The sequence below is a fragment of the Sphingopyxis sp. Root154 genome, assembly GCF_001427105.1.
In the GTDB taxonomy this organism is placed as follows: domain Bacteria; phylum Pseudomonadota; class Alphaproteobacteria; order Sphingomonadales; family Sphingomonadaceae; genus Sphingopyxis.
In genome coordinates this window covers 391,187-446,879 of the sequence record NZ_LMGI01000002.1, presented here as the reverse complement: position 1 = coordinate 446,879, position 55,693 = coordinate 391,187, and the positions used below count along the sequence as shown (strand labels likewise).

Annotated in this window: 54 protein-coding genes and 1 other RNA gene (2 of these 55 cut by a window edge); 32 read left to right on the top strand and 23 right to left on the bottom strand. The window is 65.1% G+C overall.

Features of this window, described 5'->3' with window-relative positions:
* From ASD73_RS07870 to ASD73_RS07850, 5 genes are all read right to left on the bottom strand, one after another.
* On the bottom strand, positions 1-402 hold the beginning of the coding sequence (locus ASD73_RS07870; RefSeq protein WP_235534241.1) for a carbohydrate ABC transporter permease. The gene continues 495 nt to the left of window position 1, outside the view; 402 of the gene's 897 nt are visible here — the first part of the coding sequence; its start codon is at positions 400-402; the stop codon falls past the left edge of the window.
* Positions 399-1,673 carry an extracellular solute-binding protein gene (locus ASD73_RS07865; RefSeq protein ID WP_235534237.1) on the bottom strand — a complete coding sequence of 425 codons (1,275 nt, stop codon included), beginning with the start codon at positions 1,671-1,673 and terminating at the stop codon, positions 399-401. The genes ASD73_RS07870 and ASD73_RS07865 overlap by 4 nt, the downstream gene beginning before the upstream one ends.
* A 16-nt stretch (positions 1,674-1,689) precedes the next feature.
* Positions 1,690-2,727 carry a LacI family DNA-binding transcriptional regulator gene (locus ASD73_RS07860; protein ID WP_056371251.1) on the bottom strand — a complete coding sequence of 346 codons (1,038 nt, stop codon included), beginning with the start codon at positions 2,725-2,727 and terminating at the stop codon, positions 1,690-1,692.
* A gap of 117 nt (positions 2,728-2,844) precedes the next feature.
* On the bottom strand, positions 2,845-3,927 hold the full coding sequence (locus ASD73_RS07855; RefSeq protein WP_056371249.1) for an ABC transporter ATP-binding protein: 1,083 nt from the start codon (positions 3,925-3,927) through the stop codon (positions 2,845-2,847).
* A gap of 22 nt (positions 3,928-3,949) precedes the next feature.
* On the bottom strand, positions 3,950-5,314 hold the full coding sequence (locus tag ASD73_RS07850) for a sugar MFS transporter (protein ID WP_082521432.1): 1,365 nt from the start codon (positions 5,312-5,314) through the stop codon (positions 3,950-3,952).
* Between the two features lie 258 nt (positions 5,315-5,572).
* On the opposite strand from ASD73_RS07850, the gene guaB reads away from it, so the two are divergent.
* The 3 genes from guaB (at position 5,573) to ASD73_RS07835 (ending at position 8,896) form a co-directional block, all read left to right on the top strand.
* Positions 5,573-7,030 (top strand): IMP dehydrogenase, encoded by a 1,458-nt coding sequence (gene guaB / locus ASD73_RS07845; RefSeq protein ID WP_056371247.1) that lies wholly within the window; start codon positions 5,573-5,575, stop codon positions 7,028-7,030.
* Positions 7,031-7,142: 112 nt separating this feature from the next.
* Entirely contained in the window at positions 7,143-8,333 is a 1,191-nt protein-coding gene (locus tag ASD73_RS07840) for an RsmB/NOP family class I SAM-dependent RNA methyltransferase (RefSeq protein ID WP_056371245.1), read from the top strand.
* An 11-nt stretch (positions 8,334-8,344) separates the two neighbouring features.
* Positions 8,345-8,896 (top strand): tetratricopeptide repeat protein, encoded by a 552-nt coding sequence (locus ASD73_RS07835; protein WP_235534236.1) that lies wholly within the window; start codon positions 8,345-8,347, stop codon positions 8,894-8,896.
* 7 nt (positions 8,897-8,903) lie between these two features.
* Here the strand turns inward: ASD73_RS07835 and rsmA are convergent, their stop codons facing one another.
* The 4 genes from rsmA to ASD73_RS07815 form a co-directional block, all read right to left on the bottom strand.
* Positions 8,904-9,743, bottom strand: a complete 840-nt coding sequence (rsmA, locus tag ASD73_RS07830) for a 16S rRNA (adenine(1518)-N(6)/adenine(1519)-N(6))-dimethyltransferase RsmA (RefSeq protein WP_056371243.1) — start codon at positions 9,741-9,743, stop codon at positions 8,904-8,906.
* Complete coding sequence (gene pdxA / locus ASD73_RS07825; RefSeq protein WP_056375977.1) at positions 9,740-10,759, bottom strand: 4-hydroxythreonine-4-phosphate dehydrogenase PdxA; 1,020 nt, start codon at positions 10,757-10,759, stop codon at positions 9,740-9,742. The genes rsmA and pdxA overlap by 4 nt, the downstream gene beginning before the upstream one ends.
* Positions 10,760-10,763: 4 nt before the next feature.
* Complete coding sequence (locus ASD73_RS07820) at positions 10,764-12,104, bottom strand: peptidylprolyl isomerase (protein WP_056371239.1); 1,341 nt, start codon at positions 12,102-12,104, stop codon at positions 10,764-10,766.
* A 134-nt stretch (positions 12,105-12,238) separates the two neighbouring features.
* Positions 12,239-14,542, bottom strand: coding sequence for an LPS-assembly protein LptD (locus ASD73_RS07815; protein WP_056371236.1), 2,304 nt, complete (start codon positions 14,540-14,542; stop codon positions 12,239-12,241).
* A 132-nt stretch (positions 14,543-14,674) separates the two neighbouring features.
* On the opposite strand from ASD73_RS07815, the gene ASD73_RS07810 reads away from it, so the two are divergent.
* The 3 genes from ASD73_RS07810 to ndk all read left to right on the top strand — a co-directional run bounded on the left by ASD73_RS07810 (position 14,675) and on the right by ndk (position 17,100).
* Positions 14,675-16,120: a leucyl aminopeptidase gene (locus ASD73_RS07810; protein WP_056371234.1), complete on the top strand. Its 1,446-nt coding sequence runs from the start codon at positions 14,675-14,677 to the stop codon at positions 16,118-16,120.
* Between the two features lie 20 nt (positions 16,121-16,140).
* Complete coding sequence (locus ASD73_RS07805; protein ID WP_056371232.1) at positions 16,141-16,590, top strand: DNA polymerase III subunit chi; 450 nt, start codon at positions 16,141-16,143, stop codon at positions 16,588-16,590.
* An 87-nt stretch (positions 16,591-16,677) separates the two neighbouring features.
* Positions 16,678-17,100 carry a nucleoside-diphosphate kinase gene (ndk, locus tag ASD73_RS07800; protein WP_056371231.1) on the top strand — a complete coding sequence of 141 codons (423 nt, stop codon included), beginning with the start codon at positions 16,678-16,680 and terminating at the stop codon, positions 17,098-17,100.
* Positions 17,101-17,157: 57 nt separating this feature from the next.
* Here the strand turns inward: ndk and purN are convergent, their stop codons facing one another.
* Both purN and purM read right to left on the bottom strand, forming a co-directional pair.
* Positions 17,158-18,108 carry a phosphoribosylglycinamide formyltransferase gene (gene purN, locus ASD73_RS07795; protein WP_056371229.1) on the bottom strand — a complete coding sequence of 317 codons (951 nt, stop codon included), beginning with the start codon at positions 18,106-18,108 and terminating at the stop codon, positions 17,158-17,160.
* Positions 18,101-19,207 (bottom strand): phosphoribosylformylglycinamidine cyclo-ligase, encoded by a 1,107-nt coding sequence (gene purM, locus ASD73_RS07790; RefSeq protein WP_056371227.1) that lies wholly within the window; start codon positions 19,205-19,207, stop codon positions 18,101-18,103. Before purM ends, purN begins: the two co-directional genes overlap by 8 nt.
* Before the next feature lie 85 nt (positions 19,208-19,292).
* Between purM and ASD73_RS07785 the strand changes: the two genes are divergently transcribed.
* Genes ASD73_RS07785 through ASD73_RS07770 form a run of 4 tightly spaced genes read left to right on the top strand, consistent with a single transcriptional unit; the run spans position 19,293 to position 24,869 of the window.
* A complete protein-coding gene (locus tag ASD73_RS07785) occupies positions 19,293-20,564 on the top strand; it encodes a hypothetical protein (protein WP_056371226.1) in 1,272 nt (423 codons plus the stop codon).
* The gene (locus ASD73_RS07780; protein ID WP_056371223.1) at positions 20,564-21,217 is read left to right on the top strand and encodes a DnaA/Hda family protein; all 654 of its coding nucleotides are present in this window, start codon (positions 20,564-20,566) and stop codon (positions 21,215-21,217) included. Before ASD73_RS07785 ends, ASD73_RS07780 begins: the two co-directional genes overlap by 1 nt.
* Positions 21,208-23,379, top strand: a complete 2,172-nt coding sequence (locus ASD73_RS07775; protein ID WP_056371221.1) for an RNA degradosome polyphosphate kinase — start codon at positions 21,208-21,210, stop codon at positions 23,377-23,379. The genes ASD73_RS07780 and ASD73_RS07775 overlap by 10 nt, the downstream gene beginning before the upstream one ends.
* Positions 23,376-24,869 (top strand): Ppx/GppA family phosphatase, encoded by a 1,494-nt coding sequence (locus ASD73_RS07770; protein WP_056371219.1) that lies wholly within the window; start codon positions 23,376-23,378, stop codon positions 24,867-24,869. The genes ASD73_RS07775 and ASD73_RS07770 overlap by 4 nt, the downstream gene beginning before the upstream one ends.
* On the opposite strand, the gene rnd is transcribed toward ASD73_RS07770, so the two are convergent.
* Entirely contained in the window at positions 24,866-26,053 is a 1,188-nt protein-coding gene (gene rnd, locus ASD73_RS07765) for a ribonuclease D (protein WP_056371217.1), read from the bottom strand. The genes ASD73_RS07770 and rnd overlap by 4 nt on opposite strands.
* 109 nt (positions 26,054-26,162) lie before the next feature.
* On the opposite strand from rnd, the gene ASD73_RS07760 reads away from it, so the two are divergent.
* The 6 genes from ASD73_RS07760 to ASD73_RS07735 all read left to right on the top strand — a co-directional run bounded on the left by ASD73_RS07760 (position 26,163) and on the right by ASD73_RS07735 (position 32,226).
* A complete protein-coding gene (locus ASD73_RS07760) occupies positions 26,163-26,492 on the top strand; it encodes a hypothetical protein (RefSeq protein ID WP_056371214.1) in 330 nt (109 codons plus the stop codon).
* Positions 26,492-28,003 carry an FAD-binding protein gene (locus ASD73_RS07755; protein ID WP_056371212.1) on the top strand — a complete coding sequence of 504 codons (1,512 nt, stop codon included), beginning with the start codon at positions 26,492-26,494 and terminating at the stop codon, positions 28,001-28,003. The genes ASD73_RS07760 and ASD73_RS07755 overlap by 1 nt, the downstream gene beginning before the upstream one ends.
* Positions 28,004-28,100: 97 nt before the next feature.
* Complete coding sequence (gene aspS / locus ASD73_RS07750; protein ID WP_056371210.1) at positions 28,101-29,882, top strand: aspartate--tRNA ligase; 1,782 nt, start codon at positions 28,101-28,103, stop codon at positions 29,880-29,882.
* A gap of 3 nt (positions 29,883-29,885) precedes the next feature.
* The gene (locus tag ASD73_RS07745) at positions 29,886-30,758 is read left to right on the top strand and encodes an alpha/beta fold hydrolase (protein ID WP_056371209.1); all 873 of its coding nucleotides are present in this window, start codon (positions 29,886-29,888) and stop codon (positions 30,756-30,758) included.
* A gap of 91 nt (positions 30,759-30,849) precedes the next feature.
* Positions 30,850-31,635: a polyphosphate kinase 2 family protein gene (locus ASD73_RS07740; protein WP_056371207.1), complete on the top strand. Its 786-nt coding sequence runs from the start codon at positions 30,850-30,852 to the stop codon at positions 31,633-31,635.
* Positions 31,636-31,689: 54 nt separating this feature from the next.
* On the top strand, positions 31,690-32,226 hold the full coding sequence (locus ASD73_RS07735) for a J domain-containing protein (protein WP_056373354.1): 537 nt from the start codon (positions 31,690-31,692) through the stop codon (positions 32,224-32,226).
* 22 nt (positions 32,227-32,248) lie between these two features.
* Here the strand turns inward: ASD73_RS07735 and ASD73_RS07730 are convergent, their stop codons facing one another.
* From ASD73_RS07730 to mtgA, 4 genes are all read right to left on the bottom strand, one after another.
* Positions 32,249-32,617: a hypothetical protein gene (locus tag ASD73_RS07730; RefSeq protein WP_056371205.1), complete on the bottom strand. Its 369-nt coding sequence runs from the start codon at positions 32,615-32,617 to the stop codon at positions 32,249-32,251.
* Positions 32,601-33,599 (bottom strand): acyl-CoA desaturase, encoded by a 999-nt coding sequence (locus ASD73_RS07725; RefSeq protein ID WP_156377330.1) that lies wholly within the window; start codon positions 33,597-33,599, stop codon positions 32,601-32,603. The genes ASD73_RS07730 and ASD73_RS07725 overlap by 17 nt, the downstream gene beginning before the upstream one ends.
* The gene (locus ASD73_RS07720) at positions 33,596-34,090 is read right to left on the bottom strand and encodes a hypothetical protein (RefSeq protein ID WP_056371202.1); all 495 of its coding nucleotides are present in this window, start codon (positions 34,088-34,090) and stop codon (positions 33,596-33,598) included. The genes ASD73_RS07725 and ASD73_RS07720 overlap by 4 nt, the downstream gene beginning before the upstream one ends.
* A 71-nt stretch (positions 34,091-34,161) precedes the next feature.
* Positions 34,162-34,869, bottom strand: coding sequence for a monofunctional biosynthetic peptidoglycan transglycosylase (gene mtgA / locus ASD73_RS07715; protein WP_056371201.1), 708 nt, complete (start codon positions 34,867-34,869; stop codon positions 34,162-34,164).
* 91 nt (positions 34,870-34,960) lie between these two features.
* Here mtgA and ASD73_RS07710 point away from each other — a divergent pair, with 91 nt between their 5' ends.
* On the top strand, positions 34,961-35,761 hold the full coding sequence (locus ASD73_RS07710) for a transporter (protein WP_056373352.1): 801 nt from the start codon (positions 34,961-34,963) through the stop codon (positions 35,759-35,761).
* Between the two features lie 10 nt (positions 35,762-35,771).
* On the opposite strand, the gene ASD73_RS07705 is transcribed toward ASD73_RS07710, so the two are convergent.
* The 3 genes from ASD73_RS07705 to ASD73_RS07695 form a co-directional block, all read right to left on the bottom strand.
* Positions 35,772-36,344, bottom strand: coding sequence for a hypothetical protein (locus ASD73_RS07705; protein ID WP_056371199.1), 573 nt, complete (start codon positions 36,342-36,344; stop codon positions 35,772-35,774).
* A gap of 87 nt (positions 36,345-36,431) precedes the next feature.
* Positions 36,432-37,331 (bottom strand): RNA polymerase sigma factor RpoH, encoded by a 900-nt coding sequence (gene rpoH, locus ASD73_RS07700; protein ID WP_056371197.1) that lies wholly within the window; start codon positions 37,329-37,331, stop codon positions 36,432-36,434.
* 83 nt (positions 37,332-37,414) lie between these two features.
* A complete protein-coding gene (locus ASD73_RS07695) occupies positions 37,415-38,371 on the bottom strand; it encodes an RluA family pseudouridine synthase (protein WP_056371195.1) in 957 nt (318 codons plus the stop codon).
* 233 nt (positions 38,372-38,604) lie between these two features.
* Here ASD73_RS07695 and ASD73_RS07690 point away from each other — a divergent pair, with 233 nt between their 5' ends.
* The 9 genes from ASD73_RS07690 to ASD73_RS23025 all read left to right on the top strand — a co-directional run bounded on the left by ASD73_RS07690 (position 38,605) and on the right by ASD73_RS23025 (position 46,103).
* Entirely contained in the window at positions 38,605-39,246 is a 642-nt protein-coding gene (locus ASD73_RS07690; protein ID WP_056371193.1) for a histidine phosphotransferase family protein, read from the top strand.
* Positions 39,247-39,394: 148 nt separating this feature from the next.
* On the top strand, positions 39,395-41,824 hold the full coding sequence (locus tag ASD73_RS07685) for a chemotaxis protein CheA (RefSeq protein WP_235534233.1): 2,430 nt from the start codon (positions 39,395-39,397) through the stop codon (positions 41,822-41,824).
* Positions 41,821-42,258 (top strand): chemotaxis protein CheW, encoded by a 438-nt coding sequence (locus ASD73_RS07680; protein WP_056371188.1) that lies wholly within the window; start codon positions 41,821-41,823, stop codon positions 42,256-42,258. Before ASD73_RS07685 ends, ASD73_RS07680 begins: the two co-directional genes overlap by 4 nt.
* Before the next feature lie 76 nt (positions 42,259-42,334).
* Positions 42,335-42,709, top strand: coding sequence for a response regulator (locus ASD73_RS07675; RefSeq protein ID WP_039575078.1), 375 nt, complete (start codon positions 42,335-42,337; stop codon positions 42,707-42,709).
* A 67-nt stretch (positions 42,710-42,776) separates the two neighbouring features.
* Positions 42,777-43,820, top strand: a complete 1,044-nt coding sequence (cheB, locus tag ASD73_RS07670) for a chemotaxis-specific protein-glutamate methyltransferase CheB (protein ID WP_268800342.1) — start codon at positions 42,777-42,779, stop codon at positions 43,818-43,820.
* Entirely contained in the window at positions 43,817-44,674 is an 858-nt protein-coding gene (locus ASD73_RS07665; protein ID WP_056371184.1) for a CheR family methyltransferase, read from the top strand. Before cheB ends, ASD73_RS07665 begins: the two co-directional genes overlap by 4 nt.
* Positions 44,675-44,752: 78 nt before the next feature.
* Complete coding sequence (locus ASD73_RS07660) at positions 44,753-45,442, top strand: N-acetylmuramoyl-L-alanine amidase (protein WP_056371182.1); 690 nt, start codon at positions 44,753-44,755, stop codon at positions 45,440-45,442.
* 40 nt (positions 45,443-45,482) lie between these two features.
* Positions 45,483-45,871: RNase P RNA component class A (rnpB, locus tag ASD73_RS15555), an RNA gene on the top strand.
* A gap of 76 nt (positions 45,872-45,947) precedes the next feature.
* Positions 45,948-46,103, top strand: a complete 156-nt coding sequence (locus ASD73_RS23025) for a hypothetical protein (protein WP_200934912.1) — start codon at positions 45,948-45,950, stop codon at positions 46,101-46,103.
* Positions 46,104-46,115: 12 nt separating this feature from the next.
* On the opposite strand, the gene ASD73_RS07655 is transcribed toward ASD73_RS23025, so the two are convergent.
* Complete coding sequence (locus tag ASD73_RS07655; protein ID WP_056371180.1) at positions 46,116-46,775, bottom strand: hypothetical protein; 660 nt, start codon at positions 46,773-46,775, stop codon at positions 46,116-46,118.
* Positions 46,776-47,092: 317 nt separating this feature from the next.
* Here ASD73_RS07655 and ASD73_RS07650 point away from each other — a divergent pair, with 317 nt between their 5' ends.
* Complete coding sequence (locus ASD73_RS07650; protein ID WP_056371178.1) at positions 47,093-47,413, top strand: hypothetical protein; 321 nt, start codon at positions 47,093-47,095, stop codon at positions 47,411-47,413.
* Between the two features lie 127 nt (positions 47,414-47,540).
* Here the strand turns inward: ASD73_RS07650 and ASD73_RS07645 are convergent, their stop codons facing one another.
* From ASD73_RS07645 to ASD73_RS07635, 3 genes are all read right to left on the bottom strand, one after another.
* Positions 47,541-48,371, bottom strand: a complete 831-nt coding sequence (locus ASD73_RS07645; protein ID WP_056371176.1) for a 23S rRNA (adenine(2030)-N(6))-methyltransferase RlmJ — start codon at positions 48,369-48,371, stop codon at positions 47,541-47,543.
* A 429-nt stretch (positions 48,372-48,800) separates the two neighbouring features.
* Positions 48,801-49,289 (bottom strand): transcription elongation factor GreB, encoded by a 489-nt coding sequence (greB, locus tag ASD73_RS07640; protein ID WP_056371174.1) that lies wholly within the window; start codon positions 49,287-49,289, stop codon positions 48,801-48,803.
* 7 nt (positions 49,290-49,296) lie between these two features.
* Positions 49,297-51,327, bottom strand: coding sequence for a lytic transglycosylase domain-containing protein (locus ASD73_RS07635; protein WP_056371171.1), 2,031 nt, complete (start codon positions 51,325-51,327; stop codon positions 49,297-49,299).
* Between the two features lie 100 nt (positions 51,328-51,427).
* Between ASD73_RS07635 and dapA the strand changes: the two genes are divergently transcribed.
* The 5 genes from dapA to ASD73_RS07610 form a co-directional block, all read left to right on the top strand.
* Positions 51,428-52,303 carry a 4-hydroxy-tetrahydrodipicolinate synthase gene (dapA, locus tag ASD73_RS07630; protein WP_056371169.1) on the top strand — a complete coding sequence of 292 codons (876 nt, stop codon included), beginning with the start codon at positions 51,428-51,430 and terminating at the stop codon, positions 52,301-52,303.
* Between the two features lie 8 nt (positions 52,304-52,311).
* A complete protein-coding gene (gene smpB, locus ASD73_RS07625; RefSeq protein ID WP_039575066.1) occupies positions 52,312-52,797 on the top strand; it encodes an SsrA-binding protein SmpB in 486 nt (161 codons plus the stop codon).
* On the top strand, positions 52,794-53,408 hold the full coding sequence (locus ASD73_RS07620; protein ID WP_082521431.1) for a DUF2062 domain-containing protein: 615 nt from the start codon (positions 52,794-52,796) through the stop codon (positions 53,406-53,408). Before smpB ends, ASD73_RS07620 begins: the two co-directional genes overlap by 4 nt.
* Positions 53,409-53,504: 96 nt before the next feature.
* Complete coding sequence (locus ASD73_RS07615) at positions 53,505-55,556, top strand: M13 family metallopeptidase (RefSeq protein ID WP_082521430.1); 2,052 nt, start codon at positions 53,505-53,507, stop codon at positions 55,554-55,556.
* 89 nt (positions 55,557-55,645) lie between these two features.
* On the top strand, positions 55,646-55,693 hold the 5' end (the start) of the coding sequence (locus tag ASD73_RS07610; protein WP_235534460.1) for a hybrid sensor histidine kinase/response regulator. 2,337 nt of this gene lie beyond the right edge of the window; the window shows 48 of its 2,385 coding nt (coding positions 1-48); it begins with the start codon at positions 55,646-55,648; its stop codon lies off the right edge, out of view.

Sequence of the window (55,693 nt, the reverse complement as noted above, 5' to 3'; positions counted from 1 at the left end):
GAGCAAATAGCGCCACACCACCGCGGTCGCGACGAGCGTCGTGACATAGGGCGCAAACAGCGCGACGCGCCACACCGGTCGCCATTTTAGCCAGCGCGAATTGACGAGCATCGCTGCGAACAGCGACAGCGTGACGATAAAAGGCACGCCGAATCCAACGAAAAGCAGCGTGTTGGTAACGGCCTTCCAGAACAGAGGGTTAGCGAGCAGTCTTTCGTAGTTCTCGAAACCGACGAAGCGCAGATTGCCGATGTCGGCGAGCGCATAGATGTCGAAATCGGTGAAGCTCAGGGCCAGTGAGGCGATTGCCGGCAGGACGAAGAACAGAATGATCGCGGCGAGTGCGGGCGATGACATCGCCCAGCCCGCACGCGCTTCGCTCGCTCGCCCAGCCGCGCTCACAGCGCACGTCCCTTGTCCAGCATCCAGCGCCGCTTTTCGAGCAGGCGGTCGGCGCGGACGTCGATCTCCTTCGCGGCCTCGTCGACGCTATATTGCCCGCGCACCATGCGCTCGGCGACGATCTGCATCTCAGTGACGATGCGCTCCCATTCGGGCACCTTGGGCAGCGGCGTCGCATGGTCTAGCTGGGTCGCGAAGGGGGTGACGATCGGGTCGTCCGCCAGCCCCGCCTTCGCCCACACCGACCGCCGTGCGGGAAGGTCGCCAGTGAGCTGCTGGAATTTGAGCTGCGCGCCGGGCGCCATCAGCCGCGACACCAGATCCCATGCCGCATCGCCTTGGTCGTTACCCGCGAATACGACGAGGCTCGATCCGCCCGGCGCCGCCGATCCGATGCCGTCGGGGCCGGGGTTCGGCGCGGTTGCCCAATTGTCTTGCATCGCGGGGGCAAGGCGGGTCTTCAGATCGCCGATCGTCCACGGGCCCGACAGGAACAGGCTAAAATAGCCCTTCGCAAACTCGTCCCACACATTCGAAATCTGCGCCGACGATGCCAGCGGCGCCAGCCTCTCGTCGAACAGCGATTTGTAAAAGGCGAGCGTGGCCTTGAACGCGGGGTCCGAAAAGGCGCCGCGCGCGCCGTCGTCGCGCAGCATCCGCGCTCCCGCCGATAGCGCGAGCGTCGTCAGCTGCTCATATTCGTTGAGCGGATAGAGCAGCGCGTAATTGTCCGCGCCGACCTGACGCTTCACCTTGTGCAGCGCGGTCTTCCATCCGGCCCAGTCCGCCGGCGGCGCATCATATCCGGCACGCGCGAACAGATCCTTGCGGTAATATTGCAGCCGCGTGTCGACATACCAGGGGATCGCCCACGCCAGTCCCGCGATCCGGTTGGTTTCGACCACCGCGCCGAACTGGTCGTCGAGGAGGCCGAGCGCGCGATCGGGAACCGGCGCAATCGCCCCGATCGCTGCAAGTTCGGCGATCCAGCTGTTGCCGACCTGACCGACTGTAGGCAGTGACCCGCCCGCAAAGCCCGTGAGCAATTTTTCGTGCGCCGCGGTCCAGGGTAGCGGCTGGATGGTGATCGGCGGCGCGCCAGCGGGCCAGTCGATCGTTTTAAGCAGTTCAGGCAGGCTCGCCGCCTCATTGCCCATCGCCCAGACGGTCAGGGTGGCATCGCCGCGCGGGCCGCAGCCGGTCAGCAGCGAAGCAAGGGGCAGCGCCGCGAGCGCGCCCGTCAGATGACGCCGCGTCAGCTGCATAGGCATGGCTGCGCCGGTTGCATCATGTCGGCAAGGCTCCCGCTGCGGCAACAGCCGCAGGGATTGCAGCCCTGCGCGTGGTTCCCCGCGCCACCAGCGTCGGGGTCAGGATCGTCGCGCTCGCGCCGCCCAGCGTTTCGCCGCGAAGGATGCGCAGCAACATCATCATCGCGGTCGACCCCAGCCGGTCGATCTTGACCTGCATCGTCGTCAGCGATGGATTGAGGTGGCGCGCGAGCGGGATGTCGTCGAACCCCGCCACCAACACGTCGCCCGGGACCGACTTTCCCGCATTGGCAAGCTCCGCCATAAGCCCGACCGCCATCTGGTCGTTCGCGGCAAAGACGGCGTCGGCGGGCAATTGTCCCTGCACAAGCAACCGGCCGGCCTGCGCGCCGCTCTCTTCCGAAAAATCGCCGGGCAGGATCGCGGGGTTCGAAATCTTCGCGATCTTCGCCATCGCATTGACAAAGCCGCGCTGGCGGTCGCGCGCGTCGCGGTTATGCTTTGGCCCCGCGATATGGACGATCTGCCGCGCGCCGCGTTCGAGCAAAGCTTCGGTCATCGCATAGGCGCCGCGATAATTGTCGACCGCGACGAAGGGCAGATCGAGGGAGCCCGCGTCGTAATTCAGGAGCACGGTCGGCAGCGCGGGGTCGAGATAGCCCGACAGCTGGTCGGGGTTCACGTCTGGCGGCATCACGAGCAGCCCGTCGACGCGCCCGCGCATCGCGGCGATCGCGGCGGCGGTTTCGTGCGTGCTGCCGTGCATGTTGCCGAGCAAGAGGTGCATGCCCGATTCATGCGCGACCAGGTCGATGCCGCGGATGATTTCGGAGAAGAATTCGCCGAACAGGTCGGGCAGGATGACGCCGACGGTATCGGTCTTGCGCCGTGTCAGGCTGCGTGCGCCGCTGTGCGGGACGAAGTTCAGCTTCTTGACCGCGGCCATCACCGCCGCTTTTGTCGGCGCCGTGACATTGCCGAGCCCATTGATTGCCCGCGATGCCGTCGCCACCGAAACCCCCGCTTCGCGGGCGACGTCCCTCAATGTAGCCATGCCGTCGGGCCCCTTTCCCTCAAATGGCGCCAAGCCGCTGTTGCGACTCTGTATTTTTATCCATGCCGGGCGCAGAAGCCTTGTCAGAGTAACCGGTTACACGAGCGAAATGCAAGGTCATTCCCCCGCCGTCCGGAGCGCCTGACCGTCGGCACCGAACAAATGCAGATGCGCGGGTGGCAGCGAGGCGAGGACCGTGTCGCCCTCGTCGAGGCTGCCGTCGTCGCGGAGCTGGCACGCGATCGGCTCATCGCTTTCGCGTCCGCCGAGGTGCAGCGTCGCGAGCCCGCCGAGCCGCTCAATGAAGCGGATTGTGAAAGGCAGCGCGTCCGGCGCATCGCCGATCGCGATGTCCTCGGGCCGGATACCGATCCAGAGCGGTGTTCCCGCCGTCGGCGCCGTGGTGAGCGGGGGCAGGGCGATGCTGCGCCCGTCTTCCAGCAGCGCGCGACCATCCGTGCCAACGGTCGCCGTAAGGATGTTCATCCGCGGCGTGCCGAGGAATTGCGCGACGAAGATGTTCGCCGGCCGCGCATAGAGTTCGCGCGGCGTACCGACCTGCTCGATCCGCCCGTCGCGCAGCACGATGATCCGGTCAGCGAGCGTCATTGCCTCGACCTGATCGTGCGTGACATAGAGCGTCGTCGTGCCGAGTTGGCGGTGCAGGCTGGCGAATTCGTAACGCATCCGGACGCGCAAATCAGCGTCGAGGTTCGACAGCGGTTCGTCGAACAGGAATATCTGCGGCTGGCGCACGATCGCACGCCCGATCGCGACGCGCTGTCGCTGCCCGCCCGACAGCGCAGCGGGCTTGCGATCGAGCAGCGCCTCGATGTTCAATATTTCCGCCGCGCGGCGGACGGCCTCGTCAATCTCGGCCTTCGCCGCCTTCGCGATCTTCAAGCCGAACGATATATTCTCTCGCACCGTCAGGTGCGGGTAAAGCGCATAGGATTGGAAGACCATCGCGATGCCGCGATCCGACGGCGGCAGGCTGGTCACGTTGCGGTCGCCGATGACGATGCTACCGCCGGTCAGTTCCTCCAGTCCCGCCACGGCCCGCAACAGCGTGGACTTGCCGCACCCCGACGGGCCGACGATCACCGTGAACTCGCCATCGGCGACGTCGATCGACACGCCTTTCAGCACCTCGGTGGTGCCGAAGCTCTTGCGCGCGTCCTCGATCGACAGTCCGGCCATGGCTCCCCTCGCTCTTAAGCCCTCAGTGAACGGTCACGCCCGCGCTCGCCTGCCGGGCGGGCGCCCTTCCGGCGGCGATGGCGAAGACGCACAGCGCGACATAGCAGGCAGCGGGTAGGATCAGCGCAGCGGCATAGCCGACCGAGCCCGATAGCAGTCCGATGAAATAGGGGATCACCGCCCCACCGACGATCGCGGTGCATAGCAGTCCCGACGTCGCTTCGGCGCGCGCCGTCGAGCGTTCGAGCGTCAGGGTGAAGATCACCGGGAACATGATCGAGTTGAAAAGGCCGATCGACAGCGCGACGAAACCGGCTGTCACGCCGCCGACAAGGACGACATAGAGACACAGCAGCGCGGCGAGGGCGGTGAAGGCCACGAGCATCTTTGATGCCGAGAAGCGTGCGAGCAGTACCGATCCGATCGCGCGGCCGATCATCGCGCCGCCCCAGTAAAGCGCGACGGCCTTGCCGGCCTCTTGCAGCGAAACGCCGGGGACACCGTCATTGCCCATGATCCAGCCGAACGTGCCAAAGGCGGCGTCCGAATGTCCCCAGATTGCATTGCTGTTGAGGAACAAAGCCATCTGCGTTCCAATCGCGACCTCGGCCCCGACATAGAGGAAGATCGCAAGCCCGCCGAGCAGCGCCCAGCGCGACGAAAAAGCTTCACGGATCAGCTCGCCCATTCCGACGCGCTCGCCGATCGGCGCGGGGGGCACCGCTTCGTTGACGATGCGGCGGCTGACCCAGAAGAACAGCAGGAGCGCGACGATCAGCCCGCAGATCCAGAAATAGGCCGAATCGATCCCGGCGAGCGCCTGCGCGCGCACCGCTTCGGTGACCACCGTACCTTCCTTGACCTCGACGCCCTCGAGGAACAGGTGCGCGCCGATCAGCGGGCCGAGGAAAGTGCCGAAGCTGTTGAATGTCTGGCTGAAGGTCAGGCGGAAATGGCTGCGTTTCGGGTCGCCCAGCGCCGCCGCGAGCGGGTTCGCCGCGACCTGCAGGATGGTGATGCCGCTCGCGAGAATGAAGAGTCCTGCGAGCACGAGCGGATAGATCGCGAGGTTCGCCGCGGCGAGCATGACGAGGCAGCCGACGACCATCGTCGACAGCGCGGTCAGGATCGACGGCACCGAATGGAAGCGCGCGATCAGCGCGGCGGCGGGAAAGGACATCAGGCCATAGGCGATGAAGAAGGCCGAGGCCGACAGCTGCGCCTCGGCATCGCTCAATGTGAAGATGCCCTTCACCGCGGCGACCAGCGGGTCGATGAGCGAGGTGATGAAGCCCCAGGCGAAGAAAAGCACGGTCACCGCGGCAAATGCCGCCATGGCATTCGAGCGACCGCCGCCTTGGGTGGTTGCCTGGCTGGGCACGTTCATCCGGAATATCCTCTTCGCCGAAACTATGTTATGCGCAGCGGTCTAACGAGCGGTCCGAGGCAATGCAACCGGTTACATTTTGGTGACTGTTGGCTTCCGTTACTGTGCTCCCACTGATGATCCTGCGCCACGCGAAATAATCGTTCGTCACCCACTGGCGCGCCCGCGCGCGACTGGTTACATGGGCCGCCACCAAACGAATCGCGTGTGCCGCCGGAAAACCGGGACAGGCGCCGCCCGCACCAGAAAGTGGCACCCATGGAAATCATCACCGGCCTGACCTTCGACGATGTGCTGTTGGTGCCCGGCGCGTCGGACATCCTGCCGTCGGACGCGAACCTGTCGACCCAGCTTACCAGTGAAATCAGCCTCAACATCCCGATCCTTTCCTCGGCGATGGACACGGTGACCGAGGCCGACATGGCGATCCTGATGGCTCAGATCGGCGGCATCGGTGTCCTTCACCGCAATCTGACGATCGAGGAACAGGCGGCCGCGGTGCGCCAGGTCAAGCGCTTCGAAAGCGGCATGATCGTCAACCCGATCACCATCACCCCCGACGCGCCGCTGTCCTATGCGATCGCGCTGATGGACCAGCACCGGATTTCGGGCATCCCCGTCGTCGAGACCGGCGGCAAGCTCGTCGGCATTCTCACGCACCGCGACGTGCGCTTCGCCGATAACCCCGGCCAGCCCGTCCGCGAACTGATGACAGCCGAAAATCTCGCGACCGTTCGCGCCGGGGTCGGGCAGGACGAGGCGCGCAAGCTGCTCCACCAGCGCCGCATCGAAAAGCTGCTCGTCGTCGACGATGACTATCATTGCATTGGCCTGATCACCGTCAAGGATATGGAAAAGGCGGTGAATTTCCCCGACGCCACGAAGGATGCGAGCGGCCGCCTGCGCGTCGCCGCGGCGACGAACACCGGCGACAGCGGCATCGAACGCGCCGAGGCGCTGCTTGAGGCTGAGTGCGACCTGATCGTCGTCGACACCGCGCACGGCCATAGCAAGGGTGTCGGCGAGACCGTCGCGCGGATCAAGAAACTGTCGAACCGCGTTCAGGTGCTCGCGGGCAATGTCGCCACCGGCGACGCAACGCGCGCGCTGATCGACGCGGGCGCCGACGGCGTGAAGGTCGGCATCGGTCCGGGCTCGATCTGCACGACGCGCATCGTCGCGGGCGTTGGCGTGCCGCAGCTCACCGCGATCCTCGACAGCGTCGAAGCGGCGTCGAAGCTCGGCGTGCCCGTGATCGCCGACGGCGGCCTCCGCACCTCGGGCGACGTCGCCAAGGCTTTGGCGGCTGGCGCGTCGAGCGTGATGGTCGGATCGATGCTCGCGGGCACCGCCGAGGCGCCGGGCGAGACCTTCCTCTATCAGGGACGCACCTATAAGAGCTATCGCGGCATGGGCAGCGTCGGCGCGATGGCGCGCGGCTCGGCCGACCGTTATTTCCAGCAGGACATCAAGGACCAGATGAAGCTGGTTCCCGAAGGGATCGAGGGCCAGGTCCCGTTTAAGGGCCCCGCGAAGGATGTGATCCACCAGATGGTCGGCGGCGTGAAGGCGGCGATGGGCTATACCGGCAGCCGCACGCTCAAGGATTTCCGCGAGCGCGCCAAATTCGTGCGCATCACCAACGCGGGCCTGCGCGAAAGCCATGTCCACGACGTCGCGATCACGCGCGAAGCACCGAACTATCCGGCGGGGTAATCTGCCCCGTCGTCATTGCGAACGCAGTGAAGCAATCCAAGGCGGATAGGTGCCGCACAGGATCGCTTCGTCGCTTCGCTCCTCGCCATGACGGGGAAGAAAGGTTGAACTTATGACCCCGGCTGCGCGCGTCCAGACCGCTATCGAAATCCTCGATGTCATCGCCAGGTCCGCGCGTGACGGCGGGGCGCCTGCCGACGCGATCTTTGCCGAGGCGATGCGCGCGCGCCGTTATGCGGGGTCAAAGGACCGCCGCGCGATCCGCAATCATGTCTATGATGCGATCCGCAGCGTGCGGTCGGTGCCGGCCTCGGGCCGCGCCGCGATGCTTGCGCTTGCCGACGCCGACCCCGAACTCGCGGCGCTGTTCGACGGCGCATCCTATGGCCCGGCAGTCATTATCGCCGACGAACCACGCGCCGAAACCGGGATCGCCACCACCGCGCTCATGAAACTCTTTGACCCGCTGGTCGGCAAGGCCGAGCGCGAGGCGATGCTCGCGCGCGCGCCGCTCGACCTGCGCGCCAACCGGCTGCGTTCCAGCCGCGACGACCTCGCGCTGATCTTTCCGGACGGCGAAGCGATTGCCGGCCTTGCCGACGGCTGGCGCCTGCCCGGCGAAACGGCGGCGGTCCAGCACAGCTCCTACGCCGAGGGCCAGTTCGAGGTGCAGGACGCGGCAAGCCAATATGCCGCCGCCGCGCTTGACGCTGAAGCGGGGCAGGTGGTCATCGATCTGTGTGCCGGCGCTGGCGGCAAGACGCTCGCAATCGCTTCGGCAACGAATGACGAAGCCGCGATTCTCGCGTGCGACACCAATCGCGCGCGGCTTCAGCAATTGCCGCCGCGCGCGCACCGCGCCGGGGCAACCGCGATCGAAACGTTGCTGCTCAATCCGGGGCAGGAGCGCGCGATGCTCGCCGACCGGATGGGCAAGGCCGATCGCGTCATCGTCGACGCGCCCTGCTCGGGCAGCGGCACCTGGCGGCGCAGCCCCGAACTGCGCTGGCGCTCGACCCCCGCGCGGCTCGACCGACATGTCGCCGAACAGGCGAAGCTGATGGATATCGGTGCCGATCTTGTGGCGCCGGGCGGCAAACTTCTCTATGCTGTCTGCTCGATCATCACGCGCGAGGGGCGGGCACAGGTGGACGATTTTCTGAACCGGCATCCCGGCTGGACGGCTGACGACGACTATCTTCCCGATGGCGTCGGCCGCGCGGCGGGGGCGGGGTATCTGATGACGCCGGGCCATGACGGCTGCGACGGATTTTTTCTCGCACGACTGACGGCACCATGTTAGCATCGCATGTAATGAAGCGATGGGAGAATGCGATGCGCGTCGGCTTTTTGGCTCTAACTGCGGGTGTGATCCTCGCCAGCCTGCCCACAGCGTCCGATGCGCAACGCGCCGACAACGACATTTTCCCGCGCTCGATCGCGCTCCAGCACGACGGGCAAAAGGCGCAGGACGCCGGCGATCTCGATGCCGCCATCGGTTTTTATGAATCGGCGCTCGCCGCCGATCCGCGCAACCGGTCGGCGATCATCGCGCTGGCGCAGGTTGCGCGCGCGCAAGGGCTGCCGGGCAAGGCGATTGGTCTTTATCGCGAGGCGCTGGTGCTCGAACCCAACGACATTGTCGCGCTGACCGGGCAGGGCGAAGCGCTCGCCGACAAGGGCGCGCTCGAACTCGCCCGTGAGAAATTGGCCGAAGCGCAGCGCGTGTGCAGCGATAAATGCCCGCAGGTCGCGGCGCTGGAAAAGACGATCGCGTCGAGCGCATCGAAGCGCGTTGTCGCCGCCGAAGTGCTGGTGCCGAAGCCCGTTGTCGCAACCGTCGGGACGACCAGCAACAAGAATTGATAGTAGGCTAGGCGCCCAGCGCGCGCGCCAGTGCCACCCATTCGGCAACGCTCACCGTCTCCGCGCGCCGCGTCGGCTCGATCCCCAGCGCCTCGGCCGCGGCAACCGCGCCCTCTACGCCCTTCAGGCTTTGCCGCAGCATTTTGCGCCGCTGGCCAAATCCCTTTTCGGTCAGCTTCGACAGCAGTTTCGGGGCGACGCCCTCGGGCTGCTGCGTCGGCGTCACATGGACGATTGCCGACATCACCTTCGGCGGCGGGGTGAAGGCCGAGCGGTGGACTTTCATCGCGATCTTCGCGGTGGAGCGCCACTGCGCGAGCACCGCCAGCCGCCCGTAGGCGTCGGCCCCGACCGGCGCGACGATCCGCTCGGCGACCTCGAGCTGGAACATCAGCGTTAGCGACACCCAGCGCGGCGGCCAGGCCGCGGGCTCCAGCCAGCGCGTGAACAGCGCGGTGCCGACATTATAGGGCAGGTTGGCGACGATATGATAGGGCGCGCCGCCGGTCAGCGCGTCGACGTCGACCGCCATCGCGTCGTCGGCGATCACCGTCAGCTGTCCCGGAAAGGCGTCGCCGAGTTCGGTGAGCAAAGGCAGGCAGCGGTCGTCGCGCTCGACCGCGATTACCTTTGCGCCCGCGCGCAGCAGCGCGCGCGTCAGCCCGCCGGGACCGGGGCCGACCTCGAACACCGTGGCGCCATCGAGATCGCCCGGAATCGCCGCGATGCGGTCGAGCAATTGTTCGTCGAACAGGAAATTCTGCCCCAGCGCCTTGCTCGCCTGCAGGCCGTGGGTGCGCACCGTTTCGCGAAGCGGCGGTAGCGGAAGCTGAGGCTCGACCGTCACTTCGCCGGCGCGTAGCTGCGCTCGCGCGCGGCGGCGAGCTGGGCGGCCATCGCGATCGCGGCGATCGTCGGCCCCGGGTCGGCGGTGCCGGTGCCTGCGATATTGAACGCCGTGCCATGGTCGGGCGAGGTGCGGATGATCGGCAGGCCGAGTGTCAGATTGACGCCGTCGTGGAAATGCAGCGCCTTGAACGGCGTCAGCGCCTGATCGTGATAAGGGCAGAGCAGCGCATCATAGTTCGCGCGAATGGCGGGCGCGAACAGTCCATCGGCGGCGAGCGGGCCGTCGACGATGATCCCTTCCTCGGCAAGCTGCGCGACCGCGGGCGCCATGATGCGCTCTTCTTCGCTGCCCAATTGGCCGCTCTCGCCCGCGTGCGGGTTGAGCCCGGCCAGCGCAATGCGCGGCGCGTCGATTCCGAAATCGCGGCGCAGCCCGCGCGCGACGATCCGCGCCTTGGCGACGATCAGCTCGACCGTCAGCCGCTCGGACACTTCGGACAGCGGGATATGCACGGTCAGCGGCACGACGCGCAGGCTTGGCCCCGCCAGCATCATCACGGCATTCGTCGCGGTGACGCCGCAGCGTTCGGCGATGAATTCGGTTTGTCCGGGGTGCGTGTAGCCGATGCCGTGCAGCGCATATTTGGACACCGATCCCGTGACGAGCGCAGAACTCGCCTGGTTGCGGGTCAGCCCGATACCGGTTTCGAGCGCATGGAGCGCGCAGGTTGCCCCCGCCGGGGTCGGTACGCCGGGGGTCAGCGGGCCGCTGTCCTCCAGATGCCATACGGGCAGGGCATCGCCAAAGGCCCGCACCACCTCGTCCATATCGCCGACGCGTGCGACCGGGCCGTCCCAGACGGCGGTGATCGCAGCCGCATCGCCGATGGCGACAAAGGGGGGCAGGTTGTTTTCGCGGCGCGCGGCCCATGCGCGGGCCGCAACTTCGGGGCCGACGCCGGCCGGGTCACCCATGGTAACCGCGATCGGCTGTCGATTGCTGAAATCAGGCATAGGGTCAGCTATATTCGATCACGGCATCCCGGCGCAGGTCGCGCAGATAGCGCTGGGCCCGCTTGTTGACCTTGTCTTCCAGCAATTTCTGTTCGATCTGCTCGAGGTTCGGGGCGGTCGCGGTCTGCGGCAAGTCGCGGCCGCAGAGCACGAGAACGCTGACGCCTTCGTTCGCAGCGCCAAAGGGCTGCGTCGTCTGGCCGATCTGCAGGTTGGCCAGCGTCGCTTGCAGCGGGGCGGGCAGCGCGCGCATCTCGATATTGTCGCGCGACACGACCGCGGCGCCGAGGCTTTGCGCCACCGCGTCGGCGGCGCCGCAACCGGCGATGCCGCGCGTCTTATCGGCAAACTGGCTCGCCAGTTCGGAAGCTTTCGCTTGCGTGGTGCCCGCCGGGAAATCGAGCGATATCTGTTTCAGGCTGAGGATCGCATCGCGCGGATCGGCGGTCAGCACCTGACGCCGGTCGATCATCAGCATGATCGAGATGCCGCCCGGCACCTCGACAGGGCCGACGAGCTGGCCCGGCTGCATTTGCGTCGCGGCTTCGCCCATCGATCCGGGCAGCTGGCCGGCTTTCACCCAGCCCAGGTCGCCGCCGACGACGGCGGTCGATGCTTCCGAAAACTGGCGCGCATAGGCGGCGAAGCTGCCGCCCGCCTGCAACGCCTGAATGATCTTCTTCGCGTTTTCAGTGACGGCGGGGGCGGTTTCGGGCGTTGTCGACAGATAGATTTCGCCGAGGTGGAACTCATCCTGCCCCTTGGTCCCGGTCATCTGATCGGCGACGATCTTGACCTCTTCGGTCGACACGTTGGTGGTCGACTGGATGTTGCGTGACAACAGGCGATCCCAGGCGAATTCGCCGCGGATCTGCTGCTTCACCGCCGCAGCCGACGAACCTTTCGACGTCAGGTAGGTCGAAAACTGGTCGGGCGTCTGCTTGAAGCGCGTGGCGAGGCGGGCGAATTGATCGTTGACGACATTCTCGTCGATCGTGATCTCTGCCGCCTTGGCTTCCTGAATCTGCAGTTTTTCGTCGATCAGGTTGCTGAACACCTGGTTGCGCAACCGTTGGACTTCCTCGGGCGGCAGTTCGACATTGTTGTTGGCGATACGGATCAGCGCCATGCGCTGCTCGATGTCGGTCGCGGTGATGATCTCGCCATTCACGGTGGCGGAGGGGCGATAGACGTTCGGCTTTGCATCGCCGAAAAGCTGCACATTGCCCGGAATGTTGAGGCTGGTCGTCGGCACGTCACTGTCGGCAACGGTCTGGGCCAGCACGGGCGTTACGCCGACGGCGGCCAGGGCGATCAGGCCGGTCATGGTCGAAAATTTGGTCATCTTTACCCTATTCGAGAAAGTCCGGACGCTCCGTATCAGCGGAAACGCCCGATGGTCCAGCGCAATCCGCCATATAGACCGTTTGATGGCGGGACATAGGCCGCAGACGCTGAACCTAGGCTGAGCGAATGGGGTCAGAACCCGAGATTGCGGAACGCGATGCGGAACGAGAAGCTGTTCCCACGCTTCGCGTCGCCGGTGTCGGCATAGTCGCGCCGCCAGGTCAGCGCGATCGACAGGCATTCGTCGTCATAGGCGACGCCGAGGCGGTGGCGAATCGGCTCGAACCCGTCGGCGTCGCTCAGTGGATCGTCGACCCGCTGCGTCAAATCGACGATGGCGGAACCGAACAGCGACCAGTGTTTCGCGAACGCGACGCGGCCGCCGGCGCGTACCTCCTCGCGGTCCTGCAACTCTTCGCCGAGAAGCAATATGTCGCGGTTGAGTCGTGAATAGCCGAGCACAGCATAGGTCGACCGGCTGCCGATCGTCGCGTCGAATTCGTTGCGGCGAACCGCCAGATTGTCCTTGTCGAGCCGGAAGCGGTGGGTCAGGCGCAGGAAATCGCGATAGGCAACCGTCGTGCGTCCGACGATGTCGGACGTCCGGTCGGTCAGCCCGGTGCCGTCGGGAAACAGGCTGGGCTTGTCCGACAGGCGATAGCTCTGGCCGACGACGCTGCTGATGTTGAACCCCGGCCGGCTGTAATTCCATTCGACGCCGTACGTGATGCGCGCGCCGTCCTCGAACCGGTCGTGGCCGTTGAAGCGGTTGATCGCGAACAAATTGCTGTCTTCGAGGTCGAAGGCGCGCGAATCCTCGTTCGGGATGTCGATATTCTTGATCGGCGGGGTAGCGACGAGCTGGACGCGCGGGGTCAGCGTTTGCGTGCCGCCCGCGAATTCACCGACAAAAGGCCAGCGCATGTCGGCCGCGACCGCGGCGATCCCGCGCGCCTGCCAACCCGATTTGCCGCGATAGCCGGGGATCGCGGTCAGCAGATTTTCGTCGCTGTGATAGACGTCGCCGCGCACCAACGCGGTCAGCGTCACTTCCTGGCCCAGTCCGGTTAGTCCGCGCAAATCCCAGCGCGCGCCCGCAAAGGCGCGCTGCGTGTCCTGGCCCGCGGTGCGGCCGATCGCGAGCGTGTTCAGCTGCAGTTCGAACTGCCCGCCAAAGATCGGATCGGCAAGCCGCTGGCGATAGTCGATGATCGGCAGCGCGATCGCCTGCTGCCCCTGGATATCGTTGACGCGCAGCGTCTGCGTCGCCCAGCCAGCGATCGACAGGTAGGAATTTCCGCCGATCCGCTCGAGCTCGAAGGTCGAGCGCAGCCGGTCGTCGCGGCTGATGTCATAGCGGCGCATGAAGGTGCGGTCGGTCGCGATGCGGCCCGAATAGGTCAGGCTCCAATGCGGGTCGAACTGGAACTTGCCCGCGCTCTCGAGGTAGCCGCGGAAGCGCTTTTCGCTGTCAGGGTCCTCGCCGGTCAACGGGACGAGCGAGCCATAGGTCGCATAGCCGTTGATGCGGAACGACCCGATGTCGGTCAGCGCGCGGAACTCGCCCTCGATCATCGGCGCCGCGCTGGTGTAGAGGTGCGGGGTGATCGTGATGTCGCGGTCGGGCGCGAGCCGCAGATAATAGGGAACCGCGATTTCGAAGCCGTTGCTGCGGTCGAGCCGGATTTCGGGCACCAATATGCCGCTGCTCGGCTCATTGTTGATCGAATGGCTGAGGCCGGGAAGCGGGATCAGCGGCAGGCCGAAAATCTCGACGCGCGCGCCCTTGTAGCGGACCTTGTTCTTCGCGCGGTCGTACATCACCTTTACGGCGCGAATCTGCCAGCTCGGGTTCTTGGGACAGCCTTCGTCGTCCTCGACCGGGCAAGGGGTATAGGCGGCGTTCTCCAGCTCGATATTGCCGTTGTCGAAACGCGTGCCCTTGACCGCGGCGAGCCGCGATCCATTGTCGAGCACGACGAGCATGTTTTCGACGACGCCGTCGCGCAGCGTGTCGGTCAGCTCGATCTTGTCGCCATAGGCGGTGTCGCCTTCGGGGTTCTTGATAACGACATTGCCCTCGGCAAAGACCTGGCCCGTCTTCCGGTTCCAGGTGACCTTGTCGGAGCGCATCTCGACCGCTTCGCGGTTCATCTGGACATTGCCCTCGGCAACGACGACTTCGGTGTCGCTGTCGTAGTTCAGATTATCGGCCGCGAAACCGATCTGGTCTTCGCTCTTGACCGCTGGGGCATCGGTCGTCGTCGGGACGACGTCGGGCGTTTGCAGGTCGGGCTGCCCCGTCACCTCTGCCGACTGGGTCGATTCGTCGCTCGTCTGGGCCAGCACCGGGCACGCGGCCAAGGCCGCGCCGCTCGCCGTCGCCAGCCAGAACGGCCGCGCACGCGCTGCCCGATGGAACAAAGCCCAGCTCATTTAATCCCTTTGTCCCGAACCCTAAATCAGTGTTTCCCGGCTTGGACCGGCAGCTTTGTTTTTGCAACTCGCAAGCGAAACCCCTATCGGTCCGCCACGTTCCAATCAATCATCGCATAAGAAAGTTAAGGCATGGACATTCAGTTTGTCGCGCAAATCGATGCGTCTGCCGACGTCGTCGCATTTCCGGTCCGCAAGGGTGAGGCCGACGCGCTCGGCGCGCTGCTCGGCGCCGCGGCGGCACAGGCACGCTTCGATGGCGCCCCGGGTGCGATTGCCGAGACCTCGGCGATCGACGGCGATCAGGCGAAGCGCCTGCTGCTCGTTGGCATCGGCGAGGGCAGCGAGCAGGACCTCGAGCGCGGCGGCGCAGCGCTGACGGCGAAGCTGCAGACGAGCGGCGCAACCGCGGTTCATGTCGATTTCGCGAGCACGGGCCCGAGCGATGCCGACGATGTGCTTGCCTTCGCGATGGGCGCGCGCCTCCGCAACTGGCGCCTCGACACCTATCGCACGCGCCTTGCCGATACGGCGAAGCCCAGCCTGAAGACGGTGACGATCGCGTCGCCCCACGGCGACCTGTCCGGCCGCTGGGCCGAGAACGAGGCGATTGCCGATGGTGTCGCGCTGACCCAGACGCTCGTCGCCGAGCCGCCGAACATCCTTTATCCCGAGACCTTCGTCGAACGCTGCCAGCACCTGACCGATCTGGGCGTCGAACTCGAAATACTCGACGAACGCCAGATGAAGGCGCTCGGCATGGGCGCGCTGCTCGGTGTCGCGCAGGGCTCGACGCGCCCGCCGCGCCTGCTCGCGATGCGCTGGAACGGCGGCAACGCCGGCGATGCGCCCGTCGTCTTCGTCGGCAAGGGCGTGACCTTCGACACCGGCGGCATCAGCATCAAGCCCGCCGCCGGCATGGACATGATGAAGTGGGATATGGGCGGCGCGGGCGCGGTCGCGGGCGCGATCAAGGCGATCGCAGGCCGCAAGGCGAAGGCGAATGTCGTCGGCGTCGTCGGCCTCGTCGAGAATATGCCCGACGGCAACGCAATGCGCCCCGGCGACGTCGTCACCACCATGTCGGGTCAGACGGTCGAGGTGCTCAACACCGACGCCGAGGGCCGCCTCGTCCTCTGCGACGCCATCAGCTGGGCGCAGAGCGCCTATAATCCGAAGGTGATCGTCGACCTCGCGACCTTGACCGGCGCGATGGTGATCTCGCTCGGGCATGAATATGCGGGCATCTTCGCCAATGACGACAAGCTTGCCGCCGACCTGCTCGCGGCGGGCGAGACCAGCAACAACAAGCTCTGGCGCTTCCCGCTGTCGCCCGCCTACGACAAGCTGATCGACAGCCCGATCGCCGACATGAAGAATATCGGCCCGCGCGAAGGCGGCTCGATCACCGCGGCGCAGTTTCTGAAGCGCTTCGTCGGCGAGGGCGTCGCCTGGGCGCATCTCGACATTGCGGGCATGGCGTGGGCCGACAAGGACGGCCCGGTGTGGGCGAAGGGCGCGACCGGTTATGGCGTGCGCCTGCTCGATCGCTACATCGCCGCCAACCACGAAGGCTGAACGAAAAAGGGCAGGGGAGCATGGCGCGCGTCGACTTTTACCGGCTGACCCGCGACCCGGTCGAACGGGTGCTCCCCGCGCTCGCGACGCGCATATTGGCGAACGGCGACCGCCTGCTGGTGGTCGCCGCGCCCGCGATGCAGCGGCAGGCGATCGACGAGGCGCTGTGGACACTGCAACCCGCAAGCTTCCTGCCGCACGGGGCTGCGGGATCGCCCGATGAAGAGATCGAGCCGATCCTGATCTCGGGGACGCTCGACCCATCGCCGCCCAACCGCGCGACGCTTGTCGCGCTCGCCGACGGCGAATGGCGCGAGGAGGCGCTCGGGTTCGAGCGCACGTTCCTGCTCTTCGACAACAGCCGCATCGACGATGCGCGCGCGCTCTGGCGTACGCTGGCGGCGCGCGAGGACGTCGACAACCGCTTTTGGAAACAGGACGAGAACGGTCGCTGGTCCGAAGGGCCCTGACGCCGCGGCGCTCTGTCCTTGCAGTGCAGCAAAAGCGCCGCTAGAGGCGCGCGCATCGCAGACAATAATAACTCAGGAGCTTCCCCCATGGCGGTCACTCGCACTTTCTCGATCATCAAGCCCGACGCCACGCGCCGCAACATCACCGGCGCCGTCACCAAGATGCTGGAAGACGCCGGCCTGCGCGTCGTCGCGTCGAAGCGCATCCACATGACCCGCGAACAGGCCGAAGGCTTCTACGCGGTCCACAAGGAACGCCCCTTCTTCGGCGAACTCGTCGACTTCATGATCAGCGGCCCCGTCGTCGTCCAGGTCCTCGAAGGCGAAAATGCGATGCAGGCGAACCGCGACATCATGGGCGCGACCAACCCCGCGAACGCCGAGCCCGGCACGATCCGCAAGGAACTGGCCGAGAGCATCGAAGCGAACACGGTTCACGGTTCGGACAGCGACGAGAATGCCGCGATCGAAATCGCCTATTTCTTCAAGCCCGAAGAAATCGTTGGTTAAGCCTGAGGGCCTAGCCGAATTGAAGAGGCCGCCGGAGCGATCCGGCGGCCTTTTTCATTAGAATTCGTCCGCGACGCCCATCAAGCCCGCCAGTTTCTTCGGCGCGATCGCCAGCCAGCTCTTGCGCAGCCATTCGCCGATCGCATCCCAGTCGGTGTCGCCGAGGTCGAGGCGGATGCCGATCCAGCCGTCGCCGAAATAGGCGGGGCGGTAATAGCGGTCTTTGTCGAGCTCGATCAGCGCCGCCTGCTCATCGCCGCCGCTGATCTTGACCAGCAGCGCCGTCTTGCCGTCGCCATGATGATCCTCGGTGAAATAGGCGAATTTCTTGCCCTTCACGATCCCGAAACAGGGCATGCCGTGCGAAATCACCTCGTCGGCTTCGGGCAACGCTATCGCCAATTCGCGCACGCGATTGCGCAAGAACTCGGGCGACCGCTCGCGTGTCACAAACGCCGCGAGTGTAGGGGGATAGAGCTGGTGCTCGGCAATCCGCACGCGCTCGGCCAATGTCTCGACCTTATCGCCGGGCAGGATCGCGACGGGAGTCTGCGCGAGCACCGGGCCCTCGTCGACACCGGACGTCACGATGTGGATGCTGCACCCGCCGAAGCTGTCACCCGCATCGATGGCTTGCTGATGGGTGTTCAGCCCTTTGTAGAGCGGAAGCAGGCTCGGGTGGATGTTGATCATCTTGCCCGCCCAGTGCGCAACGAAATCGTCCGAAAGAATCCGCATATAGCCCGCAAGCGCGACGAATTCGGCGCCCGCTGCGCGCAATTGTTCGTCGACCAGCGCGTCGAACGCGTCGCGGTTCATGCCCTTGTGCGAAAGCGCCCACGTCGCGATGCCTTCGGCTTCGGCAATCTTCAGCCCCGGCGCTTCGGGGTCATTGCTGCCGACGAACACCAGTTCATAAGGGCAGTCGGAAGCTTTCGCAGCGTAAAGCAGCGCCGCCATATTGGTGCCGGCCCCCGAAATCAGGACGGCGACACGCGCTTTAGCCATTATGCGTTGCCGACCACGCGCCCATCGCGCTCCACGTTTCGGCACTGCCGGTCACGGTGCAGCCCTTTTCGCCCCCGGCGACATGGCCGATGCGGAACACGGTTTCACCCGCGGCTTCGAGTGCCGCTGTCACCTCGGCAACATCGCCCTCGGCAACGACAACCGCCATGCCGATTCCGCAGTTGAAGGTGCGCGCCATTTCCTCTGGCTCGATATTGCCCTGCGCCTGCAGGAAGGCCATCAGCCGCGGCTGCTCCCACGCGTCGGCATCGACGTGCGCGTGCAGCGTCTTGGGCAGGATGCGCGGGATATTCTCGAGCAGCCCGCCGCCAGTGATATGCGCGAGCGCGTGAATTCGGCCGGTTTTCACCAGCGGCAGCAGGCTCTTCACATAGATGCGTGTCGGCGCCATCAGCGCGTCGATCAGCAGCACAGTCTGGTCGAACAAGGCAGGGCGGTCGAGCTTCCAGCCCTTGTCCGCGGCGAGCCGGCGAACGAGCGAGAACCCGTTCGAATGGACGCCCGACGAGGCGAGGCCGAGGATGATGTCGCCTGCTGCAAGCTTGTCGGCCGTGAGCACCTGGTCACGCTCGACCGCACCGACGCAGAAACCCGCGAGGTCATAGTCGCCGTCCGAGTACATGCCGGGCATCTCTGCGGTCTCGCCGCCGATCAGTGCGCAACCTGCCAGCTTGCAGCCTTCGGCAATGCTCGCGACGACTTCAGTCGCGACGTCGTTGTCCAGCTTTCCGGTTGCGTAATAATCGAGGAAAAATAGCGGCTCGGCGCCCTGAACGATCAAATCGTTCGCGCACATCGCGACCAGATCGATTCCGACGCCGTCATGCCTGCCCGATTCGATGGCGAGCTTCAGCTTCGTCCCCACGCCGTCGTTCGCCGCGACAAGCAACGGATCGTTGAACCCGGCTGCCTTCAGGTCAAAGAAACCACCAAAGCCGCCGAGGTCGGCGTCGGCGCCGGGACGGCGCGTCGCACGGGCGAGCGGGGCAATGGCACGGACCAGCGCGTTGCCGGTCTCGATCGATACGCCGGCCTGCGCATAAGTGTAGGAGCCGGGTTGGTTGTGCTTGGAATCCATGGCACGCGCGACTAACGGTTCCAGCCGATAAATGCCATGATTTCCTTGTCGGGGCCCGCGCTTTTGGGCAAAGCATAGAGAAGATATGATTTCGGCTGCTTTCCCCCGCTTCGCCCCGAGCTTCGCCTTCGACGCCCTGCGTGGCCGCGATTGGCGCTGGGCGGCGCTATTCGGCCTTTTCTTCGCGATTCTGCTCGTCGGCGTTGTGGAAGGCCAGATCAGCCGCGGTGATCGCGGCATCACGCCGATCAACAGCAGCGGCGATTTTCTGGCGAGCGGTATTCTCGTCGATGTCACCGGCGACAATGCCGATGATGCGCGAACGAAGGGCTGGCGCGAGGCGCAGCGCCTCGGCTGGACCCAGCTATATCGCAAATTGAACGGCAGCGACGGCCCCAAACTTGGCGATTCGGTACTCGATGGCATCGTCACCGCGATCGTCGTCGAGGAAGAGCAGATCGGCCCGCGCCGCTATGTCGCCCGGCTCGGCGTCCAGTTCGACCGCGTCCGCGCCGGCCAGATCCTTGGCGTCAGCGGCCGCACTTTGCGCTCGCCGCCGCTGCTTGTGATCCCGGTCTATTCGATCGATGGCATCCCGCAGGTGTTCGAACAGCGCAGCGCCTGGCAGCGCGCCTGGGCCGAATATAATACGGGGCAGAGCGCGATCGACTATGTCCGCACCGCGGGCACCGGCGCCGATACCTTGCTGATCAACGCGGGGCAGACGGGCCGCCGCGGCCGCGTGTGGTGGCGCGTCATCCTCGATCAATATGGCGCCGCCGACGTGCTGACGCCGATCGCGCGCGTCCAATATTCCTATCCCGGCGGCCCGATCAAAGGCTATTTCACCGCGCGCTTCGGCCCCGACAGCAAGCTGCTCTCCAGCTTCACGATGACCGGGCCGAGCCCTGCCGCGCTGCCCGACATGATGGAAAAGGCGGTCGCGCGGATGGATCGCATCTATATCGACGCGTTGGCATCGGGCGTGCTGCGCACCGACACCTATCTCGTCCTCGAAAAGCCGGTCGAGAAGGAAGACCTGCCCGAGGAAGTCGCGACCGACGAAGAATCGTTGCCGAGCGAAACCGACGCCAGCGTGCCCACGACCACCGCCGTTGGTGTGCAGAGCTTCACCGTCCAGTACAGCTCGCCCGACGTCGATTCGGTCACCGCGACCGAACGCGCGGTTGCGGGCGCCGCGGGCGTCCAGTCCGCCTCGACCACCAGCCTTGCGCTCGGCGGCACCTCGGTGATGCGCGTCAGCTTCCGGGGTGACCTCGCCGCGCTCGGTGCGGCGCTCGCCGCACGCGGGTTCAAGGTGCAGGAAGGCGGCGGCCAGCTCAGGATCAGCCGCTGATGGCGCGTGCATCCCAGATTGCGCTTCCGCTCGACTGGAGCGCGGGGGGCAGTAATGACGGTCCGCTGATCGTCGGCACCAGCAACGCCGATGCCGTGCGCTACCTGCGCCACGTCGCAACATGGCCCGTCCGCACCGCCGTGCTCACCGGACCGCGGCGATCGGGGCGCAGCCTGATGGGCCGGCTCTTCGCGCGCGATACGGGCGGAAACGTCATCGACGGGCATGACAGCGTTTCGGAAGAAGAGATTTTCCACGCGTGGAACGCCGCGCAGGCAAGCGGCTCACCGCTGCTCATCATCGCCGATGCGCCGCCGTCGGAATGGAACGTCGCGCTGCCCGACCTTCGTTCGCGCCTCGCGGCTGTACCGGTGCTGACGATCGGCGATCCCGACGATTGTCTCGCGCGCGACCTGATCGAGGCGCTGTTCGCGCAGCGCGGCATGGCGCTGGCGCCCGGCGTCGCATCCTATATCGTCCCGCGGATGGAACGCAGCTATGCGATGATCCACCGCATCGTCGGCGCGCTCGACGCCGCGTCGCTCGAAAAGGGCGGCGGCATTGGTATTCGTCTTACGCGTGAAACATTACTGTCACAGGGGCTCATCGATCCCGATTTGCTCGAACGACAGGATGACGCGACATGTCGATAACCGGCCAACCCCTTCGTGCCGACAATGACGCCAATAGCGCGTTTCAAATCCCCCTCGGACCCGAACGCTTCTTCAACCGCGAACTGAGCTGGCTCGCCTTCAACCGCCGGGTGATGGAAGAAGCGCGCAACCCCGCGCACCCTTTGCTCGAACGCCTCCGGTTCCTGTCGATTTCGGGCAGCAACCTCGACGAATTCTTCATGGTCCGCGTCGCGGGCCTGAAGGGGCAGCAGTTGCAGGGGATCGACGACCCTTCGGCCGACGGCCGCTCGCCGGGGCAGCAGCTTGCCGAGATCGAGGCCGAGGTGAACCGCCTCGTCGACCAGCAGCAGAGCGAATGGCAATTGCTCCATCGCCAGCTCGGCGAACAGGGCATCGTCGTCCACGGCACGGGGTCGGACAAGGAAGCGCTGCGCACCGCCTTGCGCCAATATTTCATCGACCAGATTTTCCCGATCCTCACCCCGCAGGTGCTCGATCCGGCGCATCCCTTTCCCTTCATCCCCAATCGCGGCCTCGGCGTGATTTTCGATCTCCAGCGCAAGGCGGATGGGGAAACGGTGCGCGAACTGGTGATGATTCCGGCCGCATTGCCGCGTTTCGTGCCGGTGCCGGGACAGGGCAGCGCGTTCGTGCCGATCGAATATCTGATCGAGATTTTCGGTGGCCTCTTGTTCCCGGGCTTCACGATCCGATCGCTCGGCGTGTTCCGCATCATCCGCGACAGCGATATCGAACTCGAGGAAGAGGCCGAGGATCTCGTACGCCTGTTCCGCACCGCGATCCGCCGCCGCCGCCGCGGCCGTGTCATCCTGCTCGAACTCGAAGCCGACATGCCCGGCGAAATCGCCGAAGTGCTCAACGCCGATATTCAGGGCCACGAAGCGATCATCGCGAAGATCGGTGGCTTCATCGGTCTTGCGGCGCTGTCGGCGCTCGTCGATGTCGATCGCCCCGACCTCAAGTTTCCGGCCTATTCGGCGCGTTTCCCCGAACGCATTCGCGAACATGGCGGCGACTGCTTCGCGGCGATCCGCAGCAAGGACATCGTCGTCCACCATCCGTATGAAAGCTTCGAGGTCGTCCTCGCTTTCCTGCGGCAGGCCGCCGCCGATCCCGACGTCGTCGCGATCAAGCAAACGCTCTACCGTGCTGGCGACCAGTCGCCGGTCATCCGCGCGCTGATCGAGGCGGCTGAGGCGGGAAAATCGGTGACCGCGGTCGTCGAACTCAAGGCTCGCTTCGATGAGGAACAGAATCTCCTCTGGGCGAACCAGCTGGAGCGCGCCGGGGTGCAGGTCGTCTACGGTTTTATCGAGTGGAAGACACACGCCAAGATTTCGATGGTCGTGCGCCGCGAAGGGCAGGGGTATCGCACTTACTGCCACTTCGGCACCGGCAATTATCACCCGGTGACCGCGCGCATCTATACCGACCTCAGCTTCTTTACCGCCGATCCGCGTGCGGGGCGCGACGCGGCGCAGCTGTTCAATTATATCACCGGCTATGTCGAACCCGAACGGCTCGATCTGATCACCATGTCGCCGCTCAACATGCGCGCGCATCTTTGCGAGCTGATCGACGCCGAGACGGCGGCGGCGAAGGCGGGCCTACCGTCGGGCGTGTGGGCCAAGATGAACAGCCTCGTCGACCCTGACATCATCGACAAACTCTATCAGGCGAGCGCTGCGGGCGTGCCGATCGAACTGATCGTGCGCGGCATCTGCTGCCTGCGCCCCGGCGTGGCGGGACTCTCCGAAACGATCCGCGTCAAATCGGTCGTCGGCCGCTTCCTCGAGCATAGCCGCGTGTGGGCCTTCGCGAACGGCGCGCCTCTACCGCACCGCGGCGCCAGGCTCTACATCAGCAGCGCCGACTGGATGCCGCGCAACTTCGACCGCCGCGTTGAATATATGATCCCGATCGAGAACCCGACCGTCCACGACCAGATATTGGACCAGGTGCTCGTCGCGAACCTCATCGACAATGAACAAAGCTGGATCCTGCAGCCCGACGGCACCTCGGTGCGCGTGATGCCGGGCGACAAGCCATTTAATTTGCACCATTATTTTATGACGAACGCGTCTCTATCGGGTCGCGGAACCGCGCTCCACAAGCGTCACGACGTTCCCACGCTTGCCTTCGATGTGCGCGAAGATTGACCAAATTGACCCCACAGCGTTCGTCCAAACAGGCGGTCAGCCGATCCGCCGTGATCGACATTGGTTCCAACTCGGTCCGCATCGTCGTCTATGAAGGGCCCGCACGCGCGCCCGCGGTGATCTTCAACGAAAAGGTCGCTGCCGGCCTCGGTCGCGGTCTCGCCGTCGATGGCCGCATCGCGCCCGAGGATGCCGAACGCGGCCTGGTCGCGCTCCGCCGCTACGCGCTGCTCGCAAAGCATATGGACGTGAAGGACGTGCAATGCGTCGCCACCGCTGCGGTGCGCGATGCGGTGAACGGCCCGGAATTCATCCAGGCCGCCGCCGAGGCGGGGCTCGCGATCCGGCTGCTCTCCGGTGAGGAAGAGGCCGAGGCCGCGGGTTACGGCGTGCTCGCCGCTATACCCGAAGCGCACGGCATCGCCGTCGATCTCGGCGGCGGCAGCCTCGAACTCGCTGAGGTATCGGAGGGCAAGGTCGGCCGCCGCGCCTCCTTCCCGCTCGGCGTGCTCCGCTTGCCCGCACTGCGCAAGGATGGCGATCAGGCGTTCGAGCGCGCGATCCGCAAGATGCTCCGCGCGGCGGGCTGGCCCGACGGGCTGACCGGCCAGCCGCTCTATCTCGTCGGCGGCTCGTGGCGTGCGCTCTCGCGCCTTGACCTCGAACTCACGCGCGATCCGCTCGCAGTGCTCGACCAGCATACCTTACCGCGCAGCGCGCTGCGCCGCCTGATCCGTGCGTCGAAGCGGCTGAGTTTCGAGGAATTGCGCGCGATCCCCGGCATGGCATCGAACCGTGCCGCTTCCTTGCCCGACGCGGCGGCGCTGCTCGCGGCGCTCGTCAACATCCTCGACGTACCCGAAATGACCGTATCGTCGTCGGGGCTTCGCGAGGGGTTGCTGTATCAGGCGCTCGATGCCGAGACGCGCGCGCAGGACCCGCTGATCGTCGCCGCCGAATTCGAAGGGCGTCGCCTCGCGCGTTTCGCGCCGCACGGCCGCGCGATCGCCGAATGGATCGCGCCGCTGTTCGACGATGAAGCGCCCGCCGACAGCCGCGTCCGGCTCGCGGCGAGCCTGCTCAGCGACGTCGCCTGGTCAGCCAACCCCGATTTCCGCGCCGAACGCGGCACCGAAATCGGCCTGCACGGCAACTGGCGCAGCATCGATATTCCGGGGCGCATCCTGCTCGCACGCGCGCTGTATGCGGGTTTTGGTGGTGCCGATGCCGAATTCCCGGTGATGGGAACCCTCGTGTCGCCCGAACGACTCGCGCGGGCGCGCCAATGGGGGCTTGCGATTCGCCTTGCGCAACGGCTGACTGGCGGGGTCGAGGCGCCGCTGAAGGCGAGCGGCGTTGCGCTGGTCGATGGCAAGCTCAAGCTCTGCCTTGATGCGGGCTGGCATCATCTTGCGGGCGAATCGGTCGAGCGCCGCCTGCGTGTGCTGGCGCACGCCCTCGATGCGAAGCCGGAGTTGGTGCTGCTCTAGATTTCGATCGCGGCGTTGGGATCGATTTCGCTCATCAGCAGCTTGCCGTTCTTGACGGCAAAGCCCATCCGGCCTTCGACGAGATCGAGCGCGGCGTGGCCGAACACGTCGTAGCGCCACCCCTGCATCATCTGGATACCCTCGCGCGCGCCCGCCGCGAGCGCTTCGAGATCGTCGCTGCGCGCGATGAGCCGCGCCGCGACATTGAGTTCACGCGCACGGATTTTGAGCAGCAGCTTCAGCAGGTCGGCGACGAGCGTGCCTTCCTTGCCAAGCCCCGGGCCGCGCGGCGCGCGCTCGGGCATTTCGTCCTTCGACATCGGCTTGGCGCTGGCGATCGCGTCCATCAGCCGGCCGCCGATATCGTTCGTGCGCCAGGTCGCCGACAGCCCGCGCACGCGGCCCAGTCCGTCCTGATCCTTCGGCGGATGCGCGGCGAGGTCGGCGAGCGTCTCGTCCTTGACGATCCGGCCGCGCGGCAGATTCTTTTGCCGCGCCTCGCGTTCGCGCCACGCGGCGAGTGACTGCAACCGGCCGAGCACGTCGAGCTTGCGCGTCGGGACCTTGATGCGCTGCCAAGCCTTGTCGGGATCGACGCTGTAATTCGCTGGATCGGCGAGCTTTTCCATTTCCTCGTCGAGCCAGTGACCGCGCCCGGTCTTGATCAGCTTGTCGAGCATCATCGGGAAAATCTTGGCGAGGTGCGTCACGTCGCCGACCGCATAGTCGATCTGGCGCTTGTCGAGCGGGCGTCGGCTCCAGTCGGTAAAGCGCGCGCCCTTGTCGAGCTGCAGCCCGATCCATGCTTCGACCAGGTTCGAATATCCGACCTGTTCGGCCTGACCGAGCGCCATCTGGCCGATCTGCGTGTCGAAGATCGGGTGCGGCGTCTTGCCGGTCAGGTTGAAGATGATTTCGACATCCTGACCGCCCGCATGAAAGACTTTCAGCATGTCCTCATTGCCGACCAGCAGGTTGAGCAGGGGCCCCAGGTCTATGCCCGGCGCCATCGGATCGATTGCCGCAGCATGGTCGCGGTCGGCCACCTGGATCAGGCAAAGCTCTGGCCAGAAAGTGTTTTCGCGCATGAATTCGGTATCGACCGCGATGAAATCGCTGTTCCGAATGAGGTCGCAGAATTCGACGAGCGCGGCGTTGGTTTCGATCAACGGATGGACTTGCATAGCGCGCCTATACAGCTAGTTGAGAGGAACGGGCAGGAAAATTTGCTCGTGCTCTTCGGGTTGCGGAGCCGGAATACCGGCCGGGGAAAAAGACGAAGGGATTTGGGGCATGATATGGCTCGGTTGGGCGCTCGCCGCGCTCGGTTTTTCGTTGCTTGTCGGGCAATATGCAGCGGGGCAGGCGGACATCTTCCTGTCGATCGCCAATCCGCGGCCGCTCGATGAGGAATCGATGGTGGTGACGCTGAAGGGCTGGGGTTTCGCCGCGCAGGCCGCGCAGCCTTTCGTGACGCCCGAATCCGATCATGGCCTGTGCGACGTCCGCATGTTCGCGACGCGGCGCCAGATGCTCGTCGCGATCGCGACCTTCGGTTTCCTCCGCCCGGTCACCGTCGCGTGGCGCGCCCACGCCGGCATCCTCCCGTTGGGAGATGCCTGATGCCGATCGTCAGACTGGGCGACGAGGGCCGCTGGACCAATTATCACGGCACCGGCACCTGCGAAGGGGCGATGCGCTTCGCCTTGCGCAGTGGTGACGCGGAGCGTGGACGCGACGAGATCGCGATCGCCGCGAAATCGGTGCAGGACTGGCTCGCGGCGGCCCAGACCGCCAAGCGCCGCGTCCGGCCGCTCGGCGCGGGCTGGTCGCCATCGAACGTCAATATCAGTTCGCAAAGCTGGCTGCTCCACACACGCCGCTTCAATCGCTGCTTTCGCATCGACGCGGGCGATGTCCGCCCCGGCATCGATGCCGGCGCCCTGATGCTCGTCGAATCAGGCGCGCTCGTCGACGAGGTTTCGGACAAATTCGAGGAGCAAGGCCGCTCGTTGTGGACGAGCGGCGCGGGCAATGGCCAGACTTTCGCGGGTGCCTCGGCCACGGGCACCCACGGCTCGATGATCGCGCGGGGCGGCATTCAGGATCATATCCGCGCGCTGCAGATCGTCACTCCTGGCGGCATCCTCTGGATCGAGCCCGACGCGGGCGTGATGGGCGACGCCTTCATCGCCGCCACCGGTTCGGCGCCGCTCCGCGACGATACGATGTTCGCCGCGGCGCAGCTTCCAGTGGGCTCGCTCGGTATCGTGACGGCGCTCGTCGTCGACAGCGTGCCGAAATTCCTCGTCCGTCCGATCCAGAATTTGCGCAAGGTGGATCGGGCGGCGCTGGACTGGCTCGCCGCGGGCGATTTCCGGCGCTTCTCGGCCGCCTATGCGCTCGATCAGGATCCCGACTTTGTCCAGATGATCGTCAACCCCTACAAGCCGTTCAAGCGACCCGCGATGCTGCGGTTCCTCTATCGCGAGCCGTGGCGCGACGATTATCCGCGAGCGACCCCCGGCCAGCTTGGCGCGGGTTATGACGCGCTCAGTCTGCTCGGCCGCCTGCTCAACGATTACCCATGGGCCCGCGGGCCGTTGCTCCAGTTCGCAATGAAGCAAGGCTATGCCAGCGGCCCTGATATCGGCGCGCCGCCGGTCTATGGCAGCTGGGGGGAGGGGCTCGACACGCATCGTCCCCTGGCAGACCTGTTCAACGCCTCGGTCACCATCGACCGCGCCGACCTCGCGCGCGCCTTTGAACGCATCTGCGCCGTTTATGCCAAGCACGGCGGCTCCACGGTCGTCACCATCCGTTTCATGGAGCGCGCGCAAGGGCTGCTCGCTCCCGCGCGCTTTACGCACAATGCGGTGATCGATTTCGACGGCCCGCGCAGCCAGCGAACCGCCGACGCCTATGCCCGTGTGGTTGAATGCCTCGATGCCGAGGGCGTTGGCTTTACCCGTCACTGGGCCAAAAGCTGTGGCCTCGATGCCGCGCGTGTTGCCGCCGATTATGGCGAGGATTTCCGTCTCTGGCGCACCGCGCGCGACCGGCTGCTTCCCGATCCCGCCCACCGCGCGCTGTTCGGCAGCGCGGTGCTCGATGGGTTGGGGCTGACCTGCTGACGAGCCAAGCCTTGACAAATGGCACGCCGACCTGCCTTAGGCGCGGCCATAAATGTCAACTTTTTGTTGATTTCCCCAGTCATCGAAAGACGAGAAAATGCACGCCTATCGTACCCATAATTGTGGCCAGCTCCGCGCCGAGGATGTCGGCCAGAATGTCCGTGTCTCGGGCTGGGTGCATCGCAAGCGCGATCATGGCGGGCTGCTCTTCGTCGACCTGCGCGATCATTATGGCCTGACCCAGATCGTCGCGGACTCGAGCGACGCCGCCTTCGCAACGCTCGACGGCCTGCGCGCCGAAAGCGTCGTGACGATCACCGGCGACGTCGTCGCGCGCTCGGCGGAAACGACCAATGCCAACCTTCCGACCGGTGCGATTGAAGTCCGCGCGCGCGACGTCTCGGTCCAGTCGGCGGCGATCGAGCTGCCGATGCCGGTCGCGGGCGAACAGGAATATCCCGAGGATATTCGCCTGAAGTACCGTTTCCTCGACCTTCGCCGCGAACGCCTCCACGCCAACATCATGCTGCGTTCGAACGTGATCGCGTCCTTGCGCCGCCGTATGGTCGAGCAGGGGTTTACCGAGTTCCAGACGCCGATCCTGACCGCCTCGTCGCCCGAGGGTGCGCGCGACTATCTGGTGCCGAGCCGCGTCCACCCCGGCAAATTCTATGCGCTGCCGCAGGCGCCGCAGATGTTCAAGCAGCTGCTGATGGTCGCGGGCTTTGACCGCTATTTCCAGATCGCCCCCTGCTTCCGCGACGAAGATGCGCGCGCCGACCGCTCGCCCGGCGAATTCTACCAGCTCGACTTCGAGATGAGCTTCGTCACGCAGGACGACGTCTTCAACGCGATCGAACCCGTGCTCGCCGGCGTGTTCGAGGAGTTCGCAAATGGCAAGTCCGTGACGCCAGCTGGTTCGTTCCCGCGTATCCCGTACCGCGAATCGATGCTGAAGTACGGCAACGATAAGCCCGACCTTCGCAACCCGCTGATCATCACCGATGTCTCGTCGCACTTCACGGGCTCGGGCTTCGGCCGCTTCGCCGACATCGTCGCCGCGGGCGACGTCGTTCGCGCAATTCCTGCGCCCGCGACCGCCGAGAAGAGCCGCAAATTCTTCGACGACATGAACAGCTGGGCGCAGGGCGAAGGCTTTGCCGGCCTTGGCTATGCGACGCGCAAGGGTGGCGAATGGGGCGGCCCGATCGCCAAGAACCACGGCACCGACAAGATGGACGCGCTTGCGGCCGAACTGGGCATCGGTCCCGACGACGGCCTGTTCTTCGCCGCGGGCAAGGAAGCGGTCGCCGCGAAGCTCGCGGGTTTCGCACGCACCCGCGTCGCCGAGCAGCTCGATTTGATCGACCCCAGCAAGTTCGAAATGTGCTGGATCGTCGACTTCCCGATGTTCGAGGCCGACGAAGACACCGGCAAGATCGATTTCAGCCACAACCCCTTCAGCATGCCGCAGGGCGAGCTCGAAGCGCTCGAAACCAAGGACCCGCTCGACATCCTTGCCTGGCAGTATGACATCGTCTGCAACGGCGTCGAACTGTCGTCGGGCGCGATCCGGAACCATCGTCCCGACATCATGTACAAGGCGTTCGAAATCGCGGGCTACAGCCAGGCCGACGTCGATGCGAACTTCAGCGGCATGATCAATGCGTTCAAGTTCGGCGCGCCGCCGCACGGCGGTTCGGCGCCGGGCGTCGACCGTATCGTGATGCTGCTCGCCGACGAGCCCAACATCCGCGAAGTAGTCGTTTTCCCGATGAACCAGAAGGCCGAAGATCTGATGATGAACGCCCCGGCGCCGGTCAGCGACAAGCAGCTCAAGGAGCTCGGCATCCGTATCGTCGACGGCCCGAAGGGCTAGGGCATGAGCGAGCCCCGGGAGCACCGGCTGGAAACGCCGGAAGGCGATATCTGCTGGTTCGAATGGGGAACGCGGGGGCAGGGGCCTTCGCTGCTCCTGCTCCACGCGACGGGCTTTCACGCGCGCCTGTGGGATCAGGTCGTCGCGGCGCTGCCACCCGGCACGCACGTCATCGCGCCCGACCATCGCGGCCATGGTCGCAGCTATCGTCCCGCGACGCTCGCGAACTGGGCGACCACCTCCGACGCGCTGTTGCCGCTGCTTGACGGACTCGGCGGGCATCCGCTCGTCGGCTGCGGGCACAGCATGGGTGCCTATGTCCTCACGCGGCTCGCGTCGCAGCGGCCGGCCGCCTTCGGTCATCTCGTGCTGATCGATCCGGTGATCATGGACCCCGCCTTTTATGAAGGCGAGGCGGCCAAGCCGATCCCCGATCCCGCCGATCATCCGGTTGCGCGCCGCCGCAACAGCTGGACGAGCGCCGAAGAGATGCGCGCGCGTTTCGCCGACCGGCCGCCCTATGCGAACTGGGACCCGCGCGTCCTCGCCGACTATTGCACCCATGGCCTCCTCCCGGCGGCGGACGGTGAGGGGCTGGAGCTTGCCTGCCCGCCGGCGCTCGAAGCCTCGGTCTATCAAAATGCGCTACGCACCAGCCCGCACGAGTGGCTGCACTATCTGGCCACGCCGTCGACGGTCATCCGCGCCCCGACCGGCGAGCGCGGCGGTCCGCTCGATTTTTCGCTGAGCCCGACCTGGACCGGCCTCGGTGCGGCGCTCGGCGCCGATCGCGACGAACTATGGGCCGAGCACAGCCATTTCATCCCGATGGAAGACCCCGCGCGCGTCGCCGCGCTGCTCGCGAACCTACTCTGATCGCGTAACGAAACGCGCGCACGCTGTCCCAGAAAATGACAGCCCTGCATCGCTCTTGGTAGGACGGCTTCGGTTGCGCTAGGGAGGCGCGATGAGCATTTCCCTTTCCGATCACGAAGCCGGCGCCAAATATGACGGCGACTATTCCGATGCGCTCGATGCGTTGCAGGAACGGCTCGAGCGCGTGCAATCCGCGCATATCACGCACGGCCAGCGCAGCATCATCATGTTCGAAGGTTGGGACGCGGCAGGGAAGGGCGGCATCATCAAACGCATGACCGCGCTGCTCGACCCGCGCTATTTCGAGGTCTGGCCGATCAGCGCACCGAACGACGAGGAAATGGCGCGCCATTTCCTGTGGCGTTTCTGGAGACGCCTGCCGGGCAACCGCGAAATCTCGATCTTCGACCGCAGCTGGTACGGCCGGGTCCTCGTCGAGCGTGTCGAGGGCTTCGCGAGCGAGGCCGAATGGCGCAAGGGATATGACGAGATCAACGAGTTCGAGGCGCAACTGACCGGCAACCGCACGAACCTCGTCAAGATCTTCGTCCATCTGACGCAGGAAGAGCAGGACAAGCGTTTCGCCGACCGCCTCGACGACCCGTGGAAGCGGTGGAAGACGGGGGCCGAGGATTATCGCAACCGGTCGAAACGCAAGGACTATCTCGCCGCGATGGAAGAGATGTTCGCGCAGACGAACACGCGCTGGGCGCCGTGGAAGGTGATCGACGGCAACAACAAGAAGGCCGCGCGCATCGCCGCGCTGACCCACATCGCCGAAGCGCTCGAAGCCATTGTGCCGATGACCCCGCCCGATCTCGACCCCGCGATCGTCAAACTCGCGGGCAAGGCGTTCGGCTACAAGCCGAAAGACTAGGTTTTTCGGCCTCCTCGGCTAGCAATCGCGCGCCCCAGCCGCTACATGGGATTGATGAGCCGCGCCAAAAGAACCGACGACTGGGGATTTCCCCGCTGGCGCCCTTATGGTTCGAGCACCGAGGCGCAGAAGGTTCGCATCTGCGACCGCCATGGTTGCACCAACCCGGGCAATTGTCCCGCGCCCAAGTCACCGAACAGCCCCGAACGCTGGTATTTCTGCGAAACACACGCGGCCGAATATAATCGCGGCTGGGACTATTTCGAAGGATTGAGCGCCGAGGACGCCGCCGAACGCGCCGCCGACGAAACGCGCGACGCGGGGGCGTACGCAAAGGCTCAGCACTACGCCTGGGGCGGGTCGGGTGACGGCAGCCGCAGCGCTGACGAAATGCGCGCGCTCGAAATTCTCGACCTCGAACCCGACGCCGATTTCGAGGCGACGAAAAAGGCGTGGCGCAATCTTGCCAAGGAAACGCACCCCGACGTGAAGCCGGGCGACGCCGAAGCGGCAAAGCGCTTTGCCGCAGGACAGGCGGCGTTCGAGGTGCTGAAGCAGGCCGAAGAACGGAAAAGCTGGAAGCCCGCGTAATGCCGGGGTTTCGGCCAGGCTTCTAGACCAGTTCATCCCTCCGATAGAGGCTTTCGGATTGCCGTCCCGCAGCATAGGCGCGCCAGGTTCGGCGCGGCAGCGCGATGACCCCGGCGACGATCAGCGGCGAGCAAAAGAGCGTCGCGCGCCAGTCGGGATAACGGCCGGCGCCCCATTCCCACGCTGCGAGCTGGATCTCCCCGGTTAGCGTCAGCGGATAACCGGTGATGAGATGGTGGCGATCGTGCGCGTCGATTGCGGCTTGCCGCCATGCGAAATTGGGCAGGCGGAACCGCCAGCGCCCGATACGAAACGTCCAGTGCGATGCGTCGCCCTGTTCGAGACCGCTGGCCGCGCGCAGGCTTTCGAGCGGATCAGGGGCGGCCGTCATCGTGCACCTTGGCGGCCAGCGTCTCCGCCTGACGATCCGACGCGGCGCTCAGCGCCCGCGCGGTCAGCGGGGTGATGCCCGGTCGTGCGGGCAGGTTCGCCGGCAGGCGGATGTTCGACACCAGCCCCAACAGCGCGAGCAATTGGATGAACCGGTATCCGAGGTCGATCTGGCCCGGATAGAGGCCATGACGCGCCGAGCTTGGAAAAGCATGATGATTGCTGTGCCAGCTCTCGCCCATCGTCGGAATCGCCATGATCGGTACATTATAGGCCTGGATGACGGCGCCATCGACTGACCAGTCCTGCGAGCCGCGCGTGTGAGCGAAATAGGATATGAACCAGTGCATCGTTGTGCAGGCGGCAACGCGCACCGGCACTCCCCAAACGACCCACGACCAGCCGCCGAGCAGGTAAAGGATCACGGCGATCGGCACCTGCTGCAGCATCCAGTACCGGTCGAGAAAGCGGTAAAAGCGGTCGTCGCCGATGCCAGGGCCGGGGTCGAAGCCGGGCGGCCGGGCAAGCTGGAGCCGGAAGTTGAGATAGTAGAAACCGTCGATGACGAGCGGCTTGGCGTGCCGCAGGAACCAGTGGCAATCGGGCTGCCGCTGTGCCCAGTCGCGGCTGTCGTGGAGGCGGATCGTCCAGATCGGGCCGCCCATTCCCACCGCGGTTCCAAGCCAGACGAGAAGATATTCGAGCCATTTCGGGCAATCGAAGCTGCGATGGATCAGCCGCCGGTGAAAACCGACCGAATGGCCGGCGCACAGCGTCACCGCCGAGGTCACGAGGACTACCGCCAGCGCGCTTCCGCTGAAGGTCAGCGGACCCAGCACCAGCGCCGTCGCCAGCATCGCCATGTTCCAGATCGACCGGGGACCATCCCACAGCACGCGGCCCTCGACCGCGTCGGCCTGATCGAGACCGGTCAGCGAATTGACCTTGAAGGCACCCGCCGCCGCGCCGCCCGCTTCGCTCATAAATTCCCCCCTTTGTTGGGCGCTCCGCCGAACAGTCGCGCGGCGCGCCCGCCGATACCGATCACGCGCCGCAGCGTGCGGGGCGAGAGGCGCTTCGTTCCGGCATCGATTGCCGCGAGATCCTCGACAAGCTCGAGCAGGCGCTTCGCCTGACGCGCCACGATCGGATTTTCAGCGTCACCGGCCGATTGGCGCCAGGGCCCGAGGACCGCCAGCGCCGGCACCAATTCACGCTGCCGTCGTTTTTCGAGCGTCTGCAGCATCAGGAGCCAGGGGTCCGCCTCGGTGGTCCAGCCTTCGGGATTTCCTGCCACCAGTTCCTCCGCCGCCAGCCAGGCAAGGGCGTCGTCTATCGCGGCCGGCGTCAGCGCCAATTCGGCGGCGATGGCGTCGGTCGCGAGCGGCCTCGTCATCAGATATAACAGGCCGTGGACGCGGCAGGCGTCGGCCGGCAGTCCCCATCGTGCGCCGACCTCCGCCAGCCATTCCACGATCCCGGAAGCAGAGGGCCCCAGGAGGCCGCTCAATTCGATTTGGCCATCACGGGCATTCAGTCCCCCGCCTATTTATAGACACACGCATCCAGCCCATCGCGCTTGACCACGCCGATACGCGCGCGGATCGTGTTGCCGTAACGGCGCGTAAAGCCCGACGGGCTCACCGCCTCGCGTTTCTTGGGCAGCGGCAGGATTGCCGCGATCCGCCCCGCCTCGGCGGGGGTCAGCTTGCCCGCGCCATGGTTGAAATACCGCTGCGCGCCCGCCTCGACACCATAAGTGCCGATGCCGGTCTCGGCGACGTTGAGGTAAACTTCCATGATCCGGCGCTTGCCCCAGATCTTTTCGATCAGGAAGGTGAACCAGACCTCGGGCACCTTGCGGACATAGCGTGTCCAACCGGTCCCTTGCCACAGGAAGACGTTTTTCGCGGTCTGCTGGCTGACGGTCGATCCGCCGCGCATGCGTTTGCCCTTGGCGTTGCGCTCGATCGCCTGCTCGATCGCATCGCGGTCGAACCCGTTATGGCTGCAGAATTTGCCGTCCTCGGCCGCGATCACCGCGCGCACCATATTTCGGTCGATGCCCGACAGGCTCGTCCAGTCCTTGGTGATCCCGCTGCTGTCGACCATCATCGTGAACGTCACAGGGGGCGGCACCACCGCATAGAGCAGCACCCACAGCACCGAGGCGATGATGAACCAGAGCAGCCATTTGAACGGCCGCAGATACCAGGGGAGCGTGCGCTTCTTCGCGCGGGAGGGAGTTGCCATGCGGGCAAATTAGCCGCTTGCGATTTCCAGGCAAGCGGGCTTGATCTTGCGGAAGAAAAAACAACTGCTGTCCGGTGAAGGAAAGACCTGCATGTCGCTTCGATCCCTCTTGCTGCTAGCCGCCGCGACCGCCGCTGCGCCCGCCTTCGCGAACGAGGATCGCCGCGACCTTTGCCCCGACCGGCCGGGGCTCGGTACGCCCGCCTGCACGGTCGAGCCGGGGTCGTTACTGTTCGAGATCGGCCTGGCCGACTGGACGCTCGATCGCACCGCCGACAGCCGGAGCGATAGCTGGACCGTCGGCGACGCCCTGCTGCGCGCCGGGCTGACCCCGTCGCTGGAGGTGCAGCTTGGATGGACGATGCTCGGCCATGTGCGCGAGCGCGACCGGGCGGCGGGCGACGTGACCCGCCGGACGCGAACCGGCGACGTGACGCTCGCGTTGCGGCAGAACCTCCGCAATCCCGACGGGTCGGGCTTTTCGGTCGCGCTGATGCCCTATGCCACGCTGCCGCTGGGCGGCAAGGGCGTCGGTGCGGGCGATTGGGGGGCGGGGATGATCATGCCGGTCAGCTTCGAACTCGGCGCCTTGTCGCTTGGCCTCACGCCGCATGTCGACGCCGCCGTCGATAGCGACGGCAAGGGCCGGCATACGGCTTATGGCTCGGTCGCGGGGGTGGGGTTTGGCCTGTCCGACGATGTCTCGATGGCGGCGGAAATATCGCTGGCCCGCGACCGCGACCCCGGCGGGCATACCACCGAGGCGCTCGCCGGCCTCTCGGCCGGCTGGCAACCCGATGCCGACAGCCAGTGGGATTTGGGCGCCAATATCGGCCTCAATCGCGACAGCCCGGATATCGAACTTTATTTCGGTTTCGTGCGCCGCTTCTGACGCGAGATCCTCAGGATTTCGACGACTCGTCGTCTTTTCCGTCCTTCGCGGCGCCAGTGGCATCGGCCGCGAAGGAGCGCATCTTCGCCTCGGCGTCGGCTTCCTTGCCGCTCATCACCAGCCAGGCCATCACCGCGGCGGCGATCAGCGACAGCAGCGCCAGCCAATATCCGATTTCCCAATGGACCTGGATCATCGCCAGCGCGGCTTCATCCATCCGGCTATTCTGTCCATCCTTGGCCGCCTCGGCGAGGATCGCGTCCTTGCTGTAATGCCAGGTGCCGACGAAGATCAGCACGACCGCGGCGACCGAGGTGCCGAGCACCAGCCTCGCCGCCTCGCGGCCTTTCAGGAAAAGCAGGACCAGTCCGCCCGCAATGGCGAGCAGCGCGAGGATCAGCCAGATATTGACTGAGGCGCCGTCGTTCGCGTGCGACGCCTGGCCCATCGCCGTAACGCGGCCAAAAGCGAGGCCAAAGCCGCTCGCCTCGACAAGTTTCTGGTTGGAGCAGCTGACGGTCATCCACGGCAGCAAAAAGGCCAGTAGCGCGATGCCCTTGGGAACGCGGATCCATTTCCACATGATATTTCCTCCCCTTCGGTTGCCCCGGGGGAGGCTAGTCCCTTGCGCCCGCGAGTCAAATCGCGGGGCGCAAAGGATGGGCGCGGATCATGCGCCGACCAGTCGCCGGTCGCCGGCGAGCTTCAGCATTGCTTTCTGCAGCTTTTCGAACGCGCGCACTTCGATCTGGCGCACGCGTTCGCGGCTGACGTCGTAAACCTGACTCAGGTCCTCCAGCGTCTTGGGATCGTCGGTCAGGCGACGTTCGGTGAGGATGTGGCGCTCGCGCTCGTTGAGCGATTCCAGTGCCTCATTCAGCAGCGAATGGCGCACATCGCGTTCCTGCGCTTCGGCGACACGCTCGTCCTGAAGCGGTCCCTCGTCGCCGAGCAGGTCCTGCCACTGGCTGTCGCCATCTTCGCCCATCGGGACGTTCAGCGAGGTGTCGCCGCCCATCGCCATGCGGCGGTTCATGCTGGTGACTTCCTCCTCGGTGACGCCGAGGTCGGTCGCGATCTTGGTCAGATGTTCGGGCGACAGATCGCCGTCCTCGAACGCCGCGAGGTTGTTCTTCATCCGGCGAAGGTTGAAGAACAGCTTCTTCTGCGCCGCGGTGGTGCCCATTTTGACGAGGCTCCACGAGCGCAGGATGAACTCCTGGATCGAGGCGCGAATCCACCACATCGCATAGGTGGCGAGGCGGAAGCCGCGTTCGGGATCGAACTTCTTCACGCCCTGCATCAGGCCGATATTGCCTTCGCTGATCAGCTCGCTGACCGGCAGGCCATAGCCGCGGTAACCCATCGCGATCTTCGCGACGAGGCGCAGGTGCGAGGTAACAAGCTGCGCCGCAGCCTCATTGTCGCCATGCTCCTGGAAGCGGCGCGCGAGCATATATTCCTGCTCGGGGGTCAGCAGGGGGAATTTGCGGATTTCCGCCAGATAGCGATTCAGGCTGGCTTCGCCGCCAAGCGCTGGAACCGTGGCCGGAACGTTGCTTTTAGCCATTGGAGAGCGTCTTCCCTTTAGAATCTTGAGTCAGAATATGCCGCCGTTGGGCCCAGCGGTCGAGATAGATTTTCATTCGAAACCTAAACGCGCAATTCATCGATCAGTTCCCGCATGTCGCTTGGGAGTTCGCTGTCGAGCGCGATGTTGTTACCGGTCACCGGATGAATAAAGCCCAAATGGGCCGCGTGCAATGCCTGCCGCACGAAATTCCGCGCTTTCAGCACCTCCGACAAAGGCTTTCTGACGCGTCCATAGACCGGATCGCCGACCAGCGGGTGACCGATATGCGCCATATGGACACGCACCTGATGCGTGCGTCCGGTTTCCAGCCGGCACTCGACCAGAGTCGCATGCTGTAGCGGCTCGATCGTGCGGTAATGGGTCACCGCGCGTTTGCCGCGATCGTCGGCCACTACCGCCATCTTCTTGCGGTTGGTATTCGACCGGCCAAGCGCCGCGTCGATCGTGCCGTTCACCGGCATCGGCCGCCCGGTCGCGAGCGCCAGATAGCGACGGTCGATACTGTGCGCGGCGAATTGCCTGGCGAGACCTTCATGCGCCTTGTCGTGCTTCGCGGCGACGATCAGCCCGCTTGTGTCCTTGTCGATGCGGTGGACGATCCCCGGCCGCGCGACGCCGCCGATCCCCGACAATTGCCCCGCGCAATGGTGGAGCAAGGCGTTGACCATCGTGCCATCGAAATTGCCCGCGGCGGGATGGACTACCATCCCCGCGGGCTTGTCGACGACAATCAGATGCTCGTCCTCATACGCGATGACCAAGCCCATGTCCTGCGCGACATTATGCGCGGGCGTGGCGGCGGGCAGGCGGACCTCGATCGTCGCGGGCGCGGCAGCTTTTGCCGAGGGATCCCAAAGGATTTTTCCGTCGGCGCCGACGACGCGGCCGCCCTTGATCAGGCTCTTCAATCGTTCGCGCGACAGGCTGGGCAGCGCTTCGGCGAGCGCCCGGTCGAGCCGGAGCCCGGCCGCGCTATCGGCCAGCGCCACGGTCAAAATGTCGTCATCCCCCTGCATTGATAGGAATGTGGTTTTCGGGCGCTAAAATTCAAGGTGCCGAGCCACCTCCAATTCCGTTCGTATCGAGCGAAGTCGAGATGCCCGTCGTTGGCGCGTATTCTCCCGGTGTCTGGGCTTCGCTCGACACGAGCGGATTTCGGCGCATCGCGCTTGCTCTGGACGGGGTCCGTGCCGTAGGAGCAGCCCATGCCGGAAATGTCCGGACACTGCGCTGGGGAGCCTTTTCATCCATGTCCGACGATCGCGTCGATTTCGCTTCGATGCTGGCCTCGCGCCTGTGTCACGACCTGCTGAGTCCCGTCGGCGCCTTCGCCAACGGGCTCGAACTGCTCGCCGATGAGAAAGACCCGGCGATGCGCGAGCGTTGCTTCGAACTGCTCGAACAAAGCGCGCGGACGTCGGCAAACAAGCTTAAATTCTTCCGCCTGGCGTTCGGGTCGGCGGGCGGGTTCGGCGAGCTTGTCCCCGCCGATGAGGCGAAGTCGGCGATTCAGGGGATCATTGGCGACCGCGCGATCGAGCTCAACTGGATGATCGGGACCGATCCGCTGCCCAAGCCGGCGGTGAAGATCATCCTCAACCTGTCGCTCCTCCTTGTCGACGCGCTGGTGCGCGGCGGCCGGCTCGATGTCGGCTGCGAAAAACAGGGAGAGGGCATCGAAATCGCACTGCATGTCGAGGCCGAGCGCATCTTCCTCGACGCCGACGTCGAACGCATCCTTGCCGAAGGCGAAGGGGCGAGCCCGATGACGTCGCGCACCGCGCCCGCGGTGCTGGTGCAGGCGGTGGCGCGGCAGAATGACGGCACGGTGATGCTGGCGCGCGAAACGCCGACCTCTTTGCTTGTCGGCGCGGTTTTGCGCGGTCGTTGATCCAATATTCGTCATTCCCGCGAAGGCGGGAATCTCGCTTCTGACGCGATCAGCGGGACCCCCGCCTTCGCGGGGGTGACGAAGAGAAGGCGCGCGGACTTTTGACGCCGCAGTTGCCAAGTAAAACCCTCCTTAACCATTGTGCGCCATGGTGGAGCCTCGATTTCTGGGGCGAACCGACACCTTCATGGACGATCTGCTGAACGACTTTCTGGCCGAAACGGCGGAAATCCTTGCCGAAGCCGGCGGGGCCATTGTCGCGTGGGAGGCGGACCCCGCCGACCGGGCGCAGCTCGACGCCATTTTCCGGCTCGTCCACACGATCAAGGGCAGCTCGGGCTTTCTGGCATTGCCGCGCGTTACCGCCTTGTCGCATGCGGCCGAGGATGCGCTCGATCAGGTGCGGCGCGGCAACCGCCCCGCGAATTCCACGCTCGTCACCGGCGTGCTTGGCATCCTCGACCGGCTGGGCAATCTTTGTACGGCGCTGAGCGAGAAGGGCGTCGAGCCGGCCGGCGACGACCGCGATGTCATCGGCGCGCTCGCGGGCGACATTCCAGACGATGCGCCGTTCGAGGTCGCGGGCGTTCCGCTCCGCCGCGACGATGATTTCAGCGCCGAACTGCAAAGCTGGCGCTCGATCCGGGTGCCCTTGCCGTTGCTCGACAGCGTCATGACCGGGGTCACCGACATCGTGCTGGCGCGCAATGAATTCGCGCGGATGCTCCGCGAATCGGGCGCCGACCTGTCGGTCATCGCTTCGTTCGACCGTCTTTCCGACTCGATCGCCGGGATGCGCCAGTCGGTCAGCCAGATGCGCATGCAGCGGATCGACAAGCTGTTCGCCCCGCTGCCGCGCATCGTCCGCGATCTCGCCAAGGATATGGGCAAGAAGATCGCCTTCCAGACGAGCGGCGGCGAAGTCGAGCTTGATCGCGAAATGATGGAGAATATCCGCGACCCGCTGATCCATATCGTCCGTAACGCGATCGATCATGGCATCGAGCCGCTTGAGGACCGCGTCGCTGCGGGCAAGGACATCACCGCGACGATCTCGGTCTCGGCGCGCCAGTCGGGCAACCAGATCGAAATCGAAGTGCGCGACGACGGCCGCGGGCTTTCGCCCGACGCCTTGACCGCGAAGGCGATCGCCTCGCGCCTCCTGACCGCGACCGAGGCGCGCGCGCTGGCACCCAGGGACAAACTCGACTTGATCTTCCGTCCCGGCTTTTCGACCGCGGCGAAGATCACCTCGGTTTCCGGCCGCGGCGTCGGCATGGATATCGTCAAGGCAAATGTCGAAAAGATCGGCGGCATCGTCGAATTGCGCAACGAAGAGGGGCGCGGGCTCGCGATCCTGCTCCGCGTGCCGATGACGCTGACGATCATTTCGGGCCTGATGGTCCGCGCGGCGGGACAATATTTTGCGATACCGCGCGGTGCCGTGCGCGAAATCCTGCTGGAAAACGGCGATACGGTGCGCATCGATCAACTCGGTGGCGGCGAACTCGCGACGGTGCGCGGTGAACAATTTCCGCTCCTCCGCCTCGAAAATATATTGGGCCGCCAGCGCGACGCGGCCGACGACGGTGACGACCGCGCGCTCGTCATCGTCCGTCCGGGGCAGGGGCAAAGCTATGCGCTGAGCGTCGCGGCGATCCATGACCATGAGGAGCTGGTGATCAAGCCCGCGGCGCCGATGATCATGGCGACCGGCCTCTATGCCGGCACGACGCTGCCCGACAACGGCCGCCCCGTCCTGTTGCTCGACGTCCAGGGCCTGCTGGCGATCGCGGCGGTCGACGCCAGCGAAGCGGGCCGGAGCCACGACCGGATGGCCGAGGCCGAGGCCGAAGCTGCGGCGGCGCGCAACGCCGTGCAGTTGCTGCTGTTCCGCGACATGAACAGCCGCGTCCGCGGCGTCCGCCTGTCGGTCATCGAACGCGTCGAGGAGGTTCCCGCATCGGCGCTGTTCGAAAGCGCGGGCAGGGTTCAGGCGCAGATCGGCGACGATATTTTCCCCGTCCATGCCGCGGCGCCGCCGGGCGGCGAGGGGACGATGAAGCTCCTTCGCCTCTACGACGGCCGTTCGGTGCTCTGCTATCCGATCGCCGAGGTCATCGACATCGTCCGCCTGCCCGATGTGGTGCAGCCGTCGGCGGCGCCCGGGCTGATCGCGGGCGTCGTGCTCGTCGGCGGCGATCCCGTCGAACTGATCGATCCGTTCTGGCTGATGGAACAATATGCCGCGGGCGCGCCCGCATCCGCGCTGCGCCAGCCGCTCTGCCGCCTTGCCGACGATCATGACGGCTGGGGCGGCAATTTCCTTGCCCCGATCCTGCGAAACGCCGGTTACCGCGTCGTCCTGGCGGGCGACGCGTCGGACGAGACGCCCGACGTCCTCTTGTGCCTCACCGAAGAGGGCGCGCTTTGCGGGCATGCGGGCGGCGACGTGCCGGTGATCCATCTGCGCACCTCGATCGCGGCCGCGGGGCCGGAGGACGAAACCGTCTATCGTTATGACCGCCAGGCGCTGCTCGACGCGCTGCGCCGCCAGGTCGGGGGAGAGAGCGCATGATGGACAAACTCTATCTGATCGCGCGCATCGCCGACACCCGCGTCGCTTTGCGCAGCCGCGCGATCAATTCGGTCGTCACCGTCGGCACGCCTGTCGAAGTCCCCGCTGCGCCGCCGCATGTCGCCGGGCTCTTTGCGCTGCGCAGCCGTGTCTTCACCCTCATCGACCCGCATGTCGTCATCGGCCTGCCCGCGGTGCTTGTGGCGCCGGGCCAGCGGGTGATCGTCGTCGATGTCGCCGAGCATGGTTATGCGCTGCTCGCCGACGAGATCGAGGATGTCTGTTTCATCGAGGCGCCCGAGACGCGCATCGCCGGAAAGCTGCTCCCCGGCTGGGCGCGCGTCGCCGATGCGATGATCGAGCATGACGGCGCTTCGCTGCTCGTTGTCGATCCGTCGCATTTCATCACGCTGCCGGCCTTAAAGGCAGCATGAATTCGTCCGTTAATTAACGGGCTGCACACTCCTTAGCCGTAAAGATGCGCAAATCCCGGGGGTCGGAGTTAATTGAATGTCGAAATCTTGTCTGGTGGTCGATGACAGCAAAGTCATTCGCAAGGTCGCACGCCATATCCTTGAAAGCATGTCCTTTGCCGTCGAAGAGGCGGCTGACGGGCAGGAGGCGCTGACCTTCTGCCGCGCCAATCGTCCCGATGTCATCCTGCTCGACTGGAACATGCCGGTGATGAGCGGAATGGAGTTCCTCGGCGCGTTCAACGATCTCGACTATGGGCGCGAAGAACGCCCGCGCGTCGTTTTTTGCACGACCGAAAACAGCATCGACCATATCCGCGCCGCGATCGAAGCCGGAGCCGACGAATATGTCATGAAGCCGTTCGACCGCGAAACGCTCGAAGGAAAATTGCAGCTCGTCGGCATCGCTTGAGGTTTTTTAGGTGGCCCGTCCACAACCCCTAATATCCGATCCCGAGCCAACCGCCCGCACGGTACGCGTGATGCTCGTCGACGACAGCCTCGTCGTCCGCAGCATCCTCGAGCGGATCGTCGATCAGCGGCCGGGGCTCAGGATCTGCGCCTCGGTCGCCTCGGCGCATGACGCGCTTGAATATCTGGCGCGCGAGCCCGTCGATGTTGTCGTGCTCGACATCGAAATGCCCGGGATGAACGGCATCGACGCTTTGCCGCACATCCTGGAGCGCGCCGAAAAGGCTCGCGTTCTCATCCTGTCGTCGAACTGCGTCGAGGGTGGCCCTGCCGCGATCGACGCGCTCGCGCTCGGCGCCAGCGACACGCTCGCCAAACCCGGACGCGGCAGTTTTTCGGGCCGCTTCGCCGAAGTGCTGACCGAGCGGATCATGACGCTCGGCCATCAACGCGATTTCCCTGCAATGGTCCCGGCCGCCGAACGCCCGGCTCCGGCGTCCGCCCCCTTCGCGATCGATACCGATCAGCCGATCGAATGCATCGCGGTCGCGGCATCGACCGGCGGCATCCCCGCTTTCGCCAATTTCCTCGCGCACCTCGATCCCAAGATCGGCGCGCCGATTCTGCTCACCCAGCACCTGCCCGACGCCTTCATGGAATTTTACGCGAAACAGATCGCGACGATGACGACGCGCCGCGTCCGCGTTGCCGAAGCCGGAATGGCCGTCGAGCGCGGCTGCATCTATCTCGCGCCGGGCGACGCGCATCTGCTCGTCGTCGCCAATGGCCGCCGCCGCGAAATCGCGCTCGATCACCGTGTCGTCGACAATGGCTGCTGCCCGTCGGCCGACCCGATGCTCGATTCGGTCGCCGAAATCTATGGCAAGGGCGGCGTTGCCGTCATCCTCAGCGGCATGGGGCGGGACGGGGTGATCGGCGCGGCGCGGCTGAAAGAGGCCGGTGGCACGATTTTCGCGCAGGCGCCCGAAAGCTGCGTGATCTGGGGCATGCCGGGCGCCGTTGCCAAGGCGGGCATCGCGGCGGCGACGCTGAACCCCGACGCGATCGCGCTGATGCTCGGCAGCTTCCTGCCCGGGCGCCGCAAGCCATGATGGACGGAAGCGCCAGCGAGTCGGCCTACCGCGTCCTGATGGGGGTGCTCGAATCGCGGACGGGGCAGACGCTGTCGCCGAACCGCATCTGGCGGATCGAAATGTCGTTGAAGCCCGTGATGCAGCGCCACGGCATCGCCGATCTCGATGCGCTCGTTGCGGCGCTCGTTACCTCGAACAGCCGGCAACTGCTCGACGACACCGTCGATGCGATGCTCAACAACGAAACCTATTTCTACCGTGAATATAGCGTGTTCGACGAAATAGCTGCGACTGCGCTTGAGCAGATTCGTGAGATCAACAAGCTGCGCCGCCGGCTGAGCGTCTGGCATTGCGGCGTATCGACGGGCCAGGAAGCCTATTCGCTCGCGATGCTGATCGCCGAACAGGGCGCGAAATGGGCGGGGTGGCAAGTCGATATCGTCGGCACCGATGTCAGCTATCACGCGATTTCGCGCGCGGGCGTCGGCCTTTACAGTCAGTTCGAGATTCAGCGCGGCCTGCCGGTGCAGCGCATGGTGCGCTGGTTCGACCAGACCGAGGGCGGATGGCTCGCCAAGGCGGACCTGCGCCGCCGCGTCGATTTTTCGGTACAGAATATGCTCACCGACCGGCCGCCGCTGGCGAGCCCCGCCGACCTGATCTTCTGCCGCAACCTGCTGCTCTATTTCTCGGCGCCGATGCGCCAGAAAGCCTTTGCGCGGCTCCGCGCGATGGCGGCGCCGCAAAGCTTCCTCGTGCTCGGCGCAGGCGAGACGGTACTCGGCCAGACCGACCAGTTCGTCGCCAGTCCCCGCCTGCGCGGCCTTTACGAACCCGCCGATCAGCAGGTGCGCCGCGCGGCTGCGGCCTAGGACAGGCTCCGCCTTGCTTTTTGCGCGCCACTGGCGCAATCGACGGCTTGGCAAGCACAGGACGGGTCCCCCGAGCGCATGAGCGATTTTATCGAACGCTGGTCTCCCAATTTCGACGAACGCGCGCTGCCCATCTCGATGATCGTGCTGCATTATACCGGTATGAAGAGCGGTGCCGAAGCCATTGATTGGCTTGCCAATCCCGATTCCAGCGTTTCGGCGCACTATGTCGTCAGCGAGGATGGGCAGATCACCCAGATGGTGCCCGAGGACAAACGCGCCTGGCACGCGGGCAAGTCGCACTGGCGCGGCATCAGCGACATCAATTCGGCGAGCGTCGGGATCGAGATCGTCAATCCGGGGCACGAATGGGGCTATGTGCCGTTCCCCGACCCGCAGGTCGCTTCGGTCGTCCGGCTCGTCCACCAGATCAAGGATCGCCATTCGGTCACCCGCGGCAACGTCATCGGTCATTCGGACATCGCGCCGACGCGTAAGCAGGATCCGGGCGAGCTATTCCCATGGGAGGAGCTTGCACGCCGCCGCCTCGCGCTGCCGCGGCCGACCAAAAAGCTCACCGATCCGCTGTGGACCGACGCGGGTTTCCTGCTCGCACTCGAACGTTTCGGTTACGATGTAACCGACGGGTTCGCGGCGACCGTCGCGTTCCAGCGCCGCTTTCGCCCAGAACTGATCGACGGCACGATCGACGGCGAATGCCGCGCGATCCTGCTCGCGCTGCTGCTGCCGCAGCCCGAAGGCAATTGATTCCTCGTCAAAGGGCCCGATGAGGGCTATACTCGCTCCGCCAGAGGGTCGGGCGATCGCCGCTTTCGTAAGAAAGGGGAGGAAAGTCCGGGCTCCACGGAAATCACGGTGCCGGATAACGTCCGGCGGATCGGGCTTCGGCCAGGTTCAGGGAAAGTGCCACAGAGAGCAGACCGCCAAAGGCTTCGGCCCGGCGAAAGGTGAAAGGGTGCGGTAAGAGCGCACCGCGCGGCTGGTAACAGGCGCGGCACGGCAAACCCCACCGGGAGCAAGGTCGAATAGGGACGGTACGGATTTATCCAGGGCTGATTCCGGCCCAGCCGTCCGGGTTGACTGCTTGAGCGTTCGGGTAACCGTTCGCCTAGAGGAATGATCGCACAGTCTCCGCAAGGGGATGGACAGAACCCGGCTTATAGACCCTCTGGCACCTCTCTCCCCAATACACGGGCGGAACGCCCAAGCCTGGGCCGCGTTCTAAGCGGAGCAGTTGGAAGGGAAGCGCATCATGAAAGTCGTCGATGAGCATGTCGAAGTAACCGAGACCGAGGCGAGCGGCGGCGTCAAAGGGCATAATGTCCGCTATGTGCTGGCTTTCTCGTTGATCGCGGTGATTATCGTCCTGTCCGCGATCTGGATTATTCCGGCGCTGTTGCAACCCTGATCGAGAGAAGCTTCATTTTGCCTTCTTCACGCCGACGAGTTCTTCCTCGGCGTCGGGTGTATCCTCCATATAGATCGTCCGCACCGGCCGCTTGAACTTGCGCGGATAGAGCTTGTCGTAACCACGATCGCCGCTTGTCGCGACCTTGAGCAAGCTGGTGACCGTGTCGCCGGTCGCGACGTTCCAGCTCATTTCGTTGCCATCATGCGCATAGGTGCGGCTGTAAACCGTCGCATCAAGCCCGATCAGCCGCATTCGCTGGCCGGCCTCCGTTGTCGCGGCCCGATAGCGATAGGTCGCCGACAATGCGGTGGTGCCGCCCGTCAGGTCGCGGATCGTCAGCACGCCCTTGTTGATCGACAGCCCGGCGGGGCCAAGCGGATCGGGCTCCAGCTTGAAGTTGCCCGCTGATTCGTGCCCGATGTCGACTTCGCCGCGATAGCTGAGCACGACATAGAGGTGCCGCTCGTCAGGGCTGGCGACAACGAAGACGGTGTCGGCGTCGCCGTCGCCGTTGAGGTCGCCATCGGCGCGCGTTTCAATCTCTTCGCCGAGTTCGAGCTGATCGAGAAGGAACTGGTCGCTGACTGGCGGCAGGGCCGGGCGGTCCTGCGCAGCGTGTGCCGGGCCCGATAGCAAAAGTGCGGCGACCAACCCAAAGCTTCGCATCATTCGATCTCCCCTCGACCCCGATCAGATTATCAGCTCCTGCGGCAGCGTCCAGCCGGCGTCGGTGACCGCGCGCACAGTCTAGAGCAATGGCGGCTATGCGTGGGAAGCGGACATATGAATCGCATCAAGCCCTCCCCTTCAGGGGACGGCAGCGAGACTTATGAACTTGTTCGTTAGTCACAGCGGGAGGGGCTTATTGTCCGCAATCGGTCGATATCGTAGCCGCGGAGCGGCTGTCTTGGCCGCTAAAGGTTCCGGTAGCCGATCTTTGATGTGAACCGACTGGAGCGCCGCGCCTAACATGCTAAGGGCATCCTATGCTTCACATGCACGGCCGCAGCGGCACCGTCCAAATCGATGGTGTCAAATATGACTGGGAACTCCTGAGCGAACCCCAACTGTCCTCTTCCGAAGGCTGGAAGGGCATGAGGGTCGCTTTGCGCGAGAGAGACATGCCACGCGAAGCCGTGCTGGAATTTCCGACGCCAAAGCGCCTGTTGAAAGGATTGCCGAAAGGGCGTTCGCACATCAACGACGCGATAGCCTCGCGAGGGGTGCGAGCGGCATTGTCGGCAGGATGGGACCCGGCTTCTCGCGGCAAGCCGACGGTCTTCATGGTTGATGCCAACGGCGACTAAGCGCAATCGTCCGGAGCACTGGCATCCAGCGCGAAAACCGTGCTTCAAATTCAGCGGGACCCAATTTGCTTACAAGCTGAAGCGCGGCAATTCCTCCTTTGGGAGAAGGGGAAGATGAGGGCTTATTTTAGTCGCCCAACCAATCGGTTGTGATCACTCCCCTCTGCCCCTCCGGCGCCAGCGCGGCGCGCAGGGCTTCCAGCAGAGGTGGCAGCGCCTGCGTGAAGGCGTAGGGCGGGTTGACGATAAAAAGGCCCGCGCCGTTATAGATGTCGGGCTGATCTCGATCGTACAACCAATGCTCCACCACCAGAAACTTCGGGATGCCGAGCTTGCGCAGCTGCGCCTTCCACCGCACATGCGTGGCGCGATCTTTCAGCGGATACCAGATCACCGTCACGCCATGCGCCCATTTGCGGTGCGCGGCCGCGAGGGTGGCGGTGATACGGGCGCGTTCATCGGTCTGCTCGTACGGCGGGTCGACCACGACCACGCCGCGCGCGGTGCGGGGCGGCAGCATCGCCAGCCAAAGCTCGTAGGCGTCGCGCTGATGCACGGCGGCGGATGTGTCGCGCATCGCGCCGCGCAGGGCATAGGCATCGTCGGGATGTTTCTCGTTTAGGATCAGAAAATCCTGCGGGCGCAGAAGCTGCGCCAGAAATCGCGGCGATCCGGGACAAAAGCGAGGCTCGCCCCCGGCATTCACCGCCTGTACGGCGGCGCGGTAGTCGTCCAGCAAGGGGTTCGTATCGGCAAAGGCCCTGAGCACACCCTGTGTGGCCTCGCCGGTGCGTTGGGCCTCATCGCCGCCAAGGTCGTACAGCCCGCAGCCGGCATGCGTGTCGATCAGGGTCAGCGCGCCCGGTTTTTGCTGCAAGGCCCGCACGAGGGCGATCAGCAGGCTGTGCTTTACGACATCGGCGCTGTTACCAGCATGAAAGGAATGGCGATAATTCATTGTAATTCAAAATCCTGGCGATCTGCCTCTATACCAACGGCTGGGCGCGGAAGCCGAACGCGATGCGATGGAAGCAACCAATCCGGTGCCCGTATAGAGTCGGGCGGAAACCTTCAAAGCATTCTGCACAAGGCCTCAAGCCCGCGTTAGCGATCGTCAACAGAGGCGGCGACACAGACCTCTTGAACGCATGGGAATGTTCGATCATCGAGGAGCCGGATGCGATTGGCATTGTCGCGAAGCGCCCGGTCGCCTGATGTCGGCCGAACGTTCATATAACACCGGATTATCAGAACTGCGGCGCTTCGACGTCGGGCGTCTGTCAGTAGCGGACCTGCACCCGCTCAATGTCGAATGACTTGGATCGGGCGCGTCCGGTCATTCGTTGTTGAGCGACGTTTTTGCGAACGCGTACGGAGGGACGGAAAATCAGACTGCGGGATAGCTGACCGCAACCACTTCCCATTCCTTCGGCCCTGCGGGCAGCTGCACCGTGCGCAAATCGCCGACCCCGCCGCCGCGCAGCGCGCGGGCGAGGGGGCTGTTCCAGCCGATCCGGCCTTCGCCCGCCTCGGCCTCGTCATCGCCCACGAGTGTGACGATGCGCCGCGCGTCATCATCGTCGGCGAGTTCGACGGTGGCGCCAAACCAGATGCGGCTCTTGTCGGGCTGTTCGGCGGGGTCGACGACGCGCGCCGCCTTCATCCGCCGCGCCAGAAACGAAAGCCGCCGGTCGATCTCGCGCAGCCGCTTGCGGCCATAGATATAGTCGCCATTTTCGCTGCGGTCGCCATTGCCGGCGGCCCAGCTGATCACCTCGACCAGCTTCGGGCGCTCGTCGCCGAGTAGCGCGTCATATTCGGCGCGCAGCGCGGCATAGCCCGCGGGGCTGATGATGTTGGTCTTGTCCCCCGCCATGGAGTTGTCAGCCGGGCGTGCGTTTGCCGAGGTAGAAGCTCAACGGTGCCTGCTGACGCGATCCGCCGCCATCGCGCAGCGTGTCGTAAACGACGGCATTTTCGAGCACGCGCTGGACATAGTTGCGCGTCTCGAAGATCGGGATCGCCTCGATCCAGTCGACCATCTCGATCCCCCCGCCGCGCGGATCGCCATTGGCGCGCAGCCATTTGTTCACATTGCCCGGACCGGCGTTGTACGCCGCTACCGCCAGCGGATAGCTGCCGCCGAAATAGCGCAGCATCTGCTGAAAATAGGTCGATCCCAGCATCATATTGTAATTGGTGTCGGTGGTCAGCGAACCCGCGTCATAGCTCATGCCCAGCTTGCCCGCGACTTCGCGCGCGGTGCCCGGCATCAGCTGCATCATCCCGCGCGCGCCGGCGTGGCTGATCGCCTGCCGGTCGAACTGGCTTTCCTGCCGCGTGATCGCATGGATGAACGTCCAGTTGCTTTCATGTCCGGCGGGCACGCGTACGGTCGGGAAGCCCGACACCTCGACCGCATCGAGGCTGTTCGCCTGCGCGCTGCGGCCGATCATCACGCCAAGGTCGGGACGCCCGATCTGCGATGCGAGCTTGCCCGCGAGGACATGGTCGGCGGGCGAGGTCGCCTGTTGCGCCAGCGCGCGCAGGAACAGCGACTGTTCGCGCCAAGCGCCGATTTCACCCAGCGCTCGCGCGGCGCGCACCAGCCGGTCGTCCTCGAACGCACGGCGCTCGTCATTGCTGACGTGAATGGTCGGATCGGGGGTCGGCTTGGGTTGCGGACGGTTCAGCCGCTCGAGCGCCAACTGGCCGTAAAATTGGTCGTAATGCTGAGCGGCATCGGCAAAATGCGCATTCGCCGTCGAGCGGTCGCCTGCCGCCAGCGCCGCGCGGCCGGCCCAGTAAAAGCCTTTCGTGCGCGTCTGTGCCGAGCGCGCGGCTTCACCATAGGCCCGGTAGAGGCGTACGGCTTCGGCGGGACGACGCACGTCGCGATAGGCGAGTTGCCCGGCGAGCCACGCCAGCGAGGTATAATCGTCGCGGACGCTAAGCGACGTTTCGCGGATAACCGTCCCGGGCGGGAAGGCGTCGTCGAGCTGGCGCGCGATATTATAGGCAGTCGACTTGTCGCCGCCTTCGCTTGCCTGCCGCGCATTGGTCAGCAAGGTTTCGAGCCATTCCTCGGGATCGGTCGGCGCTTTCGCCAGCGAGCGCGGTGCGGCGAGCAGCGCGCGCGCCTCGCCAACGCGCCCCGCCTTGCGCAGCCAGGTCGCCTTGTCAGTGATATAGCCCGCATCGGTGCGGGTCAGCGCCGGATTGGCGCTTTCGGCGGCGGATGCCTGAAAGGCCGCGTCGACCGAAGCGTTACGCATCGCAAGCCGTGCCGCGAACACGTTGCGCTTGTCGGGCGAGGTATAGGCGAGCTGGCGGCCCGCGGCGGCGGTGGCGCCAAGCCAGAGCAGCCGGTCCATCCGCGCGTCATGGTCGGCGGGGGTGATCGCGCCGGGGAACATGGCGAGCGCGCGGCTCGTTTCATAATCGTCGAGCGGCCCGCTCGTCCACGCGCGGCGGACGGCGGCGGCGGCATCCTCGCGGCGGCCCGACGCGTTGAGTGCGAGCGCATAGCGAAGCTGCCCACTCGCGGTCTGCGGCGGATAGGCATTGAAATAGGCGAGGGTGCGCTGCGGGTCGTAGCTGTCGAGCGAGATGGCTTTTTCGGCGCGCGTGCGCATCTTATCGCTGTCGGGCCAGCCCTTGTTCGCCATCAGGAAGCGCGAAAGCTGGTCGAACGAGGCGCCGGTGTTCGCGGTCAGCCGCCGCCATTCCATCACCGCATCGCCGACCGAACTTGTCGAAGGCGGCGGCCCTGAAGTCGCTGCCAGACCCATCTGGGCGCGATACCAGGCCATTTGTTCGGGAGTGAGTTCGCTGGCATGCGCGATGGTTGGAATGAGGAGGGCCGCGGCGAGCGCGAGGCGGGAGATACGGGTCAGCGAGGTCATAGCTGCCATAGTAATGCCAAACTCCTTGCGGGGCGCTGAATAGACGTCCAATAGCGGCGCGCTGGCCGGATTCTATCGGTCGCAATGGGGTATTGTAAAGGAGCGGAGCATGTTTTCGGGTTCGATTCCCGCTTTGGTGACGCCATTTCGCGATGGGGCGTTCGATGCTCCGGCCTTCGCGCGGCTTGTCGATTGGCAGATCAAAGAAGGGACCAGCGCGCTGGTTCCGTGCGGAACGACCGGCGAAAGCCCGACGCTCGGCTACGACGAACATTATCAGGTGATCGACAGCTGCATCGAGGCGGCGGCGGGGCGCGTGCCGGTGATCGCAGGCTGCGGGTCGAACGACACCGCGACCGCGGTGCGCCATATGCGCCATGCACAGGCGGCCGGCGCGACCGCGGCGCTGATCGTCGCGCCCTATTACAACCGGCCGAGCCAGGAAGGCATGATCGCGCATTTTCAGGCGCTTGCCGACGCGAGCGATCTGCCGATCGTCGTCTATAACGTCCCCGGCCGCACCGTCGCCGACATCGGCGCCGAGACGATGTGCAAGCTCGCCGAAATCCCGAGCGTCGTTGCGATCAAGGATGCGAGCGGCGATCTGGCGCGCGTCACGGTTCAGCGGGCAGGCGCGGGCAAGGACTTCTGCCAGCTCAGCGGAAACGACGATCTCTGGCTTCCGCACGCCGTGATGGGCGGCGCCGGATGCATCTCGGTCACCGCTAATGTTGCGCCCCGCCTCTGTGCCGATTTCGCCGCCGCCTGCGCCGCGGGCGACTGGGCGCGCGCGCTGGTGCTGCACGACCGCCTGTTCGATCTGCACAAGGCGATGTTCTCCGACACCTCGCCGGGGCCGGTTAAATATGCGCTGTCGCGCATCCACGACTGGTTTTCGCCCGAAGTGCGCCTACCTATCATTCCGGCGAACGATGCGTCGCGCGCCGCCGTCGATGCCGCGCTGTCCGCGGCCGGAGTAATCTAGGTCCCGAAATGGCTCGTCCCCAGTCCGCCGCCGAATTCGACAAGAAGAAAGTCGTCGCCGAGAACCGGCGCGCGCGGTTCGACTTTGCCATCGAACAGGTGTTCGAGGCGGGGATCGCGCTGCAGGGGACCGAGGTCAAGTCGCTCCGCTTCGGCGAAGGCACGATCGCCGAAAGCTATGCCGAGGTGAAGGGCAATGAGGTGTGGCTGATCAATAGCAACATCCCCGAATTCAGCCACGGCAACCGCCACAATCACGAACCCAAGCGCCCGCGCAAGCTGCTGCTCAGCGGCCGCGAGATCAACAAGATGTACGCCGGCGTCGCGCGCCAGGGCATGACGCTCGTCCCGCTGTCGGTCTATTTCAACAGCCGCGGCCGCGCCAAGGTCGAACTCGCGCTCGCTAAGGGCAAGAAGGCGCACGACAAGCGGGAGTCGATCAAGGAACGCGACTGGAAGCGCGACAAGCAGCGGTTGATGAAGGATCGCGGATGAGCGCGGGCAAACCTCGTGACAAGGCGGCGGTGATGAACTGGGTCCGCCGCAACTCGCCGACGCGCGAGGAATTGCTCGCGAGCCGGTTCGTCAAGCCGTTTGCGCATCGCGTCGCGCACAGCCATTTGTGGCGCTTCACCCGCACCTCGGTCCCGCGCGGCACCGCGCTCGGGCTGTTCGTCGGCATCTTCTTCCTGATCCCGGGTGTGCAGATATTGGGTGTCGCGCTGCTCGCGCTGCCGTTCCGCGCCAATATCCCGATCGGCGCGGCGATGACCTTCCTGTCGAACCCCGTGACGACCCCATTCATCATCATCGCGTCGGTGTGGCTCGGCGACTGGCTGTTCGGGCTCCATGCCAACAGCGTGACCTTCTCGGCGATGATCGAGCATGGCGCCTCGGCGGGCGAGTGGGTGCGCTGGGTCTTTTCGGACGCGGCGCCCGCGATGCTCGCCGGGCTGTTCGTCATTTCGCTCGTCTCGGCCATCGTCGGCTACATCCTCGCCTCGATCTTCTGGGACAATTGGATTCGCCTCCGCTGGCGGCGCAAACTGGCGCGGGCGCGCGACCAACGACATGAGGCATCGACCAGCGACACCGCGGCCGGTTGAACCCCCAAACAGCAGGCGTATAGCTGTCGCATCGCTAATCTGCGCCGTGGCTATGCGGCGCGGATTTTCGCTTCAAATTGAAAACTGGGGAATATCATGACTCTGCATATTTCTTCGCGCCTGATGGCGACCGCCGCGCTTGGCGCATTGATGCTCGCCGCCGTTCCGGCGACCGCCAAGGAAAAGGCCGCGCCGGCCACTCAAACGACCGCAAAGCCCGAGATCGGCGATTTCGGCTTCGACCTCACCGGCATGGACAAGACCGTCCAACCGGGCGACGACTTCTATGCCTATGCCAACGGCACCTGGGCAAAGAACGCACAGATCCCGGCCGACAAGTCGAACTATGGCATGTTCACCGCGCTCGCCGACCTGTCGCAAAAGCGCACGCGCGAAATCCTCGACGTCGCAAAGGGCGATCCCAGCAGCATGATCGGCCGCGCCTATTCGTCGTACCTCGACACGGCGGCGGTCGAAACGAAGGGCCTCGCCCCGATCCAGCCCTGGCTCGCCAAAGTCCGCGCCGTCGAAAAGGCGGGTCTCGCGAAGCTGCTGTCCGAAGCCGACCGCAGCGGCATCCAGCATTTCTTCGGCGGCTATGTCGGGCAGGACGACAAGAACCCTGACGTCTATATCTATACGATGTTCCAGGGCGGCATCGGCATGCCCGACCGCGATTTCTACCTGAAAGACGGCGAGCGCAACACCAAGCTGCAGGCGGCCTACCTCAAGCACCTCGAAAATGTCCTGACGCTCGCAGGCGAAAAGGATGCCGCGGCACGCGCCAAGGCGATCTATGATTTCGAAAAGCAGGTCGCGACCGTCCACTGGGACAAGAACGACAGCAGCGACGCGACCAAAGTCTATAACAAGATGACGATCGCCGAGCTCGCCAAGGCAGCGCCGGGCTTCGACTGGCAGGCTTTCATTCGCGGCATCGGCGTCAATGAGGATTCGATCCTCGTGTCGCAGCCGAGCGCCTTCACCGGCGAGGCCAAGCTGCTCGCCGACGCGCCGATCGGCGTGATCCGCGACGCGCTGATTGTGCGCAGCCTCGACGGCTTCTCGGGCGTGCTGCCCGATGCGGTCGCGCAGGAAGCCTTCTCCTTCTACGGCACCGCATTGTCGGGCACGCCGCAGATGCAGGAACGCTGGAAGCGCGCGGTCGATTTCACCACCAACAATATGGGTGAAGCCGTCGGCCAGGATTATGTCGCGAAATATTTCCCGCCCGAAACCAAGGCGGCGATGGACGTGCTCGTCAAGAATGTGCTCGCCGCGCTCGACACGCGCATCGGCAATCTGACGTGGATGCAGCCCGGGACGAAGGTGAAGGCGAAGAAGAAGCTCGCCAGCTTCACCACCAAGATCGGCTACCCCGACCGCTGGAAGGATTATAGCAAGCTCGAAATCCGCGGCGACGACCTGTTCGGCAACCAGCTGCGCGCCAACCAGTTCGCGCACGACGACAATGTCGGCCGCCTCGGCGGTCCGATCCGCCGCTGGGAATGGGGGATGACCCCGATGGAGGTCAACGCCTACGCCAACTTCGGGATGAACGAGATCGTCTTCCCCGCCGCGATCCTGCAGCCGCCCTTCTTCGATCCGCACGCCGACGCCGCGGTCAACTATGGCGGCATCGGTGCGGTGATCGGCCACGAGATCAGCCATCACTTCGACGACCAGGGCGCGAAATACGACGAGACCGGCAAGCTCGCCGACTGGTGGACCCCGGCCGACGTCGCGGCGTTCGAGGCCGCGGGCAAGGCGCTGATCGCGCAGTATGACGCCTATGAAGTGCTTCCCGGCGAAAAGCTCGACGGCACCTTCACGCTCGGTGAGAATATCGGCGATCTCGCGGGCCTCACGATCGCCTACGACGCCTATAAAAAGTCACTCGGCGGCAAGGAGGCCCCGGTGATCGACGGCCTGACCGGTGACCAGCGCTTCTTCCTCGGCTGGGCACAGGTGTGGCGCCGCAACTATCGCGAGCAGAATCTGTCGCAGCGCATCACGACCGATCCGCATTCGCCCTCGATCCAGCGGACTTGGGTCTCGCGCAACCTTGACCCTTGGTATAAGGCCTATCAGATCAAGCAGGGTCAGAAGCTCTATCTCGAGCCGAAAGACCGCGTCCGCATCTGGTGATGCGCCACTAAGAAAGACAGCCATTGACCGTGCAAAGCCTGCCCTCCGCTGATGGCGATTTCATCAGGGGGGCGGGTCCCGCCGGGCCTTTGTCGGCCCCGGCGGGCCTGTCGCCGGTCGACAAGGCAGTGCTTGCC

Coding starts and splice junctions, on each gene's coding strand:
- ASD73_RS07635 (WP_056371171.1), bottom strand. CDS start 51,327: ATGGCAGCTATGACCTCGCTGACCCGTATCTCCCGCCTCGCGCTCGCC.
- ASD73_RS07705 (WP_056371199.1), bottom strand. CDS start 36,344: ATGTGGAAATGGATCCGCGTTCCCAAGGGCATCGCGCTACTGGCCTTT.
- aspS (WP_056371210.1), top strand. CDS start 28,101: ATGCACGCCTATCGTACCCATAATTGTGGCCAGCTCCGCGCCGAGGAT.
- pdxA (WP_056375977.1), bottom strand. CDS start 10,759: ATGCCTGATTTCAGCAATCGACAGCCGATCGCGGTTACCATGGGTGAC.
- rpoH (WP_056371197.1), bottom strand. CDS start 37,331: ATGGCTAAAAGCAACGTTCCGGCCACGGTTCCAGCGCTTGGCGGCGAA.
- ASD73_RS07760 (WP_056371214.1), top strand. CDS start 26,163: ATGATATGGCTCGGTTGGGCGCTCGCCGCGCTCGGTTTTTCGTTGCTT.
- purN (WP_056371229.1), bottom strand. CDS start 18,108: ATGGCTAAAGCGCGTGTCGCCGTCCTGATTTCGGGGGCCGGCACCAAT.
- ASD73_RS07680 (WP_056371188.1), top strand. CDS start 41,821: ATGATGGACAAACTCTATCTGATCGCGCGCATCGCCGACACCCGCGTC.
- ASD73_RS07690 (WP_056371193.1), top strand. CDS start 38,605: ATGTCCGACGATCGCGTCGATTTCGCTTCGATGCTGGCCTCGCGCCTG.
- ASD73_RS07815 (WP_056371236.1), bottom strand. CDS start 14,542: ATGAGCTGGGCTTTGTTCCATCGGGCAGCGCGTGCGCGGCCGTTCTGG.
- ASD73_RS07835 (WP_235534236.1), top strand. CDS start 8,345: ATGAAGCGATGGGAGAATGCGATGCGCGTCGGCTTTTTGGCTCTAACT.
- ASD73_RS07645 (WP_056371176.1), bottom strand. CDS start 48,371: ATGAATTATCGCCATTCCTTTCATGCTGGTAACAGCGCCGATGTCGTA.
- ASD73_RS07745 (WP_056371209.1), top strand. CDS start 29,886: ATGAGCGAGCCCCGGGAGCACCGGCTGGAAACGCCGGAAGGCGATATC.
- ASD73_RS07695 (WP_056371195.1), bottom strand. CDS start 38,371: ATGCAGGGGGATGACGACATTTTGACCGTGGCGCTGGCCGATAGCGCG.
- purM (WP_056371227.1), bottom strand. CDS start 19,207: ATGGATTCCAAGCACAACCAACCCGGCTCCTACACTTATGCGCAGGCC.
- ASD73_RS07740 (WP_056371207.1), top strand. CDS start 30,850: ATGAGCATTTCCCTTTCCGATCACGAAGCCGGCGCCAAATATGACGGC.
- ASD73_RS07675 (WP_039575078.1), top strand. CDS start 42,335: ATGTCGAAATCTTGTCTGGTGGTCGATGACAGCAAAGTCATTCGCAAG.
- ASD73_RS23025 (WP_200934912.1), top strand. CDS start 45,948: ATGAAAGTCGTCGATGAGCATGTCGAAGTAACCGAGACCGAGGCGAGC.
- ASD73_RS07775 (WP_056371221.1), top strand. CDS start 21,208: ATGTCGATAACCGGCCAACCCCTTCGTGCCGACAATGACGCCAATAGC.
- ASD73_RS07660 (WP_056371182.1), top strand. CDS start 44,753: ATGAGCGATTTTATCGAACGCTGGTCTCCCAATTTCGACGAACGCGCG.
- ASD73_RS07810 (WP_056371234.1), top strand. CDS start 14,675: ATGGACATTCAGTTTGTCGCGCAAATCGATGCGTCTGCCGACGTCGTC.
- ASD73_RS07730 (WP_056371205.1), bottom strand. CDS start 32,617: ATGACGGCCGCCCCTGATCCGCTCGAAAGCCTGCGCGCGGCCAGCGGT.
- ndk (WP_056371231.1), top strand. CDS start 16,678: ATGGCGGTCACTCGCACTTTCTCGATCATCAAGCCCGACGCCACGCGC.
- ASD73_RS07755 (WP_056371212.1), top strand. CDS start 26,492: ATGCCGATCGTCAGACTGGGCGACGAGGGCCGCTGGACCAATTATCAC.
- dapA (WP_056371169.1), top strand. CDS start 51,428: ATGTTTTCGGGTTCGATTCCCGCTTTGGTGACGCCATTTCGCGATGGG.
- ASD73_RS07840 (WP_056371245.1), top strand. CDS start 7,143: ATGACCCCGGCTGCGCGCGTCCAGACCGCTATCGAAATCCTCGATGTC.
- ASD73_RS07805 (WP_056371232.1), top strand. CDS start 16,141: ATGGCGCGCGTCGACTTTTACCGGCTGACCCGCGACCCGGTCGAACGG.
- ASD73_RS07650 (WP_056371178.1), top strand. CDS start 47,093: ATGCTTCACATGCACGGCCGCAGCGGCACCGTCCAAATCGATGGTGTC.
- ASD73_RS07655 (WP_056371180.1), bottom strand. CDS start 46,775: ATGATGCGAAGCTTTGGGTTGGTCGCCGCACTTTTGCTATCGGGCCCG.
- smpB (WP_039575066.1), top strand. CDS start 52,312: ATGGCTCGTCCCCAGTCCGCCGCCGAATTCGACAAGAAGAAAGTCGTC.
- rnd (WP_056371217.1), bottom strand. CDS start 26,053: ATGCAAGTCCATCCGTTGATCGAAACCAACGCCGCGCTCGTCGAATTC.
- ASD73_RS07725 (WP_156377330.1), bottom strand. CDS start 33,599: ATGAGCGAAGCGGGCGGCGCGGCGGCGGGTGCCTTCAAGGTCAATTCG.
- ASD73_RS07855 (WP_056371249.1), bottom strand. CDS start 3,927: ATGGCCGGACTGTCGATCGAGGACGCGCGCAAGAGCTTCGGCACCACC.
- mtgA (WP_056371201.1), bottom strand. CDS start 34,869: ATGGCAACTCCCTCCCGCGCGAAGAAGCGCACGCTCCCCTGGTATCTG.
- ASD73_RS07710 (WP_056373352.1), top strand. CDS start 34,961: ATGTCGCTTCGATCCCTCTTGCTGCTAGCCGCCGCGACCGCCGCTGCG.
- ASD73_RS07860 (WP_056371251.1), bottom strand. CDS start 2,727: ATGGCTACATTGAGGGACGTCGCCCGCGAAGCGGGGGTTTCGGTGGCG.
- ASD73_RS07865 (WP_235534237.1), bottom strand. CDS start 1,673: ATGCCTATGCAGCTGACGCGGCGTCATCTGACGGGCGCGCTCGCGGCG.
- ASD73_RS07620 (WP_082521431.1), top strand. CDS start 52,794: ATGAGCGCGGGCAAACCTCGTGACAAGGCGGCGGTGATGAACTGGGTC.
- ASD73_RS07615 (WP_082521430.1), top strand. CDS start 53,505: ATGACTCTGCATATTTCTTCGCGCCTGATGGCGACCGCCGCGCTTGGC.
- guaB (WP_056371247.1), top strand. CDS start 5,573: ATGGAAATCATCACCGGCCTGACCTTCGACGATGTGCTGTTGGTGCCC.
- ASD73_RS07735 (WP_056373354.1), top strand. CDS start 31,690: ATGAGCCGCGCCAAAAGAACCGACGACTGGGGATTTCCCCGCTGGCGC.
- ASD73_RS07665 (WP_056371184.1), top strand. CDS start 43,817: ATGATGGACGGAAGCGCCAGCGAGTCGGCCTACCGCGTCCTGATGGGG.
- greB (WP_056371174.1), bottom strand. CDS start 49,289: ATGGCGGGGGACAAGACCAACATCATCAGCCCCGCGGGCTATGCCGCG.
- ASD73_RS07850 (WP_082521432.1), bottom strand. CDS start 5,314: ATGAACGTGCCCAGCCAGGCAACCACCCAAGGCGGCGGTCGCTCGAAT.
- ASD73_RS07685 (WP_235534233.1), top strand. CDS start 39,395: ATGGTGGAGCCTCGATTTCTGGGGCGAACCGACACCTTCATGGACGAT.
- ASD73_RS07820 (WP_056371239.1), bottom strand. CDS start 12,104: ATGACCAAATTTTCGACCATGACCGGCCTGATCGCCCTGGCCGCCGTC.
- ASD73_RS07785 (WP_056371226.1), top strand. CDS start 19,293: ATGATTTCGGCTGCTTTCCCCCGCTTCGCCCCGAGCTTCGCCTTCGAC.
- ASD73_RS07780 (WP_056371223.1), top strand. CDS start 20,564: ATGGCGCGTGCATCCCAGATTGCGCTTCCGCTCGACTGGAGCGCGGGG.